Source organism: Streptococcus sp. 27098_8_73 (genome assembly GCF_041432495.1).
In the GTDB taxonomy this organism is placed as follows: domain Bacteria; phylum Bacillota; class Bacilli; order Lactobacillales; family Streptococcaceae; genus Streptococcus.
In genome coordinates this window covers 1-56,961 of the sequence record NZ_JAPVZT010000010.1, presented here as the reverse complement: position 1 = coordinate 56,961, position 56,961 = coordinate 1, and the positions used below count along the sequence as shown (strand labels likewise).

General features: G+C 42.5%; 62 protein-coding genes, 1 tRNA gene and 6 pseudogenes (1 of these 69 only partly in view). 65 read left to right on the top strand and 4 right to left on the bottom strand.

Translation table 11 applies throughout. The features are described from left to right. Window positions 1-910, bottom strand: partial view of an NRAMP family divalent metal transporter gene (locus O3651_RS07725; RefSeq protein ID WP_005590976.1) — the 5' portion only. Its footprint begins 350 nt before the window's first position; only the first 910 of its 1,260 coding nucleotides appear in the window; its start codon is at window positions 908-910; its stop codon lies beyond the left edge, outside the window. A 205-nt stretch (window positions 911-1,115) separates the two neighbouring features. On the opposite strand from O3651_RS07725, the gene O3651_RS07720 reads away from it, so the two are divergent. From O3651_RS07720 to O3651_RS07645, 16 genes and pseudogenes are all read left to right on the top strand, one after another. Continuing rightward, window positions 1,116-1,802 carry a response regulator transcription factor gene (locus tag O3651_RS07720; RefSeq protein WP_037615348.1) on the top strand — a complete coding sequence of 229 codons (687 nt, stop codon included), beginning with the start codon at window positions 1,116-1,118 and terminating at the stop codon, window positions 1,800-1,802. Continuing rightward, on the top strand, window positions 1,786-2,766 hold the full coding sequence (locus O3651_RS07715) for a sensor histidine kinase (RefSeq protein WP_148888262.1): 981 nt from the start codon (window positions 1,786-1,788) through the stop codon (window positions 2,764-2,766). The genes O3651_RS07720 and O3651_RS07715 overlap by 17 nt, the downstream gene beginning before the upstream one ends. Window positions 2,767-2,877: 111 nt before the next feature. Then, window positions 2,878-3,636 (top strand): TraX family protein, encoded by a 759-nt coding sequence (locus O3651_RS07710; protein ID WP_371610096.1) that lies wholly within the window; start codon window positions 2,878-2,880, stop codon window positions 3,634-3,636. A gap of 83 nt (window positions 3,637-3,719) precedes the next feature. Continuing rightward, window positions 3,720-4,499, top strand: a complete 780-nt coding sequence (locus tag O3651_RS07705) for an ABC transporter ATP-binding protein (protein ID WP_371610095.1) — start codon at window positions 3,720-3,722, stop codon at window positions 4,497-4,499. After that, on the top strand, window positions 4,480-6,480 hold the full coding sequence (locus tag O3651_RS07700; protein ID WP_371610094.1) for an FtsX-like permease family protein: 2,001 nt from the start codon (window positions 4,480-4,482) through the stop codon (window positions 6,478-6,480). Before O3651_RS07705 ends, O3651_RS07700 begins: the two co-directional genes overlap by 20 nt. A gap of 149 nt (window positions 6,481-6,629) precedes the next feature. Further along, window positions 6,630-7,278: pseudogene (locus tag O3651_RS07695) on the top strand (ABC transporter ATP-binding protein); the annotation flags it as partial. A gap of 218 nt (window positions 7,279-7,496) precedes the next feature. Next, entirely contained in the window at window positions 7,497-8,360 is an 864-nt protein-coding gene (locus O3651_RS07690) for an ABC transporter permease (protein WP_125387421.1), read from the top strand. Window positions 8,361-8,380: 20 nt separating this feature from the next. Then, window positions 8,381-8,836 (top strand): LytTR family DNA-binding domain-containing protein, encoded by a 456-nt coding sequence (locus O3651_RS07685; protein ID WP_371610093.1) that lies wholly within the window; start codon window positions 8,381-8,383, stop codon window positions 8,834-8,836. A 10-nt stretch (window positions 8,837-8,846) separates the two neighbouring features. Continuing rightward, complete coding sequence (locus O3651_RS07680; protein WP_125406083.1) at window positions 8,847-9,248, top strand: DUF3021 domain-containing protein; 402 nt, start codon at window positions 8,847-8,849, stop codon at window positions 9,246-9,248. Window positions 9,249-9,432: 184 nt separating this feature from the next. Continuing rightward, window positions 9,433-9,999: a TetR/AcrR family transcriptional regulator gene (locus tag O3651_RS07675; RefSeq protein ID WP_371610092.1), complete on the top strand. Its 567-nt coding sequence runs from the start codon at window positions 9,433-9,435 to the stop codon at window positions 9,997-9,999. Between the two features lie 178 nt (window positions 10,000-10,177). Continuing rightward, window positions 10,178-10,525, top strand: coding sequence for a hypothetical protein (locus O3651_RS07670; protein ID WP_371610120.1), 348 nt, complete (start codon window positions 10,178-10,180; stop codon window positions 10,523-10,525). A gap of 9 nt (window positions 10,526-10,534) precedes the next feature. Further along, on the top strand, window positions 10,535-10,882 hold the full coding sequence (locus O3651_RS07665) for a class Ib ribonucleoside-diphosphate reductase assembly flavoprotein NrdI (RefSeq protein ID WP_371610091.1): 348 nt from the start codon (window positions 10,535-10,537) through the stop codon (window positions 10,880-10,882). A gap of 197 nt (window positions 10,883-11,079) precedes the next feature. Beyond that, window positions 11,080-11,211: a hypothetical protein gene (locus tag O3651_RS07660; RefSeq protein WP_005590956.1), complete on the top strand. Its 132-nt coding sequence runs from the start codon at window positions 11,080-11,082 to the stop codon at window positions 11,209-11,211. Between the two features lie 532 nt (window positions 11,212-11,743). After that, window positions 11,744-12,511: pseudogene (locus tag O3651_RS07655) on the top strand (ABC transporter ATP-binding protein). Further along, window positions 12,504-14,492, top strand: coding sequence for an FtsX-like permease family protein (locus tag O3651_RS07650; protein ID WP_371610090.1), 1,989 nt, complete (start codon window positions 12,504-12,506; stop codon window positions 14,490-14,492). The pseudogene O3651_RS07655 and the gene O3651_RS07650 overlap by 8 nt, the downstream one beginning before the upstream one ends. Window positions 14,493-14,623: 131 nt before the next feature. Continuing rightward, window positions 14,624-16,024 carry an amino acid permease gene (locus O3651_RS07645; protein WP_371610089.1) on the top strand — a complete coding sequence of 467 codons (1,401 nt, stop codon included), beginning with the start codon at window positions 14,624-14,626 and terminating at the stop codon, window positions 16,022-16,024. Window positions 16,025-16,115: 91 nt separating this feature from the next. Here O3651_RS07645 and O3651_RS07640 read toward each other — a convergent pair. Beyond that, window positions 16,116-17,501, bottom strand: a pseudogene (locus O3651_RS07640) (IS1182 family transposase). A gap of 288 nt (window positions 17,502-17,789) precedes the next feature. On the opposite strand from O3651_RS07640, the gene O3651_RS07635 reads away from it, so the two are divergent. From O3651_RS07635 to O3651_RS07415, 45 genes and pseudogenes are all read left to right on the top strand, one after another. Then, complete coding sequence (locus tag O3651_RS07635; RefSeq protein WP_371610088.1) at window positions 17,790-18,215, top strand: hypothetical protein; 426 nt, start codon at window positions 17,790-17,792, stop codon at window positions 18,213-18,215. A gap of 11 nt (window positions 18,216-18,226) precedes the next feature. Then, window positions 18,227-18,511: a variable surface protein mvspG gene (locus O3651_RS07630; protein ID WP_371610087.1), complete on the top strand. Its 285-nt coding sequence runs from the start codon at window positions 18,227-18,229 to the stop codon at window positions 18,509-18,511. Further along, a complete protein-coding gene (locus tag O3651_RS07625) occupies window positions 18,508-19,167 on the top strand; it encodes a DUF4176 domain-containing protein (protein ID WP_061422387.1) in 660 nt (219 codons plus the stop codon). Before O3651_RS07630 ends, O3651_RS07625 begins: the two co-directional genes overlap by 4 nt. After that, window positions 19,157-20,665, top strand: a complete 1,509-nt coding sequence (locus tag O3651_RS07620) for a T7SS effector LXG polymorphic toxin (RefSeq protein WP_371610086.1) — start codon at window positions 19,157-19,159, stop codon at window positions 20,663-20,665. The genes O3651_RS07625 and O3651_RS07620 overlap by 11 nt, the downstream gene beginning before the upstream one ends. 10 nt (window positions 20,666-20,675) lie before the next feature. Further along, on the top strand, window positions 20,676-21,104 hold the full coding sequence (locus O3651_RS07615) for a hypothetical protein (protein WP_061422390.1): 429 nt from the start codon (window positions 20,676-20,678) through the stop codon (window positions 21,102-21,104). A gap of 225 nt (window positions 21,105-21,329) precedes the next feature. Further along, window positions 21,330-22,520, top strand: coding sequence for an RHS repeat-associated core domain-containing protein (locus O3651_RS07610; protein ID WP_371610085.1), 1,191 nt, complete (start codon window positions 21,330-21,332; stop codon window positions 22,518-22,520). A gap of 89 nt (window positions 22,521-22,609) precedes the next feature. Beyond that, window positions 22,610-22,927, top strand: a complete 318-nt coding sequence (locus O3651_RS07605; RefSeq protein WP_125387433.1) for a hypothetical protein — start codon at window positions 22,610-22,612, stop codon at window positions 22,925-22,927. Window positions 22,928-23,012: 85 nt separating this feature from the next. Next, entirely contained in the window at window positions 23,013-23,345 is a 333-nt protein-coding gene (locus O3651_RS07600) for a hypothetical protein (RefSeq protein WP_221765892.1), read from the top strand. Further along, on the top strand, window positions 23,345-23,767 hold the full coding sequence (locus tag O3651_RS07595; RefSeq protein ID WP_371610084.1) for a hypothetical protein: 423 nt from the start codon (window positions 23,345-23,347) through the stop codon (window positions 23,765-23,767). The genes O3651_RS07600 and O3651_RS07595 overlap by 1 nt, the downstream gene beginning before the upstream one ends. A 134-nt stretch (window positions 23,768-23,901) precedes the next feature. Further along, complete coding sequence (locus tag O3651_RS07590) at window positions 23,902-24,267, top strand: hypothetical protein (RefSeq protein WP_371610083.1); 366 nt, start codon at window positions 23,902-23,904, stop codon at window positions 24,265-24,267. A 10-nt stretch (window positions 24,268-24,277) separates the two neighbouring features. Continuing rightward, complete coding sequence (locus O3651_RS07585; RefSeq protein WP_061423253.1) at window positions 24,278-24,664, top strand: hypothetical protein; 387 nt, start codon at window positions 24,278-24,280, stop codon at window positions 24,662-24,664. Between the two features lie 60 nt (window positions 24,665-24,724). Beyond that, window positions 24,725-24,916, top strand: coding sequence for a hypothetical protein (locus O3651_RS07580; protein ID WP_061422388.1), 192 nt, complete (start codon window positions 24,725-24,727; stop codon window positions 24,914-24,916). A gap of 143 nt (window positions 24,917-25,059) precedes the next feature. Then, window positions 25,060-25,392: an RHS repeat-associated core domain-containing protein gene (locus O3651_RS07575; protein ID WP_061422397.1), complete on the top strand. Its 333-nt coding sequence runs from the start codon at window positions 25,060-25,062 to the stop codon at window positions 25,390-25,392. Beyond that, on the top strand, window positions 25,371-25,859 hold the full coding sequence (locus O3651_RS07570; RefSeq protein ID WP_371610082.1) for a hypothetical protein: 489 nt from the start codon (window positions 25,371-25,373) through the stop codon (window positions 25,857-25,859). The genes O3651_RS07575 and O3651_RS07570 overlap by 22 nt, the downstream gene beginning before the upstream one ends. 22 nt (window positions 25,860-25,881) lie before the next feature. Then, window positions 25,882-26,376 carry a hypothetical protein gene (locus O3651_RS07565; RefSeq protein WP_061422399.1) on the top strand — a complete coding sequence of 165 codons (495 nt, stop codon included), beginning with the start codon at window positions 25,882-25,884 and terminating at the stop codon, window positions 26,374-26,376. Window positions 26,377-26,572: 196 nt separating this feature from the next. Then, entirely contained in the window at window positions 26,573-26,743 is a 171-nt protein-coding gene (locus tag O3651_RS07560; RefSeq protein WP_185761891.1) for a hypothetical protein, read from the top strand. Window positions 26,744-26,941: 198 nt separating this feature from the next. Then, window positions 26,942-27,289, top strand: coding sequence for a ribonuclease domain-containing protein (locus O3651_RS07555; RefSeq protein WP_371610081.1), 348 nt, complete (start codon window positions 26,942-26,944; stop codon window positions 27,287-27,289). 10 nt (window positions 27,290-27,299) lie between these two features. After that, window positions 27,300-27,794, top strand: coding sequence for a hypothetical protein (locus O3651_RS07550; RefSeq protein ID WP_371610080.1), 495 nt, complete (start codon window positions 27,300-27,302; stop codon window positions 27,792-27,794). A 41-nt stretch (window positions 27,795-27,835) separates the two neighbouring features. Then, window positions 27,836-28,069: a hypothetical protein gene (locus O3651_RS07545; protein WP_371610079.1), complete on the top strand. Its 234-nt coding sequence runs from the start codon at window positions 27,836-27,838 to the stop codon at window positions 28,067-28,069. Between the two features lie 6 nt (window positions 28,070-28,075). Continuing rightward, the gene (locus O3651_RS07540) at window positions 28,076-28,531 is read left to right on the top strand and encodes a hypothetical protein (RefSeq protein ID WP_061422407.1); all 456 of its coding nucleotides are present in this window, start codon (window positions 28,076-28,078) and stop codon (window positions 28,529-28,531) included. Window positions 28,532-28,638: 107 nt separating this feature from the next. Further along, the gene (locus O3651_RS07535) at window positions 28,639-28,866 is read left to right on the top strand and encodes a hypothetical protein (protein WP_371610078.1); all 228 of its coding nucleotides are present in this window, start codon (window positions 28,639-28,641) and stop codon (window positions 28,864-28,866) included. A 156-nt stretch (window positions 28,867-29,022) separates the two neighbouring features. Continuing rightward, window positions 29,023-29,448, top strand: a complete 426-nt coding sequence (locus O3651_RS07530; RefSeq protein ID WP_371610077.1) for an N-acetyltransferase family protein — start codon at window positions 29,023-29,025, stop codon at window positions 29,446-29,448. Between the two features lie 15 nt (window positions 29,449-29,463). Further along, complete coding sequence (locus O3651_RS07525; protein ID WP_371610076.1) at window positions 29,464-29,922, top strand: GNAT family N-acetyltransferase; 459 nt, start codon at window positions 29,464-29,466, stop codon at window positions 29,920-29,922. 128 nt (window positions 29,923-30,050) lie between these two features. After that, window positions 30,051-30,287: a DUF2829 domain-containing protein gene (locus tag O3651_RS07520; protein ID WP_002899859.1), complete on the top strand. Its 237-nt coding sequence runs from the start codon at window positions 30,051-30,053 to the stop codon at window positions 30,285-30,287. Then, window positions 30,280-30,978 (top strand): 3-oxoacyl-ACP reductase, encoded by a 699-nt coding sequence (locus O3651_RS07515; protein WP_371610075.1) that lies wholly within the window; start codon window positions 30,280-30,282, stop codon window positions 30,976-30,978. Before O3651_RS07520 ends, O3651_RS07515 begins: the two co-directional genes overlap by 8 nt. A 20-nt stretch (window positions 30,979-30,998) precedes the next feature. Continuing rightward, entirely contained in the window at window positions 30,999-31,742 is a 744-nt protein-coding gene (locus O3651_RS07510; protein ID WP_371610074.1) for a GNAT family N-acetyltransferase, read from the top strand. Continuing rightward, window positions 31,714-31,935, top strand: a pseudogene (locus O3651_RS07505) (hypothetical protein); the annotation flags it as partial. The gene O3651_RS07510 and the pseudogene O3651_RS07505, both read left to right, overlap by 29 nt. 182 nt (window positions 31,936-32,117) lie before the next feature. Beyond that, window positions 32,118-33,503 (top strand): amino acid permease, encoded by a 1,386-nt coding sequence (locus O3651_RS07500; RefSeq protein WP_371610073.1) that lies wholly within the window; start codon window positions 32,118-32,120, stop codon window positions 33,501-33,503. Between the two features lie 148 nt (window positions 33,504-33,651). After that, on the top strand, window positions 33,652-34,185 hold the full coding sequence (locus O3651_RS07495; RefSeq protein WP_125390171.1) for a DUF177 domain-containing protein: 534 nt from the start codon (window positions 33,652-33,654) through the stop codon (window positions 34,183-34,185). 112 nt (window positions 34,186-34,297) lie between these two features. Then, window positions 34,298-34,933 (top strand): guanylate kinase, encoded by a 636-nt coding sequence (gene gmk / locus O3651_RS07490; RefSeq protein WP_142322398.1) that lies wholly within the window; start codon window positions 34,298-34,300, stop codon window positions 34,931-34,933. Window positions 34,934-34,956: 23 nt separating this feature from the next. Beyond that, window positions 34,957-35,271: a DNA-directed RNA polymerase subunit omega gene (rpoZ, locus tag O3651_RS07485; protein WP_005590937.1), complete on the top strand. Its 315-nt coding sequence runs from the start codon at window positions 34,957-34,959 to the stop codon at window positions 35,269-35,271. Window positions 35,272-35,336: 65 nt separating this feature from the next. Further along, window positions 35,337-37,742 (top strand): primosomal protein N', encoded by a 2,406-nt coding sequence (locus O3651_RS07480; protein ID WP_371610072.1) that lies wholly within the window; start codon window positions 35,337-35,339, stop codon window positions 37,740-37,742. A 99-nt stretch (window positions 37,743-37,841) separates the two neighbouring features. Then, entirely contained in the window at window positions 37,842-38,780 is a 939-nt protein-coding gene (gene fmt, locus O3651_RS07475) for a methionyl-tRNA formyltransferase (RefSeq protein ID WP_371610071.1), read from the top strand. Beyond that, window positions 38,770-40,086, top strand: a complete 1,317-nt coding sequence (gene rsmB, locus O3651_RS07470) for a 16S rRNA (cytosine(967)-C(5))-methyltransferase RsmB (protein WP_371610070.1) — start codon at window positions 38,770-38,772, stop codon at window positions 40,084-40,086. The genes fmt and rsmB overlap by 11 nt, the downstream gene beginning before the upstream one ends. 18 nt (window positions 40,087-40,104) lie before the next feature. Continuing rightward, window positions 40,105-40,845: a Stp1/IreP family PP2C-type Ser/Thr phosphatase gene (locus O3651_RS07465; protein ID WP_371610069.1), complete on the top strand. Its 741-nt coding sequence runs from the start codon at window positions 40,105-40,107 to the stop codon at window positions 40,843-40,845. Continuing rightward, complete coding sequence (gene pknB / locus O3651_RS07460) at window positions 40,842-42,719, top strand: Stk1 family PASTA domain-containing Ser/Thr kinase (RefSeq protein WP_314828598.1); 1,878 nt, start codon at window positions 40,842-40,844, stop codon at window positions 42,717-42,719. The genes O3651_RS07465 and pknB overlap by 4 nt, the downstream gene beginning before the upstream one ends. A 146-nt stretch (window positions 42,720-42,865) precedes the next feature. Next, window positions 42,866-43,354, top strand: coding sequence for a ribosome maturation factor RimP (gene rimP, locus O3651_RS07455; RefSeq protein ID WP_037586333.1), 489 nt, complete (start codon window positions 42,866-42,868; stop codon window positions 43,352-43,354). A 60-nt stretch (window positions 43,355-43,414) separates the two neighbouring features. Beyond that, entirely contained in the window at window positions 43,415-44,650 is a 1,236-nt protein-coding gene (nusA, locus tag O3651_RS07450) for a transcription termination factor NusA (protein ID WP_371610119.1), read from the top strand. Window positions 44,651-44,661: 11 nt separating this feature from the next. After that, a complete protein-coding gene (rnpM, locus tag O3651_RS07445) occupies window positions 44,662-44,958 on the top strand; it encodes an RNase P modulator RnpM (protein WP_045498837.1) in 297 nt (98 codons plus the stop codon). Further along, window positions 44,951-45,250 carry a YlxQ-related RNA-binding protein gene (locus O3651_RS07440; protein WP_371610068.1) on the top strand — a complete coding sequence of 100 codons (300 nt, stop codon included), beginning with the start codon at window positions 44,951-44,953 and terminating at the stop codon, window positions 45,248-45,250. Before rnpM ends, O3651_RS07440 begins: the two co-directional genes overlap by 8 nt. A 16-nt stretch (window positions 45,251-45,266) precedes the next feature. Then, a pseudogene (locus O3651_RS07435) lies at window positions 45,267-45,519 on the top strand (translation initiation factor IF-2 N-terminal domain-containing protein); the annotation flags it as partial. Window positions 45,520-45,593: 74 nt separating this feature from the next. After that, window positions 45,594-48,068: pseudogene (infB, locus tag O3651_RS07430) on the top strand (translation initiation factor IF-2); the annotation flags it as partial. 327 nt (window positions 48,069-48,395) lie between these two features. Next, window positions 48,396-48,746, top strand: a complete 351-nt coding sequence (gene rbfA, locus O3651_RS07425; protein ID WP_005590924.1) for a 30S ribosome-binding factor RbfA — start codon at window positions 48,396-48,398, stop codon at window positions 48,744-48,746. Window positions 48,747-48,877: 131 nt separating this feature from the next. Then, window positions 48,878-48,963, top strand: a tRNA-Leu gene (locus O3651_RS07420). Window positions 48,964-49,145: 182 nt separating this feature from the next. Then, on the top strand, window positions 49,146-50,027 hold the full coding sequence (locus O3651_RS07415; RefSeq protein ID WP_001018995.1) for a class II fructose-bisphosphate aldolase: 882 nt from the start codon (window positions 49,146-49,148) through the stop codon (window positions 50,025-50,027). An 83-nt stretch (window positions 50,028-50,110) separates the two neighbouring features. Here O3651_RS07415 and O3651_RS07410 read toward each other — a convergent pair whose 3' ends face one another. After that, window positions 50,111-50,263, bottom strand: a complete 153-nt coding sequence (locus O3651_RS07410) for a hypothetical protein (protein ID WP_371610118.1) — start codon at window positions 50,261-50,263, stop codon at window positions 50,111-50,113. A 234-nt stretch (window positions 50,264-50,497) separates the two neighbouring features. Between O3651_RS07410 and O3651_RS07405 the strand changes: the two genes are divergently transcribed. Both O3651_RS07405 and O3651_RS07400 read left to right on the top strand, forming a co-directional pair. Then, on the top strand, window positions 50,498-51,262 hold the full coding sequence (locus O3651_RS07405; protein ID WP_371610067.1) for a class I SAM-dependent methyltransferase: 765 nt from the start codon (window positions 50,498-50,500) through the stop codon (window positions 51,260-51,262). Window positions 51,263-51,426: 164 nt separating this feature from the next. Continuing rightward, the gene (locus O3651_RS07400) at window positions 51,427-51,663 is read left to right on the top strand and encodes a transposon-encoded TnpW family protein (RefSeq protein ID WP_371610066.1); all 237 of its coding nucleotides are present in this window, start codon (window positions 51,427-51,429) and stop codon (window positions 51,661-51,663) included. Between the two features lie 122 nt (window positions 51,664-51,785). On the opposite strand, the gene O3651_RS07395 is transcribed toward O3651_RS07400, so the two are convergent. Beyond that, on the bottom strand, window positions 51,786-55,067 hold the full coding sequence (locus O3651_RS07395; protein WP_371610065.1) for an LPXTG-anchored zinc carboxypeptidase: 3,282 nt from the start codon (window positions 55,065-55,067) through the stop codon (window positions 51,786-51,788). A gap of 243 nt (window positions 55,068-55,310) precedes the next feature. Between O3651_RS07395 and O3651_RS07390 the strand changes: the two genes are divergently transcribed. Next, window positions 55,311-55,577, top strand: coding sequence for an ACT domain-containing protein (locus tag O3651_RS07390; RefSeq protein WP_005590918.1), 267 nt, complete (start codon window positions 55,311-55,313; stop codon window positions 55,575-55,577). Window positions 55,578-55,588: 11 nt separating this feature from the next. After that, on the top strand, window positions 55,589-56,926 hold the full coding sequence (locus tag O3651_RS07385; protein ID WP_371610064.1) for a PFL family protein: 1,338 nt from the start codon (window positions 55,589-55,591) through the stop codon (window positions 56,924-56,926). Window positions 56,927-56,961 lie beyond the last annotated feature (35 nt).

Sequence of the window (56,961 nt, the reverse complement as noted above, 5' to 3'; positions counted from 1 at the left end):
TAACGGTACCGAAGATACAGAGAAAGGCAATGAATGTGATCAGAATCCGTGACCAGTCGCCAAGAACAGATGCGTACATCCCAACGAATTGCTGGATGTAGGCAGCACCAGCATCTTGAACTGCTTGACCAGTTGGATACTGGATGAGAGCCCCCATAGCGACGAAGAAGATGGCCAGAATGGCTGTACCAATATAGCCAACGTTAAAGTCAAAGAGTCCGTCGGTGACAGAGATATTGACAGATTTTCCTTTCTCAGCAGTCCAGAGGGAATTGATTGCTGAAATCTCGATTGGAGCTGGCATCCATCCCATTAGAGAAACGATGAAAGGCAAGGCAGCCATTTGCCAAGGGGTCTTTTCAACGAAGTCTGCCCCGTACTCAGGATGCTTGATAATGGCAACGATGACCGCAATAACAGTTGCAAAGGTTAGAGCGGACATGATCCATTTGGCAAGGCCATCGAGGAACTTGTAGCCACCAAAGAGTAGCATTGCCCAGATCAGGATGATGAGGATCAGAGACCATTGAGTAATGCTGAGTCCAAGGGCGTTTGGAAAGGCGCTGGCGATAATGGCAGCACAGAGAATTCCGACTCCTGCTGTATTGACCAAGGCGGAGAAGACATTTAAAACGAAGAAGATGCCCAAGTAGACTTTTCCTTTTTGGGCATAGCCTTCAACCAAGCTGTGACCAGTTTCTAAGGTGTACTCAGCACCGAAGCGAAAGAAGGGATATTTGAAGAGGTTGGCCAAGATGACCAGTCCCATCAAGGCCCAGCCATACTTGGCGCCCGCTTGAGCAGAGGAAACAATGTGAGAGCCACCAACAGCAGCAGAGGCCATGAGGATCCCAGGACCTAGGGCTTTCAGTTTAGACTGCCAGGTAGATGTCTGAGTTTGTTCTAGCATAATAATCTCCTTATTATAAAAAATGAATTTTCAGACAATTCTGAATGCAGTGTTATTTTATCTTTTTACTTTGTCTTTGTCAATACTTCTTGAATGTTTTCTTGAAACTTTCTGAAAATTAGGTGAGTTTTAAACGAAAAAAGTCTCTGTGATTTAAGGGAGAATTTGATATAATAGCAGTAAGAAAAATGAGTGAGGAAATGGAATGCACAAGATTTTACTGGTCGAGGATGATGCGGTTATCCGTCAAATGATCAAAAAGATGCTGGAGCAATGGGGCTATCAGGTTGTGGCGATTGAGGATTTCATGCAGGTTTTGACAACCTTTGTCAAGGAGGAGCCTCAGCTGGTGCTGATGGATATTGGCCTGCCCCTATTTAACGGCTACCATTGGTGCCAAGAAATTCGGAAAATTTCGACGGTACCGATTATGTTTCTGTCTTCGCGCGACCAGTCCATGGATATCGTCATGGCCATTAATATGGGCGCAGATGACTATGTGACCAAGCCCTTTGATAATAATGTCTTTTTGGCCAAGGTTCAAGGGTTGCTGCGGCGTTCGTATGAGTTTGGGACGGATCAAAGCCTTTTGGAATATCAGGGCGTGATTTTAAATCTCAAATCCATGGATTTGGTCTATGAGGGTGAGCTTGTGACACTGACCAAGAATGAATTTCAGATTTTGCGGGTGCTCTTTGAGCATTCTGGCAGCATTGTGGCGCGTGATGACTTGATGAAGGAGCTCTGGAACAGTGATTTCTTTATTGATGACAATACCTTGTCCGTCAATGTTGCCCGCCTGCGCAAGAAGCTGGAAGAGCACGGTCTGAAGCATTTCATTGAGACGAAAAAAGGGATAGGGTACGGTTTGACCAATGGACATGCAGGATAAATTTTTCTTTTTGAAGCATCATTTGTATTCCCGTCGCTTCATCTTGTTGCTCTTGCTGATTGTATTTTCAATTATGGGGATGTTTGCCTTTATTTTCGAGGATGGGCGCAGCCTGCTAGAGTATCAGCTGCTCTTAGCCTTTCTCCTTGCTAGCTTTTTCTTGGGAATGGATCTAGCTAGTGCCTATAAGGAATACCGTAACCAGCTCTTTTATGCCTCAGGTCGGCCTCAGACAGCCTTAGAGGTTCTCCTTTTTGAGAAATTGGCTCTTTTGGAAATGGACAAGAAGAACCGTGCGATTGAGGAGAGGGAGAAGCTAAATGACCTGATGGACTACTATACGCTCTGGGCCCATCAGATCAAGACGCCTATTGCGGCTAGTTCATTGCTGGTCGGAGAGATTGAGGACAAGAAGGTCAAGAATCAGCTGGAGCAAGAACTTTTCAAGATCGAGTCCTATGTCAATATCGTCTTGCAGTATCTTCGTTTGGAGAGTTTCCACGAGGATTTGGTCTTGAAAAAGGAAAATCTTGAAGATTTGGTCAAGGAGATTGTCAAGAAGTATGCGATTTTCTTTATCCAAAAGGGCTTGAGCCTCAATCTACATGATCTGGGCCGAAGCATCATCACAGACAGGAAATGGTTCGTCGTTATTTTGGAGCAAGTGCTGTCAAATAGTCTGAAATACACCAGTCAAGGCGGGATTGAGATTTATTTTCAGGAGGATGCGCTTTATATCAAAGACAGCGGTCTGGGGATTCAAGATGCGGATTTGCTGCGGGTTTTCGAGCGAGGTTTTTCGGGCTATAATGGTCGTTTGACTCAGCAGTCGTCTGGCTTGGGACTTTATCTGTCCAAGAAAATTGCAGATGAGCTGGGGCATCAAATTAGCATCGCTTCTCAAGTTGGACATGGAACAACTGTCATGATTAGTTTTTCAGAGAAGAAGATGATATTTGAATAAGGCATTCTTACAAATTTGTAAGGTTGGCCAGTGAAATTGAAAGGTTAGGTTATGGTACCGACCTTTCTTTTTTTGTAAGATAGATGTATAAAGAAGACAAGGAGATATGAAATGAAAACAAGAGGATTAAATGCTTTCCAACTCAAGCTTTTCATGGCCTTTTTAATGGTTTTTGATCATATTGGTAAGATTCCAGGGCTTTTGCCGACGGGCTGGGACGGGATTTTCCACCTGCTGACTCGCTGTGTAGCTGCTTGGTTTGCTTTTAGCGCAGTAGAAGGTTTTCTGCATACGCGCAACCGCTTGGCCTACAATGCACGCTTGTTTATCTGGGCGGCTATCATGCAGCTGGGCAATACCATCTTGACCATGCTCTTTCATAGCAAGGGGATTCATCTTGAGAATAATATCTTTCTCAGCTTAGCCTGTGGCGTTCTGGTGCTTAATCTTGTATTTGGTCTTTCCAAAAATAGTGAAAAGATTATGGATGAGAAGCGCTATTTGCAGATTGGAGCGGCAGTCTTAATTGGTTTGGCAGGAGTTTTTTTGACAGAAGGAGGCATGACCATTATTCCTTTGATGCTGATTAGCTATATCTTCCGCAATCAGCCTGCTCTCAGAACTTTTTCTTACATGGTCTTAGCTTTTCTGCTCTTCTGTCTGAGCATTGAAATTTACCCCACCATGGGAGCCACCATTTCGATGATGCTCTACAATTCAGACTGGGCCTTTATTACCGTCTTGCCCTTCCTCCATCTCTATAATGGCGAGCGAGGCTATAATGGCAAGTGGGGCAAGTATTTCTTCTATGTCTTTTACCCAGCCCATCTCTGGATCATCGCACTGATTGCTTATCTAGTGCAAAGATAAAAATATTGGCATTTAAAAATTAGTAAAATGTGGAAATAAAGCTGTTTCTGTATTAAAATGGAATTATAGAAAAGGAGATCATGATGACATTATTAGATGTACAACACGTGAAAAAGATTTATAAGACTCGCTTTCAGGGTAGCCAAGTAGAGGCGTTGAAAGACATTCACTTTACGGTAGAAAAAGGCGAATATGTAGCCATCATGGGGGAGTCAGGATCTGGGAAATCCACCCTGCTCAACATTCTAGCTATGCTGGACAAGCCAACTGAGGGTCGCGTCTTTCTCAACGGAACTGACACAGCTACCATCAAGAATAGCCAAGCATCCAGCTTCCGTCGGGAGAAATTGGGCTTTGTCTTTCAAGATTTTAACTTGCTGGATACCTTATCGGTCAAGGATAATATCCTGCTGCCGCTAGTCCTCTCTCGTCGTCCCATTACCGAGATGATGCAAAAGCTGGTCACGACCTGCAACGAGCTGGGAATTAACCAGCTCCAAGAGAAGTTTCCTTATGAGATTTCCGGTGGTCAGAAGCAACGGGTGGCCGTTGCCCGCGCCATTATCACGGAACCTGAGATTTTACTGGCGGATGAGCCGACAGGAGCCTTGGATTCCAAGTCTTCGGCTGCTCTTTTGGATGTCTTTGATGACATCAACGACCGCGGTCAAACCATTCTCATGGTGACCCACTCGACTTCAGCGGCTAGTCGGGCCAAGCGGGTGCTCTTTATCAAGGACGGGATTCTTTATAACCAAATCTTCCGCGGCAACAAGACCGAGCGGCAGATGTTCCAAGAGATTTCCGATACTCTGACGGTCATGGCAAGTGAGGTGGGCAACTATGTTCAAACTAACGAGTAAACTGGCTTTATCAAATCTGATCAAAAATCGCAGTTTGTATTATCCATTTGCCTTGGCGACGGTACTGGCAACAGCGATTTTGTATAGTTTTGTCTCACTGGCTCACAGTCCAAATATGGAGACCTCTTATGGTGGTACAGCAGCTCGGATGACCTTGCAGTTTGGTATCCAGGTCATTCAGATTGCCGTCCTCATCCTTATCACTTATGCAAATAGCTTTGTCATGAAGAACCGTTCGCGTGAGCTTGGTGTTTATAGCGTGCTGGGGATGGAAAAGCGTCACCTGCTACTCATGACCTTCTTTGAACTCTGTGTCTTTTATCTAGCTACAGTTGGTCTAGGTATCTTGTCTGGTCTAGCTTTGGATAAGATGCTCTACGCCGTTCTTTTGAAATTGATGGGAATGCCGGCCGTTCTTGCCTCGACCTTCCAATGGCAGAATGTCTGGATGACTCTGGCCAGTCTAGGTGTCGCTTTTGCGGTGATTTTGTTGCTCAATTCTCTGCGTCTTCTACGCTATAGCTCTCTTAATCTAATGAAAGAAAGGAAAGCTGGCGAGAAGAAGGGACGCTTCCTTTGGGTGCAAACCTTGCTGGGGCTCTTGCTCATGGGTGTGGCTTATTACATGGCTTTGACCGTTACCAAACCTGTCGCTGCTATCGGCAATTTCTTTATAGCTGTGGTCATGGTTATCCTAGCAACCTATCTGCTTTTTAATGCCGGTTCGATTACGCTATTGCAATTTCTCAAAAAACGCAAAGGCTACTACTATAAAACGCAGAATTTCATTTCTGTTTCCAATCTTATCTCGCGGATGCGCAAAAATGCGGCAGGATTGGCAACCATCTCCATTCTATCTACCATGCTCTTAGTGACTCTGGTGGGTACAATCAATATCTATGTTGGAGGTCAGGATTATATTACTACCTTGCATCCAAAGGATTACAATGTTAGCGTCGTCTTGCCGAAATCGACTGATCAGACGGAAGCTCTGTTGGATAAGGTTCAGCAGGTCGCTCAGGGCACAGGCCTGAAGAAGCCAAGTTATACTACCTATCTCTACCAATCAGCCTTCATCATGAAACTGGCTGGAAATGATATCACGGTTCCAATGCAAAGCGAGCTGGATTCGGATCCAAGTATCTTGACCAAGTCTGCCGGCACGATTACGGTCATCAATCGTCAGGATTATGAAAAAATGACAGGGAAAAAGATAGACTTGGCAGATGATGAAACTCTTGTCTATGGAAAAAATGTTTCCTTAAATAAGGATAAACCTCTCCGAGTAAATGGTAAAGACTGGAAGATCAAGCAGCTTTTACCGTCGAATTTCACGCATGGGGAAATCCCTAATCCAAACGACGTGGCCATGGAACAGGGTCTCTATATGGTGGTCAATGATAGCAAAGATGTTAATCTCGATGTGGAACATTACTACTACATTGGAGTTGCTTCAGAGACTAAGGGCAGTAAAAAGTTTGTCGAGCAAGTCCAACTGGGATTGAGGGACACTTTGGATCAGGAACAAGCTCAAGATGGTAGCTACGCAATGGCTAGTGACCGTCATAGCGCAGAAAAGAGCTATCAGGAACTTACTGGAACCTTGCTCTTCATCGGTGTCTTCCTCTCTGTTATCTTCCTTCTAGGAGCTGTTCTTGTGATTTACTACAAGCAAATCTCTGAAGGCTATGAAGACCGCGATGGCTTTATTATCTTACAAAAAGTTGGTTTAGATGAAAAGCAGACTAGAAGTACCATTCGCAAGCAGATTTTGACTGTTTTCTTCCTACCTCTCATCTTTGCTTTTCTACATATAGCGGCTGTCTTTCATATGCTGCGCTTGATAGTTGCTCTATTGGGTGTGACTAATCTTCCTCTCTTAATTCAGACAACACTTGCGACTTGCGGCGTCTTCCTCCTGACCTATATTTTAGTATTCCTACTAACTTCTCGCAGTTACCGCAAGATTGTTGCCAGATAAGAGCAAATCCCTGACCCTTGGTCGGGGATTTTTTGATGTCTGGATTTTTACCTCTCATCTCTCTCATTTTACCGCTTGTCCAAAAAGCCGAGATTTTTCAAAAAAGACTTGCTATCATAGTCTCAGAAGTTAAGATAGGAGAAAAGATCATGTTAGTCCAAGTAAAAAATCTGACCAAAGTTTATGGAGACAAGGTAGCAGTAAATGGCCTGAATTTAGAAATTGAGGCAGGTAGTTTTACAGCCATTCTAGGCCCTAATGGAGCAGGCAAGTCGACAACGATCCAGATGCTGATTGGACTCTTGCAGCCAACATCAGGACAAATCATTTATGCAGAACAAACCAAGCTGGGCGTAGTCTTTCAAAATAGTGTGCTGGATGCCAATTTGACAGTAGTTGAAAATCTGCGAATTCGTGCCAAGCAGTACAAGCAGGTGGAAACTGGTAAGATTGAGCAATTGATCGAGCAACTGGGGCTGGCTAGCTTTGCTAAACAACGCTACGGGACGCTTTCTGGTGGACAAAAGCGACGGGTGGACATTGCCCGTGCGCTGCTCAATAGTCCCGACTTACTTTTTCTGGATGAGCCGACGACAGGCCTGGATATCCAGACTAGAGAAAGTATCTGGAAGCTGCTCAAAGACTTGCAGCAGAAGGAAAAGATGACCGTAGTTTTGACCACCCACTATCTCAATGAAGCTGACGACGCAGATAAGATTTACATCGTAGACCATGGTCAAGTCATTGCGCAAGGCTCTGCTGACCAGATCAAGGAGCGCTATGCCCGCAATGTTTTGCGGATTCTGACCCCAGATTCAGAGGGCTTGAAGGTTGCTTTGCAGACTCGCTGCGAATGGGAGCAAGGCAAGGAAAATGAGTTCTTCTTTTATCCAGAGACGACCCAAGAAGCGCTGATGTTGCTGAGCCAGCTTGGCTCCTATATTGAACAATTTGAATTTCAACCAGGAACGATGGATGATGCCTTTATGGCTCTGACAGGAAGAGAGGTACGTTAAATGTTAATGTTGATCAAACGAAACTTTTTACTTTATTTTCGCAATCATAGTGGGGTGATCCTATCTCTCTTTGGAGCCATTATTCCCTTTGTTTTATATCTGGTTTTCCTAAAGAACAACATGAAAGGCTCTTGGTCAGACAGTAGCCATGCGACGGAACTGCTTGACTTTTGGTTGATTAGCGGAACGCTGGCTGTCACCGCCTTGACAACTACCCTATCAGCTTTTTCGCAACAAACTGAAGACCGAGAAAGAAAGGTGACCGCTGACCTCTTTATCACAGATTTGGGGCAATGGGGCTTGCGGTTTAGCTACCTAATCAGTGCCTTTGCGATTGGCTTTGTCATGCAGGTCTTCATGTTTGCTGTCATGCTGACCTACTTTATTCTAGCGGACAAGATTTCCTTTGACTGGGGGCTTTTTCCCCAGCTGCTCTGCCTCATGCTGCTCAATAGCTTGCTGGCTAGTCTCCTGAATGCGCTAGTTGTTCCTTATTTTAAATCGGTAAATTCCTTGGGACAATATGCAACGGTTATCGGAGCGGCCTCTGGTTTTCTAGTGGGAACCTATATTCCAATCGGGACTCTGCCCAGCCTTGCCCAAAATCTCATGAAACTGACTCCCTCAACCTACATGGCTTCCCTTTTCAGACAAGTCCTGATGAAGGAGTCTTTGACAGAAGTTTTTGCGGACCAGAGTCAGCTCCAGCAAGAATTTGAGAAGCTCCTAGGTATCCGTATCGAATGGCAAAAGCTCTTGACAAGCCAAGAAACATACTATATAGTTGGAGTAGTGCTCACGGCAGCAGTCCTGTTCTGGCTAGGTCAAAATTGGCTGCTGAATCGACGGATGAGCTTCAAGTAAAGAAAGTAGGAGGCTTAGGTTTGCAGACAAGATTTGAAGAAGATGCTCAGATTTCCTCCCAAGACCCGCTGGTCGTCGTGAAAGCGGATCAGCTGGTTGGTGAGGCCAAGGTTGTCCTAGATTATTTGGAAAACTTCAAGGCTGGTCCAAGTGGTGTCCTGCCTATTAAGTCGGATGATAAGCTGGTCATGCTCAAGACGGAAGACATTATCTTGGCCGATATCAATCAGACAACCCTGATGATTTACAGTACCGAGGGCATTTACACAACGACAGAAACGTTGACTCGCTTTCAAAATCGTCTCAATAGTCGCAATTTTATCCAGGTATCTCGCCACGCAGTCATTAACATCGATCATCTGGAATCCTTGTCGGATAGCTTTTCGGGCAACATGACTGCCAAGCTAACCAATCAGCTCAAAACCGATGTCAGTCGCCGTTATGTCAAGTTGCTCATGGACTATTTGGGAATTTAGGAGGAAAATCATGACCTTTAAAAAAATTCTGATCGGTATGCAAGATGGTTTGAGAACAGGTAGCTTGGTCTTTCTGCTGGTAAGCCTTATTTCAGGAAAAACAAGTCTCTTGACTCCGCGTTCAATTCTCAGTGTCCTCCTTGTCAGCGCTTTGATCGGAGTAGCAAGCTATATCTTTGACGCGACAGACCGCTTTCCATTTCCTTTCCTACTTTTCTGCCACTTTGTAGTGACAGCAACCATCGTTAGTCTAGCTATGATCTGCAATGGCTGGGGGACTATGCTCTTTGGTTGGCCCTTCTGGCTAAGTTTTGTTTTGATTTACCTCTTGGTTTGGTTTCTTGTCTCCGTCGATTCGATGATCAAAACCAAGAAAATCAACGAGGCCTTGAAAAATCGTAGAAAACACTAATGTGTCCAAGACGCAAGCAAGTTTTTTCGAGAACTTGTTTGTTTTTTTATTTAACAAAGGAGCTATTATCTCAAACTGCCGTCTTCTTTCCAAAGTACGATTTCCGCTTTTCTTGACAAAGATTTTTAAAGTGTTATAATATGAATGAATAGAAAATTTAATTCATTCATAAAAGGAGAAGGTCATGGACAAAAAAGCTGAATTATTGGCTGAGGCTAGGCAGGTTTTTGCTGAGAAAGGCTATAAAAAGACGAATATTTCAGATATTACCAAGCGTGCTGGCATGGCTGTTGGCTCCTTTTATAAGTATTATGAGTCCAAGGAAGCTATTTTTTTAGAGGTTTATGTAGCGGAGAATAACCGCATACGTGAGGAAACCATGCAGCGCGTGGATTGGCAGGGTGAGCCAGAGGCAGTCGTTGAACAGCTTTTTGCAGTCACTTTTGAATTGATTTCGCCTAATAAAATTTTGGCGGAGTGGACCAAGCCGGGCATTTCTCAGATCTTGCACGACTACTATAATCAGGATGCTGGCCGCGCGGCTAATGCCTTTCACCAGTTTCTGATTCGGACTTTCAGCCAGCGCTTGCAGGAGAAGGGCTTTTCACAGGAGGAAGTCGCCCAAATCATGAAGGCTTACGATTTGATCTACTACATTGACATGCATGTGACAGAGCAGGATTTTCCAGGTTATTTTGAGAGTATCGAGACCTTGGTGAAATATTTTTTAAAGGGAATTTTTGCTAAATAAGAATTTCCTTTTCTTGGAAGATGGTGTGAATGAATATATATTGAAATTCATTCAGTTAAGGAGGTGGATTTGTGTGATATAGAGCGATGGAGAAAGCAAATTAGAGGAAAATATTTTTTTGAGAAAACTTGAATGAAGTCTTGATAATATTCATTCAAGTCAGAAAGTGAGGAAAATGATGATGAAACAAGGTGGAAATCTATTGAGTGGAAGGACTATTTTGGGGCTTTGCCTAGTTGCGATTGGTTTTTTGACCCTTGGTTATGGTGGGGTGGAATTTGGCTTTGGACTAAGTTTGGGCTTTCAGTCATTTCTGATTGGTGGTCTTATTTGTATCTTGCTTGGATTGCTTGTGATGCCAGGTGTAGCAGTAGCTGTCAAGCTGGTGGTCTTGGCCTTGACGGCGATCAGTATCTTGCTCTATATTCACAGTATGCCTGATTTGGAAATTCTCTTACAACTGATATCGGATGTGGTGGTTGTAGGCTTTGCTACTTTTCTAGCAGTGCTTCTTTTGAGAAAGTAGGGAGAGGAAATGATTATAGTTTATGATTCGGTAACGGGTGTTGGGAAGAAATTTGCAGAATCGCTGGGTTATCCGACACAAAGCATAAAGGAAAAGTTGGAGGAACCCTGCATTCTCATTACGCGAAATGCTGGGGCTGGGAAAATTCCCTGGTCCACTAAGCGCTTTATTAAGAAACATTCAAGCTTGATTAAGGGTTTTGTCAATAATGGAGATTCAGTGAAGCATGGACGGACCTTCTGCGGGGCTACACCTTTGATTATCGAAAAATATGGGCTGGCGCATATCTGCGATATTGACCGATGTGGCAAGGAAGAAGACGTCAAACTTGTACAGGAATACCTAGCTAAACTCTAAGAGCGGATTGTTTATATGATAAATATATGGGAAAAGGATGGGTGATAATCACTCATCCTTTTTTTAAGATGACAAAAATGTAAGTTTAAAGCTTAAAATGAAAGGTTATTCGATGGTAGTGGGACGGAGAATTTTATATCATATAGGTGTAAGGAAAAACAAATCACAAATAATATCCAAATAAAAGGAGGCCCACTATGAAAACAAATCTCTTCAATCATAAACAAAAAACACAAATGGCGCAAAAGATTTCTAAGGAAGAAATCGAAAAAACCAGACTGGGCTGTGCATCAAGCCAGTATTATTTCTGGTTACAATATAGTCATTAAGAAGCAGATGCAGTGAAGGGGCTGGGATAGAGAGTGGGACAGAAATCGGTCATTCGTTAGAATTCGATTTCGTAGTCCCACCTCCGCACGGTTGAGTAGGGCTGTAAAAGCTGATGAAATCAGGGTAGTAGAGCCCACTCAACCACTGCGTCTTACTCGACAATCCAAAGACAATTGAGAGGCTAGGACTTTTGTCCCAGCCTCACCACCTTTGTGCCCAAATGGAACTGAAAGTTTAGAGAGGCAAACTTGCAAAGCAACCCAAACCATACAGCCTGCTCTATCTAATGAACATCAGTTTTTTCCAGCACTGGAAAATCGCTAAGTGACAAAAATGTAAGATTAGCGTCCAAAATGAAAGATTAGCTTATGGAAACTTATCGGGCTTTTCGGTATGATAATAGTATCGTTTTTAGTTTGCTTTCAGTAGGGGCAGTGGCTCAGGTAATCTTGGAGCAGAGCTAGCTAATAAAGCATTGAAAGCTAAGCTAAATAACCATTTTACATATAAATAAAAAAAGAGGTTCAAGTAATGACATTATTAGACGTACAACACGTGAAAAAAATTTATAAAACCCGCTTTCAGGGCAGCCAAGTAGAGGCACTAAAGGATATTCACTTTACAGTAGAAAAAGGCGAATATGTCGCCATCATGGGGGAGTCTGGCTCTGGGAAGTCCACTCTGCTCAATATTCTAGCCATGTTGGACAAGCCGACAGAGGGGCGCGTCTTTCTCAACGGAACTGATACGGCAACCATCAAGAATAGCCAGGCTTCCAGTTTCCGTCGGGAGAAATTAGGCTTTGTCTTTCAAGATTTTAACTTGCTGGACACCCTATCGGTTAAGGATAATATCCTCCTGCCTCTGGTGCTCTCTCGTCGCTCCATTACCTAGATGATGCAAAAGTTGGTTACAACCTGCAACGAGTTAGGGATTAACAAACTGCAAGAGAAGTTTCCTTATGAGATTTCCGGTGGCCAGAAGCAGCGGGTGGCAGTTGCTCGCGCTATCATTACTGAGCCTGAAATTTTACTTGCGGATGAGCCGACAGGAGCTTTAGATTCTAAGTCCTCGGCAGCTCTATTGGATGTCTTTGACGACATCAACGACCGCGGCCAGACTATTCTCATGGTGACCCACTCGACTTCGGCAGCCAGTCGGGCCAAGCGGGTGCTCTTTATCAAGGACGGGATTCTTTACAATCAAATCTTCCGTGGCAACAAGACCGAGCGGCAGATGTTCCAAGAGATTTCCGATACTCTGACAGTTATGGCAAGTGAGGTGGAAGCTCATGCTTAGATTAACTAGTAAGCTTGCGCTTTCTAACTTAATCAAAAATCGTAAGCTTTATTATCCTTTTGCTCTGGCGACCTGTCTGGCTATCGCCATCTCCTACATCTTTTTCTCCTTGACTTTTAATCCCAATCTAGTAAAAATGACTGGTGCAAGCGCCGTTTCTATGGTGCTATCTTTTGGGATGGTTATTGTCAGCATCACGACCAGCATTATCGTCTTTTATGCTAATAGCTTTGTTTTCAAGAATCGCTCCAAAGAGCTGGGCCTCTACAGTGTGCTAGGGCTCAATAAATTCCACCTCTTTGTCATGGTGGTAATTGAATTACTGGTATTTGGTCTGGTCACTCTTATCCTTGGACTAGGGATTGGACTCTTATTTGACCAGTTGATCTATGCTCTCTTGCTGAAAATCATGGCGATAAAGGTCGTCTTGGTGTCAACTTTTCAGCCTGCTGTAGTTATAGCGGTTGCCGTTTTCTACGCCTTTGTCTTTTTCTGCTTGATGATTAGCAATGGTCTGCGCCTGAGAAAGCTTGATGCGCTGCAATTGGTCAAAGAGAAGAATAGTGGAGAAAAGAAAAGTCGCTTTTTATTCCTGCAGACACTACTTGGGCTTGCAGCCTTGGCATACGGTTACTTCCTTGCACTAGGAGTGACCAATCCCTTGTCAGCAGTCTTTACATTCTTTGTCGCAGTGCTCTTTGTGATTCTGGGAACCTATCTGCTCTTTAATGCTGGAATTACAGTCTTTCTGCAATTTTTGAAAAAGAAGAAGTCCTATTATTACCAACCTAATAACATGATTTCCGTTTCCAACCTGATTTTCCGCATGAAGAAAAATGCGGTGGGCTTGGCAACAATTGCCATCCTATCGACCATGGTTTTGGTAACCTTATCTGGCGGAGCTAATATCTATGCCGGCGGTGACTACATGCAAAAGGCTATGTTTCCTCATGATTTTAGCATTCAAGGAAAAGGAACCACAGGTGAGCAGATGGACCAAGTGCTGACAGAGTTTGTGAATGAGCAGCAGTTGCCAGTCACTAAGAAAGGTGTCTATCCATACTATACGATGGGAGTGACAAGTCGTGCTGACAACCAGCTCGATATCAATGCTGCCGCTCAAAAATTTGTCACACCGAAAACGTATATTTTGGCTATTTCAGAAGCGGATTATCAGAGTATGACGGGGAAAAGTCTTGATCTTGGGGATGATGAAGTGGCACTTTATCAGCAAGGTGTGAAGTTAGATTCCAAGCAAGACTTACAGCTGGCTGGCCAGACCTTTAAAATCAAGAAAGAACTCAAAGAAGACTTTATCTTTGGTCATTTACCTGATCAGATGAACATGATCGTTCCAGAGAAAATCTACATGGTTCTTAAAAACCCTGACCAAATCTTCTCTGCAATGACAGATAAATATGCTGTAAACCTTAATTATTATGGCTGGCTTGATACAAAGCTGTCAACGGAAGAACAGCGCAATCTGAGGGATGCTTACCAAGAAAAATTGAATCAGTTTAATCAGACCTTGGCTGAAAATCAAGCGGTATATGGCTCGGTAACAGCTTTTGATAAGCAAGAAATCAAAGGCATGCTGGGCGGTATGTTCTTCATCGGTATCTTCCTATCAATCGTCTTTATGCTGGGAACCATCCTCATCATCTACTACAAGCAGATTTCAGAAGGGTACGAGGATCGGGATCGCTTTGTGATTCTACAAAAGGTCGGTCTGGATGAGAAGCAAATCAGACAAACCATTCGGAAACAGATTTTGATTGTTTTTTTCCTACCACTGGCCTTCGCCTTTATCCATCTGACCTTTGCCTATCATATGCTGAGCTTGATCTTGTCTGCTCTTGGTGTTCTTAACTCAGCTCTCATGCTGGCTGTGACACTGGGTGTCTGTGCAATCTTCTTTATCAGCTATGTGATTGTCTTCATGATTACTTCCCGCAGTTATCGTAAAATTGTCTCTATGTAAGAAGTTGGGTTTTCCCAGCTTCTTATTTTGTATTTCTTTGCCAAACGATAAAGTGGCATTTTAAAAGAGACTTTGGTAAATCCAATAATCTATGATATAATAAACCATCTATGCTTTGGAGGGAGATTGCTATGAATATTTTTCGAAAAAAAGATGCCAGTAAAAACAGGACGGGAATGCGGCGGCACCTGAAACTGATGGATTTGATTCTTTTAGGGATCGGTGCCATGGTTGGTACAGGGATTTTCACGGTTACAGGAATTGGGGCGGCGACTTATGCTGGTCCAGCTCTGATTGTGTCGATCGTGATTTCTGCCCTATGTGTCAGCATCTCTGCTCTATTTTATGCGGAGTTTGCCTCTCGAGTTCCGGCTAATGGCGGAGCTTACAGCTATATTTACGCTGTTTTAGGAGAATTTCCGGCTTGGCTGGCTGGTTGGCTGACCATCATGGAATTTATGACAGCTATATCAGGTGTAGCTTCTGGCTGGGGTTCTTACTTGAAAGGGCTTTTGAGCGGCTCTCATATCCAGCTACCGACAGCCTTGAATGGTACATTCAATCCAAAAGCAGGGACTTATGTGGATTTGTTGCCTATTCTGGTTTTGGTCTTTGTGACAGGCGTAGTACTTCTAAACTCAAAAGCAGCCCTGCGCTTTAACTCAGCCTTGGTTGTCCTAAAATTCTCAGCCTTGGCTCTCTTTATTCTCGTTGGGCTTTTCCATCTTCGACCTGAGAATTGGTCTAACTTTGCGCCTTTTGGTTTTGGTCAGATTTATGGCGGTCAGACGGGGATTATGGCTGGAGCTTCTCTGATGTTCTTTGCTTTTCTGGGCTTTGAGTCGATTTCTATGTCTGTGGATGAGATCAAAGAGCCTCAAAAAAATGTGCCGCGCGGCATTGTCCTTTCCCTTGGGATTGTAACCATCCTCTATATCTTGGTAACCTTGGTCTTGACAGGCTTGCTCCACTATACCAAGCTAAATGTTCCAGATGCAGTAGCTTTCTCACTTCGCAGTATTGGACTAGATTGGGCTGCCAATTATGTTTCTATCGTAGCGATTTTGACCCTGATTACCGTCTGCATCTCCATGACCTATGCCTTGTCTCGGATGATTTACAGTATAGCGCGTGACGGACTTTTACCGCGGTCTTTCAAGGAATTAACTGCTACTAGCCGCGTGCCCCAAAATGCTACCATCTTAGTGGGGATTGCCTCAGCTATTTGTGCGGGTATCTTTCCTCTTGCTAGCATCGCCTCTTTCCTCAATATCTGTACATTGACCTATCTGATTATGCTGGCCTTTGCCATTTTGAAGTTGCGGAAGGAAAAGGGACAGCCTAAAGCTGGAGAATTCAAAACTCCGCTAGTGCCTCTAACTCCTATTTTATCTATTATCATCTGCCTTTCCTTTATGACTCAATACACCTGGGACACTTGGTTGGCCTTTGGCATCGCTCTGCTTTTGGGAATTTTGATTTACTTTGGCTACGGCTATCGTCATTCGGAAATAGAAGTGAAAGAAAGATAATGCAAGAAACTCTGTGAAGAGTTTCTCAGAACGTAGACAAACGTCATTTTTGGCGTTTGTCTTTTTGTATTTTCAAAAATATTTTGTCTCATCATCTGCTATTCCATCCAAAAATCGGATTTAGAACAAAATAAAAAGGCTTGCCCACCCTCATTTTTACTAGTTTTTTGAGATTCAAACACGCCAAAGTAAGCCCAATCTTATCTTCTATCTTGGACTTGCCTTTCTCTCTTGTATAACGGAGATTGTGGTATTCTTTGGCTGTCCCAAAGAGCCGCTCAATAGTTTCTTTGCGTTTCTTATAGAGCTCCTTCATCCCTTTTTGGTGGCGAATCTCTTCACAAAATTCAAGCGCGTCCTTTCATACATGTCTTGTGATGACTTTCTGTTGATTCTGGCTTCGAGTACAAACGGATAATAGGGGACAGGAAACACATACTTTTGGATGACTCTTATACTCACGGTAGCCTTCTCGAGTCGTCGTGCAATAGACCAATACTTGGTTCTCTGGACAGAGGTAACAGTCATAGAAGGCATCATAAACAAAATCACCGGGTCTTAAGTTCCCCTTTACTCCCTTGGGGTGGGTATAAGGGAAGACGGGGATAATGTTTCGCTGTAATAAATAATGGGCAATAGCTGGGGTCTTATAGCCTGAGTCCGCAATAATGTAGCGTGGGGAGAAAGCTTCTAACTTTGAAAAAAGGGCAGGGAAAGCCTGACTATCATGAACATTTCCTGCTTCAACACTATAAGCTAAGGCCCAGCCATTCTTATCACAAGCTACTTGGGCAGAATAGGCAAATACTTCCTTGTGTTCCCCCTTGTGGAACCAACCACTCTCAGGATCTGTCCTTGAGATTTTCTTTTCTTTAGCCTCGCTTTCTTTTGCGGGCTTTAAGGACTTTTTTTCGTGTTTTCTCCTATCTAAATCAATCTCAACTGCCAATTGCTCACTCATAAATTTAGCTTGTTGGGCAACCATTTCCTTATGATACTTGTGACGGTTAGCTGCCGCTTTGATATGGGTACCATCCACAAATATTTCAGAAGGATCAATTAAACCAGCACATAAAGCTTGATGGAGTACTTGTGAAAATATCTCAGCAATCAGTGCTTTATCTTGAAAGCGACGACTGTAATTCTTTCCATATGTAGTAAAATGGGGCACCTTGTCATCCAAGCTTAGCCCAAGAAACCAACGATAAGCGACGTTTACTTCAATGTCTTTAATCGTTTGGCGCATGGAGCGAATGCCATAAAAACATTGAATTAAAGGGATTTTGACTAACATGACGGGATCTAGACTAGGACGACCCTGATCGGGGCTATAGGTATCTTCAACTAAGTCATAGATAAAGTCAAAATCAACCTCTGATTCCACTTGGCGAAGAAAGTGATCCTCTGGGACCAATTCGTCTATCGTATAGAAGCCATATTGGCAGCGATGATAATCTGGTTTTTCTTTGTGAAACATAGGGAACACCTCACAATTCTTCTTACCTTTATTATACGACTTTACAAAAAGAAAAGCCCTTAGAAACTTGAGTTCTAAGGACTTTGTCTTCAATCTGAGAAACTCTGTGAAGAGTTTCTTTTTTGAATATGATCCGAATCTGCTATGAGGACATAAGAGCAGTAATATGATAATTTTGCAATTTCTTCTCTGTCAATATTCATCTATATTTTCTAGAAATCAGTAATAAAATATGGTAGAATGTGGATAGTGACAATGATATAAAAACGGAAGGAATTGTCAGATTTTATGAAGTCAAATCCTCAACTGGCCAATTTTTATATGGAAAAATATCAGACAAGTATAAAGAAAGGCAACAATCTGCAAGCTCAACGTCAAAAGCTACTTGCTAAGATTGAGCGCTTAGAGCAGGCAAATCGTGAGTTAGACCAACAAATTGAAAATATCAATTCACTACTGAGCAATGATTTTTCTCGACTGGAGAAGGTAGATGGATCTCGTTTTAGAGGAAGTGTAAAGGGTAGATTTTTAGAGAAATGCACCCATGCTAAACAAAATCTAATGACCTACCAGTCTAAACAAACTTCAAATAAAGGTGAGATTAGTAGTAAAATTAAGGAACTTCAAGATGAAGCAGATAGTTTACTAAGAAAGAGTTCGATGGCCTTTACAGAAGCAGATAGTTACTACTCCATAGCTCTCAGCTATTCGTAGGAGGAAATTAAATGTCAGAAACAAAAGTTGATTTGTCAGTATGGGAAAGTACTACTAAATCTGCTGAAACTTATGTATCCTCTATTTTTGATATGACTCCGCTGGAATTTAACAACTCAGACTTAACCCCTTTTGTGAATTTTAATGACTATATTACGCTATTAAACAGTTCATTAAATAGTTTGCGGACTTTTACCAGTACGGATGTGGTAAATATGAACCGTGCAGCACAGAATAAAGTTGCTGATGATCATACGGAAGCATCCAATATTCAAAGTTCGAGGGGGAAGAAATGAACGAATTGCAGTTGTATATATTCGAGCAGGGATTAGAGGAGCTGAGTCTGTGTGAAGCAGAACACCAACATTTACGCACGATTGGCATGACCTTAGCGGGTCATCCCAAAGTGTTGCGCTCCTGCTATATTGCTTTTCTGAAAGGAGAGTCCAAATGCAGGTACAAGCCATTGATTGGGGCTCCGCTTCTATTCAGTTTTCATTATCATCAGGAAGAAGTTGAGATTGAGCGGATTGAGACCGCCTATCGTGTATCCTTTTCTGTGTTTATTCGCTTTTTTGCTTTAGTTGATTTGGCCTTCAGTAAGATCTACCCATTGGGAACGATTGTGGAGCTGGATAAGGAGCTGCTTCCGACCGAGTTGGTTGAGCAGTTTGCTTCGGAGGAGATGGATTTTTATGCAGTTCTATCTGGTCGTCGACTGCAATTGGATTCTCAGTCATACATTGATTACGCAGGACATGTCTATCCTTACGGTATGCGTTTTGATACATTGCCTCTCTACATCAGTAATCTCTTTATCAAGCGGGTGATTTCCGAAGGTTACAGTGATGCAAAAGACAGCCAGCATTGCGATAAGGAGTTGAGAGAGTTCTATTTCAAGGGATCTGTCTACTCTACCATTTATGATGTGGAGGTTGCCAATGAAGATTGATATGAATGAAGTGCAGAGTAACAAGACCAAATTGGCTACTTCAATCAAGCTGATGCGGGGGCAGGTTGAATTAGCCCGCTCAAAATTGAATCAGATTGTAGAGAGTCAGGCACTGCAGGGAGATGTCAAGACAGCTATTGATGCTAAAGTTAAGAACCACCAGATGCCTATGATGACGCATTATCTGACAGCTTTGGAGATTATGTCAGCTGACTACGAGGCATTGATTAGCACCTTTCAGTCGGAGGTGGGAGAGAGTGCTCAGGATGCAGTGATTGATACGGACTATCTGGCAGAGTTGGGCACTATCTTTCCAGGGATTAGTCAGGGCTTGGCCACTATTCGGCAGAGTCTATCTGGAACTTATTCAAGGATATCAGACTTAATCACACTGGATGCGTCTTCAACCTCGGATATATCCAGTAATCTGAGTGCGGCTAAGCAAATTTTGACGGATACAACGGATAAGATGTCAGCTTTCAATGATTTGCCTAGACCAGAGACTTTTTCCAGTATTATCTCGCAACAGAATGCCCAACTTGGAGTACTGAGATCTGTTCAGGGGCCGCAGTATGCGACTGAAAAGGCCAGGGCACTTTATACGAATCAAAACTTTGCTTTATCTGTAACGCAATACCAGCTACTTAGTCACCAGTCCAATTATAGAGTCATGCTTCAGCAGAAACTAGCTCGTTCCTTGGTAGATTCCTATTACAGTAAGCGTCCTGTTCAGGCTTCCATGCAACCATATAAGCTGGATGCGAAGACCAAAGACTTGATTGAGAAAGCTAACAAAGGCGATCTTCAGGCTATTAGTGAGCTTTCTAAGAGTTATCGCTATGATAAGACGATGGAGAGGACCGTGCCTTATCGTTCTCAAGCTGAATTAGCTCGGTTAAATCAAGAAGTTTGGGATAGGACCCTCACAACTGGCCAACATATTTTAGGCGAAATTTTTGGAATCTATGACGTTTACCGCTTGATTACAGGGATTGATCCAGTTACGGGTGAGGAGACCAGTCGCTTAGAAGCAGGTTTATGGCTCGCCTTAGATATATTACCCTTCCTCAAAGCTGGCAAAGCGGGTAAGTTAGGGAAAATCGCAAAGACAGCTGACAAGGTAGATGATGTAGCAGATGCAGTCAAGGCGGTGGATAAGACTACGGATACTGCAAAGGCGGTAGACAAGGCGTCCGATGCTGGTAAGCTTTTTAATCCTCCTAAATTAGATAAATTATCTCCAAAAGAGATAGTTGACCTAAATATACAGGAGCTAAAAGGAAGACTGCCAGAAGGCTGGACATTCCACGAAAATAATGGACGTGTTCATATTAAGGGAAATGGGAAAATGCGAGTTCGTATTGATCCACCTGATAATGTTGGTACAGATTATACTCATATGCACATTTATGATAAAAATGGGAAACCGTTAGATATTCATGGGAATAATGTTGATGTAAAAAGCCCTGCGGGACATATTCCTTGGGATAAATGGTAAGGAGAGAGTTATGTTACTATTTAATTTAATAACTAAACAAAAAGAGATTGCAGCAATAGATTATTGGGAAATGGGAATACTAGATTTAAAGATATCCTATTTTGGAGATGAGGTTTCTTTGTGCATAGAAGATTATCATAACAAAGAAAAATACTGGGAAATTAAGTTTTTAGTATGCGCAAAAGTAGAGTATAGCAATGATGCTTTAGACATTCAGTGGAGAAAAGATCAATCCGTTAAAAACATGACTAGAGGAGAATTACATCATCATGGTCAAGAAATTTCTTTACAAATTTATGAGGAGAATCCTGATTTTGTGAAGTGTATGGTTGATATTGGTTTGTTGCAAATGACAATTGTTTGTCGTGATATTCAGATAGAACATCTTGATTTAAAGAGTGCTCATTTCTTTTGGCAGGATAATGAAACTTTAGAGTGAGTAAAGTGTTGAATTTAGATGATTGGAAAGTATAAATCACTTTCACAAATACAATTTGTGACTTAGTTCAATTTCTAACTAGGGGAAATTTTCCCCTAGTTTATTTTATACTAGCCTCACAGTAGACAAGCAGTATAAGCTCATATCGCCAAGGAAACCATCAAGCAGGATGGCGAAACACTAGTCCATACCTATACCTACGATACTCTGGGTCAAGTGGAAAACATGACCGTATCGGATGGAGCTGGTAAGGAACTCTCTAAACTCTCCTACACCTATGACCTAGCGGGCAATAAACTGACTAGCACTGAGACGGTAGATGGCAAGGAGAGCCAGACACGCTTTACCTACGATGACCATAACCGCTTGACCAAACTGGAAGGGCCAGATGGTACCATCACCTATACCTACGACAAGAATGGCAATCGCATCGCTTCTGAGAAGAATTCAGAAAAGCTAGACTACATCTACGACACAGAGAACCGTCTGCTTGCGATCAAGGACAAGAAAGGCCTGCTCATGGCTGCGCTTTACGACGGGGATGATAACCGTGTCTTCACTGCCAGTCGTAAGGAAGGCAAGAACACCTACCAGCTCTTCCAACGTAAACCAAAGGATACCAAGTCAGGTCGCAAATCACCATACACAGCCCCAAGTGGGGAGCAACACTCCCTCTTCTGGTATGGCTTTACTCAGAATGTCCTCCAAGCCCTGTCTACTTTACCACAGACAATAGGAAGCATCTGGCACAGCATCTTTGACGATGTATCGACAGCCTACCACCAGAAGGTGGCTAAGGATCGAGCGACCAAGGAGGGGATCGTTGTCAACCCACCAGAACTTGGAAACTTACCGGGTCAGGGAGAAGTGACCTATGCCAGTCAGGTTCAGGATGTCCTCATCCCTTATACTACACGAGAGGACACCTACAACTACTACGAGGAACGCAACTATGTCAATGATGTCAATCGTGAACATACAGAAGTCCTCGAAACCTATGACCATGATGGCAAGGCCCGTGAGACCTATAGCTACGGCAAGGGTCGAGCTAGCTACCTCAACAACCAAACAGGCGACAGCTACAACTACTTGACCAATCAGTCAGCCTCTGTGACAGGCTTGACCAAGGATGGACAAGCCGTCGCCTCAATTAGCTATAACCTCTATGGGGCAAGAAAGACAAGCACAGACACAACAGGGAATCCCTTTGCCTATAACGGCGAAGCTCGTGACGATACTGGACTTGACTACTTACGCGCAAGGTATTATGATAGTCAGGGAGGTACTTTCTTAAGCGAGGATAGCTACCCAGGAGAGGACACAGACCCTCTTAGCCAGAACCGCTACAGTTATGTGCAGAACAATCCTGTTAACTATACAGACCCAAGTGGACATAATATGGTTTGGTTATGTTGATGCTACGGATGAAATTCATAGTGGTCCATATTTAAAAGCAACAGTAGGTGAGGGTACAGTTAGAATTCCATTGACTGGAGGTGAGTAAAATGACTTTTATGGATTTAAGAGAACTATTACTATCAATAGCGGAAGAAGATGCTATCATTTCGACTTTATTTTCATTTTTTATTAAAAATAAAGGATATTCAACTCAGATATTAGAAGATATTATTTTTTATGGAGTGAAAATAGGGTGGTTTGAAATTGTTAATGTAGAAAATGATAATATTCCTTATACGGATATTGAGTGGAGAATTGATAATAACTTTCAAGAAGTTGTTTTTTGCGATAATGATTTTGCTGTAAAGACTTTATTTACACAAGAAGGTGGAATTCCAGAATTATTCAGGAAATTTATATTATGACCCGATTAAGGTTTATTGGTTAAAGATAGTGTTTTAATGGCATAATATTACTAAAATAGCAAATACCTCCTCGGATACTGCTCGTGTGGTTGATAAAGTAGATGATGTTAAAGATGCTAATAAAGTAGTGAAGAGTATTGATGAGCCTTCTCCTAAGGGACTGCAAAATATGATTCTCGATGAAATCAAAAGTACTATACCTGATAATAGCGGATGGGTTGTTTATGAGCATAATGGTTTTGTACATATTAAGAAAAATGGTGTAGACAGGATAAAATTAGATCCTCCAGATAAGGTTACAACCTATCCTCATATGCATATATATGATGAAAATAAAAATTTATTAAACATTGATGGAGAAATTGTTGGTAGAAAAGATCCAGCTGGTCATATACCGTGGAACAATGGAGGTAGTTAATGAATATTTTAAAAATTCAAGAACAGATTGACAGTATGAATTACTGGGATGCCTATGCGTTAGACTTTAGAGTTTCATTTTTCGGGGATGAATGTAAACTATATATCGAGATTGAAAATGGCAAATCGGATCAGTATTGCTGGGAGATAGTTTTCTACCGTTGTTTTAAGGTTGACTATGAGACGGATGCTGGTTGGACATGTTGGGAAAGTGAGGCTGGCACAAGAAATTTCAATATGAAAGATATTCCTTTTGAAAATCTCATGTCTCACACTGTACATGACATTAGACTTATTGAAGAGAAAAATAATATGATACGAGCTACAATTACTTTATCAAGTATGTTAATTGACATTGTATGCCAAGATATTCAAGTCTCTAAGGTTTTAGTGAGTGACCAGAACTTTTTTTGGAATTGTTAGACGAGATAGTGCATTATTAAGAGACAGGTGCAGAGTTAGCTGTTGATATTGCAAGTAATTTCTATCCTATAGTTAAGGCTGGCAAATTAAGGAAACTTGAAAAAGCACTCGATGTAGCAGATGCAGTCAAGGCGGTGGATAAGACTACGGATACTGCAAAGGCGGTTGACAAGGCGTCAGATATAGTAAAAATAGTTGATGTAGATAGAATTAATGATACTGCTAATATAATTAGAAACAGCGGAGGGGAAACTATAGCAGGCCATGCTTTACAAAAGCACGCTGGCAGAAATCCGCAGATTTGGGGCGCAGTAAAAGGGAATTCAGAGTCAATAAATAGGCAAGCCATGGAACATATTAATGATATACTTAAATCACCAGGGGACTTCATGATTCATACAACTGATAGAGGTATTAGTTTTCTTGAGAAAAAATTACCTGATGGACGGGGGATGAGATTAAATATGGATGGTTCTTTCAAGGGATTTATTGATAAATAGGAATGAAATTATGGTAAACATTGAATTGAGAATAGCGGTAGTAGATTTAGCCATTATAGATAGATTATTGAAATTGTTAGATATTAGTCAACAGATAATTAATTCTCATTTTTATTATAATAAACAGGATATAAACTATTCAAATGATATAAAATGGGGGCAGTATTTTTCTAGTCCATCTACAGGATATTTACATGTAGGACAAATATTTTTAGGAAAGTTTTTTAAGGATGCTATGATTATTATTTCAGGAAATGAAAGTATAGTTGATTTTATTATTGAGTTCCAAGTTGAATATATGACAGATGAGGATATAAATAATATAAAAAAATTTATCCTAAAATATAATCCAGATATTTCAGATGAAGATATTGAAGTTATCTGTGAAGAGTATTAAGTTTTTATCAGTTATTAAAAGTTAACTAAAACAATAGATTGGATACCTACTTTTTTATGGTTGAAAGCAGATAAATATGCTTTTGTATTTGACAATTATAATTCTTTCTTAGCGGATGATCTTGTTTCGAAGGAGCTATTTTTAGAAATTCTGAAAGAAGAAGTGTTGCCCTGGTGGGAAAATGATGCTAAAAAATATGTAGTAGTAGGAGTTTTAAAGAGTTTTCAAGTCTATATAATAAAGAATGATTAGAAGTAGAGTCGAAACTAATTATATAGAGATTATCAAAGATATATCAAACTTCAGTTGGTTATATCTTTTGAAGGAATATTGATAGAAACTGAACTGCACCCCAAAAGTTAGATAGAAAGTCTAATTCTTTGGGGTGTTTTGCTATGAAAAGATATTTTGTCTCTCACCGAACTCTGTCAGATGGACAAGCCGTCGCTTCAACTAGCTATCATCTCTATGGGGCAAGAAAGGCAAGCACAGACACAACAGGGAATCCATTTGCCTATAATGGCGAAGCCCGCGACGATACTGGACTTGACTACTTACGAGCAAGGTATTATGATAGTCAGGGAGGCACTGTCTTAACCGAGGATAGCTACCCAGGTGAAGCGATGGCCCCTCTCAGCCAGAACCGCTACAGCTATGCGCAGAACAATCCCGTCAACTATACAGACCCAAGTGGGCATAGAATGATTTGGGCGGCGGTGCAGAGTTAGCTGTTTACATTGCAAGTAATTTCTATCCTATAGCTAAGGCTGGCAAATTAAGGAAACTTGAAAAAGCACTCGATGCAGTAGACGCAGTTAATGATGCCTCGAAAGCTACAAAGACAGCTGATAAAGCATCAGATGTTGCTCGTGTGGTGGATAAAGTAGATGATGTCAAAGACGGGACAAGGGCTCTAACTAGTCAAGAAATTGCTGATAAATTTGTTTCGGGAATGGAAGATATTTCAGGAAAAAGTGGAACAAAAAACTTTAAATCACATGGAGGCTATAATAAAGCACTTGAAGATTTCAATTCATTAAATTTAGAAAACGTAACGGAAATTAATACTTCATTCGGTAAAGGGTATTGGGGTACTTTAGAGGATGGAACAAAGGTTGTTGTTAGACCAACTAGTAAAGATGGAATTCCAACATTAGAATTTCAGTTTAAAGCTCCTTATAAAATTAGATACTAATAATATTAGTAAGAGGTATAACATGTCTAATATATTAAAACGAATAGGCTCGGCTGCCCACTCTTGTATTTCTGATAAATCAAGAAGTGAAAAGTATGTAAAAAATGAGAAATATATAAAATGGGGAAATTTTTTTGAGGATAGATATGAGTCCGAAGCAGAATTCAGTGAAAATACCGATTATGAACTAGCTACTGTTTTTCTAAAAGGGAGTCAGCATTCGTTAAATTTAAAATTTCCTTTTAGCCATTGTTATCAAATAATGGACAGAAGAATCTTCTCAAAATTTTGCCAAACTATTCATTTAAATAAATTAGATAAAGACTATCCTGTTTATCGAATAGAAAATAGTTCTTTAATTGAACATATTATTCATAGTTCAGGAGGATTATTAGAAAAAAATGAATTGGAACATTACCGAGTTGTTTCTAGTAATTTGATTTTTGACATAATTTTGTGTCAAGGGGAAGAGATTCAAGTTAATATAGATGAGGTAGAAGATAGTGAATTGGGTTAACGTCGGAAATAAGATTGAAAGCGATTGGTATGAATTACGTTGTAAATTAGACAAAGGAACTCACCTAAAAATTTATCTAGATGGATTAAAGAATCAGGATAATCATTTTTATATTGATTTTGGGAATATACTCTTTTGTAAAGCTATTGATGAAAGTTGAGATTTAAATCCTAGTGAGATTTTAGATAATAACAATATGGAATCTATTGCTAAAGGAATTCTTGTTGAACTTACTCATAGTCAGTTAAGGGATAAATTACAACAAGTGTATTTCAAAACTTTTCATCATTATCAAGTAAATGGTATTAATTTTGGGATAGATGTAATTTCTGAGAAATCTCCTCTTATTTTCAAGTTGGAAGATTGATTGTTATTTAGTATCTGAGACTATAGGAATTTAATTAAGTTAATAAATCGAAAAGTTCTAAGTATTTCAGAAATAATTTACTTAGAATGTTTTTGAAAAAACTTAAAAGAGAGAAATTAAATTACATGATGGAGTTGTTGATTTTTTGAAGTCATTCTAGTATAGCTACCAACAAGTAGTATCGTTGTCAATGATGCTTTGAAAGCTACAAAGACGGTGGACAAGGAGTCAGATGTTACTTGTGTGGCGGATAAAGTGGATGATGTCAAAGATGCTAATAAAATTCCTCAATATGTTGAAGATACTATTTCACAGATTAAAAGCAATAAGGGTAATCTACCAGATGGATTTAAAGGAGGAAAACTTTATAAAAATAAGCCTTTAAATGGTGAAGAACTCCTTCCTAATGGAATTACTTATAAAGAGTACGATGTTCATCCATATCAAAAAGGGGTACCAAGAGGGACGGAAAGAATTGTTATAGGTAATGATGGTTCCATTTGGTATACTCGAGATCACTATCAAACTTTTATAAAAATAAAATAAGGGGAATATAATGTCAAAGAAATTTAATAATAGAACATTTAGAAAGATAGAAGAAATTTATAGCGTTTATTTACCTGACGAATTTAAAAAAGTTTATGGAAATATGGAGGAACTTCCTGAAAATTGGTATGATTGGAGTGATTTTTCACCTCAGAATGTTAAGATGTTGAGTAATTATATACAAGTAATAAAAGAAAATATAGCAGAAGAAATAGAATATGTTGATTGGAGCGATAATTGGGGAGAAGTTCCAAGCAATTTAGAACTTGCAAAAGGAGAAATACTAAGTCGTTTAATGAATTCCCCAACATTATTGCCTATTTTGGGTCATAGGTATATTGCATCATGTAATACTCCAATTTCGCCTGTATTTTCAATTGTTGGTTCAGATATCATTTATTATTCAAAAAGCCTAACTGATTATTTTCATGGAATCACAGTAAGCAGAGAGACAAATCTATCTAATTTACCCAAAATTCCTTTTTGGTCCGATATTGCACAGTAAATAAAGATATTTTTCCCGTGATTCTAGAAGATTGATTTAGCATGAAGAATTTGGGAATAGGTGATAAAGCTAGGCCGTTCGTTGATAATGCTGGGACAGATTTAATTATTCAAGAAATTATCGATGGTGGCATCCCTGTAAAAGATAAGTACTTACCAAATGGTTGGCGTTGGGAAGTGGAGGGTTCATTTAATGGAAGAAGCAATGGTATTTGGGAATTAGTTGCTGATTTAGATACAAATCAAATTGTATACTTTAACTTTATTAATAGGTAGGAAAATATGTTTAAAATAATAAAAAAAGAGTATAATCAGCAAGAGGAGTTAATATATAAAATAGATACAAAGGAATTAATAGCTGCTCCAACAATAAATAGCGATATTACTTTTAATTTTATATATTTATTTTTAGGTTTTAATTCAGAAAATATGGAGTCCACTCAATTTTGGGGTTATCATAACGACTTTTCTTGGATAAAAAGAAGTTTGGTTCCTCCTAAATCTGATAAAGGTGTAATTGTTGTTACAGATAATGATATTAATGGGGGGGATAGTTTTCGAATTGACTATGCTCAAAATTGGGAAACATATTATGATGAGCAATCAGGTTGGCTTAAAATTGGTTCTGAAATTTTGAGTGAAGATCTTAGCTATGTTGAATTTTTCAGAAATACTATTGCTGGTATTGATAGGTGTGGCAATATTCAAGAATTTTGGCTTAAACCTAAATTTAAATGATATTAAACTAATTAGTCTTTCCAAGAATATGGATTTTCCTGATACGAATAATTGGTCTTCAATTACAGATTAGTTGATAGATATGAAATATCAAATTAAATTTCTTATTGTTGGTTTGGCTGTTTGCCCTTATCTTACTAGCCATTGTAATCAATATCCAGCTGAATCAACCCGAACATATGGGCGCTGACTATGTTGGGCTTTGGAAGTCAAGATGGCATGAGGAAAATAAAGACTGGCTGTATCCTCTGAAAAATATCTGCCTTGTCATTTTAGCGGTTCTAGCTGGTTCTGGTCTCATGATTGCGTTTTCCAAGAGTGAAAGATGGAAATAAGCTTTTGAAAATGTGGCAATCCAGCCCGATGTCCTAACAGCCCAGCCTTTAGAAGAGGCGGAGTCTTGGTTGAAGGGACAGATGGGAGAATAGTTCATTGAAAGCAGTCAAAGAGACTGCTTTTCTGCTATAATAAAGAGAAGAACGAGGTGACAGATGATTCGTAAGGTAAAACTAGAAGATGCCGCAGCCATTCAGCGGCTCAATGCTGAGTGCCTAGGCTACGATTTCGATAGGAAAGCGACAGAGTCTCAACTGAAAAAGTTACTAGAGAATGACCAGCATTTGATTTTGGTAGCTGAAGAAGGCGGACAGGTCATAGGCTACGCTCATGCGGCTAGCTACGACTGTCTCTATTTCCCGTCCTTGCTCAATCTCTTGGCCTTGGCCGTCGCTCAGGATTCTCAAGGGCAGGGACATGGCAGAGCGCTGATGCAAGCCTTGCGTGAGGAGGCAAAAGCCGCAGGCTACACAGGGATTCGGATTAATTCAGGTATTTCCCGCTCCGCAGCCCATGAATTTTACCGCAGCCTCGGCTGCAACGAAAAAGCAGACCAGAAACGATTTTATTGGGAATTTTAGAGAAAAGAGGAGAAGATGGAGATTGAACAATTAAGCCAGCAGCATGCTTTAGAAATTGCTAACGACTGGCATTACGAGACGCCTTATGACTTTTATGATATGGAAAATGATCTGGAGGATTATGAAGAAATAGTCTCCCAAGAAGCGCGTGGGGACCGTTATTATCAAGTCCTGAGAGAAGGGAAACTCTATGGATTTTTCTGCTTAGAGCAGAAAGGAGAGCGAACTTTGGAGCTTGGTTTGGGGATGAAGCCGGAGCACTGCGGAAAAGGTCAGGGCGCTTCATTTCTGCAGGAAATTCTGGACTTTATCATAGCAAATTTTGCGCCCCAAGTCCTAAGGCTATCCGTGGCTGATTTCAATCACCGAGCCCAACAGCTTTATCTCAACATGGGCTTTGAAGTGGTGAGGCGCATCCCGCAGGAAAGCAATGGTGATATTCATCTCTTTGTGGAGATGGAGAAGAAGGTCTAATTTTAGACTTTATTGCAAAGTAGCAGATAAAATTGTTGACAGTCAAGAAAAAGTCGTTCAATATACCTATGACTACTGGCGGCTAGTAAGGATTTGACAAAGATTACCAATAAACAAAGGAGAAAACCATGACATTTGAAGAAATTTTACCAGGCCTTAAGGCTAAGAAAAAATATGTGCGTACAGGCTGGGGTGGGGCAGAGAACTACGTCCAGCTCTTTGACACGATTGAGCAGAATGGGGTGGCTCTCGAGGTGACACCTTATTTCCTCATCAATGTTTCAGGCGAAGGGGAGGGCTTCTCCATGTGGAGTCCAACTCCTTGTGATGTCCTCGCTACAGATTGGGTAGAAGTGGATGACTAAGACAGTACTGGTGACGGGAGCTAGCTCGGGCATCGGCCGAGCTCAGGCTATGACCTTTTTGGAAAATGGCTACCGCGTTTATGGGGTAGATAAGGGTGAAAATCCTGGCTTTCTAAATGAATTACGTTTTTTTAAAATGGATTTGACAGAGGATTTGACACCGCTCTTCACTAGCTTACCTGAGGTGGACATTCTCTGTAATACAGCAGGTATCTTGGACGATTATCGTCCCCTGCACGAGACCAGCGATGAGGACTGGGAGCAGCTTTTTGCGCTGAATTTGACCGCAACCATGAAAATCACCCGCTTTTACCTGCAGAAGATGTTGGAGAAAAAGTCTGGCATCATCATTAATATGTGCTCGATTGCTAGCTTTTTGGCTGGTGGCGGCGGTGCTGCCTATACAGCCTCTAAGCATGCTCTAGCTGGTTTGACCAAGCAGATAGCCCTGGACTATGCGGATCAAAATATCCAAGTCTTTGGCTTGGCGCCAGGCGCTGTCAAGACAGCCATGACTGCCGCAGATTTTGAGCCAGGCGGGCTGGCAGACTGGGTTGCTGAGGAAACGCCGATCAAGCGCTGGCTGGATCCTCAAGAAGTAGCTGATGTCAGTCTCTTTCTGGCAAGCGGTAAGGCAGCTGCTATGCAGGGCGAGATTATCAAAATCGACGGCGGCTGGAGTTTGAAGTAAGTGAATGAAGGATGCGAACAATGAAAAAAGCTAAGAACCTTTTCCAAACCTGGACCAAAAATATGGTAATTTACGGTTTGGATGCTGGTCTAGGGCAGTTCTTTATGAATGCTCCTGAGACATCCTGTCTTTACCAACTAGGGAACTTTCTTTTTCCAGCTGGTCAGGTGGATCCGGATTTGTGGCAGGACTATAGCACAAAATACAGCTTGGCTGACAAGGTCATTATCTCTGAGGAGCCCAGTTGGCAAGAGTTTCTGGATAGTCAGAGTGAGTTGCAACGGTTTACTCGCTACGCTTTTGCTGACAGGGCAGACTTTGACACAGAGGCCTTGGAGAAATGTCAGAGCAGTCTACCAGTAAACTACCACCTTTGTCCGATTGTTGAGGAGAGTTATGAGCGTTTGGCTGAGGAAGTCTGGTCTCAGGATTTGCGGGGTGATTTTTCTGATTTTGACCATTTTAAAGCGTCGGGTGGCTTTGGTTTTTTACTCTATTCAGATAAGGAAATCATCGCTGCTGTATCGACAGGATTGGTCTATCATGGAGCTCTTGAGATTGAAATTGCTACCAAGCCAGCCTACCAAAGGCAGGGCTTGGCCAAAATCTTGGGAGCCCGGATGATTTTAGAAGCTCAAAAACGCTCACTCTTTCCACTATGGGATGCGCACAACGAAGCTTCCAAGAAGGTTGCAGAAAGCTTGGACTATCAATGTCTAGGAGCTTATCCGGCCTATGAATGGAAAGGGACTTTTGACCAATGAAGAAAACCAAACCTATTTCTTAAAAGATATCATGGAGGCTGTAAAATCGGAAGAGCTAGAGGGTGATTTCTGTTTGTATGCTAAGGAAAATGAAGAACTGAATTTTCAGGACTGCTACTTGCTTGCAGATTATCATCAAGTGGTGGATAATAGGGATGTTTATCCTAGACAAGTAAGGGAGTTAGAGCTAGATAGAGCCTCTTCATAAGAACAGCATACAAAGCTTTATCCTGTCTGTTATAAATGATTCTACGAACTATGAGTATGTCTTTTTGCATAAATTTTCTAGAGTAAATGTTTATATAAAATGAAAAAATCTAGCAGAATTGTCTGAATTGTGATACAATAAAGCGATTTGTGAAAGGAAATGATTGAATGAATGAAAATGAGTTGAAAAACAACGAGAAAACAGAAAAGAACGGGATGAAACGTGGCTTACAAAATCGGCATGTTCAGATTATAGCCATTGCTGGAACCATCGGTACGGGACTTTTCTTGGGGGCGGGGCGTTCGATTAGTTTGACGGGTCCATCCATTATCTTGATTTACATGCTGACGGGCCTTTTCATGTATCTGATGATGCGGGCGATTGGGGAAATGCTTTACTACGATCCTGACCAGCATACCTTTATCAACTTTATTACCAAATATTTGGGAACTGGCTGGGGGTATTTTTCTGGTTGGTCCTACTGGATTTCTCTGATTTTTATCGGAATGGCTGAGATTACGGCTGTTGCCCAGTATGTGCAGTACTGGTTTCCTGACTGGCCAGCTTGGATGATTCAGCTTGTCTTTCTAGCCCTTCTTAGCTTGGTCAATCTGATAGCGGTTCGAGTTTTCGGCGAGGTCGAATTTTGGTTTGCTATGATAAAGATTGTAGCTATTATTGCTTTGATTGCAACGGCTGTCTTTATGGTATTGACAGGCTTTAAAACGCCTCACGGAGTAGCTAGTCTTGGGAATATTGGTCGAGGTTTTCAGCTTTTCCCTAATGGCTTTGTAAGTTTTGTCATGGCTTTCCAGATGGTCTTCTTTGCCTATCAGGCCATTGAATTTATCGGTATTACTACTTCTGAAACGGCTAATCCACGAGCGGTCTTGCCAAAGGCCATCAAAGAAATTCCTTTGCGGATTGTCTTGTTTTACGGGGGGTCTCTCCTTGCCATTATGGCTATCATTCCATGGGAAAAACTGGCAACGGCTGATTCTCCCTTTGTTATTGTTTTTCAGTTAGCTGGTCTCAAATGGGCGGCAGCCTTGATTAACTTCGTGGTTCTGACCTCAGCGGCCTCCGCACTGAACTCGACCCTTTACTCAACAGGTCGCCATTTGTATCAGATTGCCCACGATACGCCCAATCCTTTTCTTGAGAAAATAGGAGCTGGGAAGCTGTCTCGGCAAAACGTTCCGCAGAATGCGATTTTGACTTCGGCTGCTGTCATTGCCTTTGCAGCTTTTATCAAGATTCTTCCGGGAGTATCGGACTCCTTTGCTCTGATTACGGCTTCCTCATCTGGTGTTTACATCGCTATCTATGGTCTGACTATGCTGGCCCACCTCAAATATCGTAAGTCACCAGATTTTATGGCAGATGGTTACCTTATGCCAGCTTACAAGTTTCTCAATCCTTTGACCATGCTCTTCTTTGCCTTTGTCTTTGTCACTCTTTTCTTACAAAAGTCAACGGTAGTGGGAGCAATCGGATCAGCTGTCTGGATCATCGTTTTTGGTCTTTACAGCCAGTTCAAATTCCGAAAATAAACAAAGCTTTTTAGGAAGAAGCGTATTTTCTCTCAGTCTAAGAGGCTGAGAGATTTTCTTTTTCTTGTCTCATTGGCTGTTTGGGGTATAGGTATTTGGTCGAGAAAATGATATAATGAAGAAAGAAATAATGTAAAACGAGGCTGAAATGTTAAATATTCAAGAAATTAAGAAAAATGCTGGCGGTTTGCAGTTTGATCAAGACTTTGATTTGGCGCAAGAGCTAAAAGAACGTAATCGTGAAGTGCTAGATATCCAGAAGATCGTGGCTAGAGGTCAGGCCCAGTATGAAAATGGGCTTTATTTTTTGGATTACACCTTGACCTACCAGATTACCCTGGCTTCTAGTCGCAGTATGGCTCCAGTTGATAGGGAGGAAGCCTACACGGTTCATGAAGTCTTTGCTTCCGTCGAAGATGGCTCTGTGCAAAAAGATTTGCTGGAAGATGATTTGGTTCTACCATTTGAGGGAGATGTGATTGATTTGGCAGCAAGTGTGGCGGACAATATTTTACTTCATATTCCGCTAAAAGTTTTGACTCCTGAAGAGGAGGCTGGTGCGAGTATGCCTACGGGAAATGACTGGCAGGTGTTGACGGAGGAAGCCTACCAAAAGCAGCAAATGGAAAAGAAAGAAGCCAATAGTCCTTTCGCCAGCCTTCAAGGCTTATTTGATGAATAAAAGCGTCTAAAATCTAGTAGAATTCTAGAGTATTATCAAGGAAATCTCTTTGAATCTTCTTGAAATATGAGCGCAATTTTGTTACACTAGATAGAAAGACTGTGAAGGAGATATGATGACAGAACGAGGCTTGTTAATTGTCTTTTCTGGCCCCTCAGGCGTTGGAAAAGGAACAGTAAGACGGGAAATTTTTGAGAGTACGGACAATCAGTTTCAGTATTCTGTATCTATGACGACTCGTCCCCAGCGTCCTGGAGAAGTTGATGGTGTTGATTATTTCTTTCGCACTCGTGAAGAGTTTGAGGAGTTGATCCGTCAAGGCCAAATGCTCGAATATGCAGAGTATGTCGGCAATTATTACGGGACTCCGCTCACTTATGTCAACGAGACCTTGGATAAAGGGATAGATGTTTTCTTGGAAATCGAAGTCCAAGGAGCACTCCAAGTCAAGAAAAAAGTGCCCGATGCTGTGTTTATCTTTCTGACTCCGCCAGACTTGGAAGAGCTGAAAGACCGTTTGGTTGGCCGTGGTACAGACAGTGCAGACGTTATTGCTCAGCGGATTGAGAAAGCAAAAGAAGAAATTGCCTTGATGCGTGAGTACGATTATGCCATTGTCAATGACCAAGTACCTTTGGCAGCTGAACGTGTGAAACGTGTGATTGAAGCCGAGCATTTTCGTGTGGACCGTGTCATCGGTCACTATCAAGACATGCTTCCTAAGGATGAAGCAGTCGTCCGTCAATAAAGTTAGAAATTAGGTAAATAATTATGATGTTAAAACCGTCTATTGACACCTTGTTGGACAAGGTACCGTCAAAATATTCTTTGGTTATTTTAGAAGCTAAGCGTGCCCATGAGCTAGAGGCTGGTGCTAAGCCAACTCAGGATTTCAAGTCAGTGAAGTCAACGCTACGCGCTTTGGAAGAAATTGAATCTGGTAACGTTGTGATTCACCCAGATCCAGAAGGAAAACGCGAAGCGGTTCGCCGTCGTGCGGAAGAAGAACGCCTGCGTAAAGAAGAAGAAGAGCGCAAGATCAAAGAACAAATTGCCAAAGAAAAAGAAGAGGGTGAGAAAATTTAAGGTTGGGGCTACTCAATCTTATTTTTTTCTATGAATATGGCGTTTAGGGAAAGCGGGGTGAGAGTGTGAAAATTGCCAAGATTATTGTCGATGTTCCTCTGATGCAGACGGACAAACCATACAGCTATGCGGTTCCAGAGGAGTTTTCTGGGATGCTGCAAGCTGGGATGCGGGTGCATGTGCCTTTTGGTAAGGGCGGTCGGTTGATTCAAGGATTGATTGTTGGCTTGGCTGATGAGAAAGCTGAAGATTTGGATGGACAGATTGGAGAATTGAAAGATATTGCAGAAGTTCTGGACTTTAGACCGGTTCTAAATGCCGAGCAGCTCTGGCTAGCTGACCAGTTGCGCCAGTCTGTCTTTTCCTATAAAATTTCCATCCTGAAAGCCATGTTGCCGAGTCTTCTTAATTCCAGCTATGACAAGTTGCTTTATCCAACGGAGCAGCTTTCTTCTGAGGAGCGGCAGGCTATTTTCGGTCAGTCAACCAGTCTTCGTTTTTCTGATTTGGACAAGAAAAGTCAGTCCAAGCTCATGCGGTTGACTCAGGCTGGTAAGATTCGCCTGGAATACCAAGCGATTGACCGTAAGCATATCAAGACAGAAACCTGGTATCAAGTTGATAGAGAGCAATTGGCTCAGTTTCTGCCTTCTGCCCGAGCGAAAAAGCAGCAGGAACTTCAGACTTATCTGCTGGAAAATCCGCAATCAGGTCGCCTCAAAGACTTACGCAAACTCTTTTCGCCTGCAGTAGTCAACATTTTCTTAGAAAAGGAGTTTCTCTTTACAGAGGAACAGGAAGTCAGCCGGTCTGCGGCGCATTTCCAGAAGGAGCGACAGGATAAAAAGCTGGTTCTCAATGAGGAGCAGGCAGTCGCAGTCGCTGCGATTTGTGAAAAAATCGGTAAAGAAAAGGCTCAACCCGTTTTGCTAGAAGGAGTGACGGGGAGCGGCAAAACCGAGGTTTATCTCAAGGTGATTGAGGAGGCTCTAGGTCAAGGAAAGACAGCGATTATGCTAGTGCCGGAAATTTCCCTGACTCCTCAGGTGACTGACCGTTTTATCTCGCGCTTTGGCGACAAGGTGGCTATTTTGCATTCAGGCCTATCTGACGGTGAGAAGTATGATGAATGGCGCAAGGTGGAGCGGGGAGAGGCTCAGGTCGTTGTCGGTGCGCGTTCGGCCATCTTTGCTCCGCTGACACATATCGGAGCCATCATCATTGACGAGGAGCATGAGTCTTCCTACAAGCAGGACTCCAATCCTCGCTACCATGCCAGAGATGTAGCTCTCCTACGAGCTCGCTACAATCAAGCTGTCTTAGTACTGGGTTCGGCGACTCCTAGCTTAGAAAGCAGGGCCAGAGCCAGCCGTGGCGTCTATGACTTTTTGCAGTTGACCAAGCGGGCCAACCCGCTGGCACAGATTCCTCAGGTTCAAGTGGTGGACTTCCGAGATTACATTGGGCAAAATGAAGCTAGTAATTTCACTCCAGTCCTGCTAGAAGCTATTCAGGATCGTCTGGAGAAAGGTGAACAGACGGTTCTTATGCTCAACAGGCGAGGCTATTCCAGCTTTGTCATGTGTCGGGAATGCGGCACGGTGGACACCTGTCCCAACTGTGATATTTCCCTGACCCTGCATATGGCTACCAAGACTATGAACTGCCACTACTGTGGCTTTACCAAGGACATTCCGCAAGCCTGTCCTAATTGTGCCAGTCGCAGCATTCGCTACTATGGTACGGGGACGCAGAAGGCCTATGATGAGCTGACGACTCTCTTTCCAGAGGCTCGCATTCTGCGCATGGATGTGGATACGACCCGTAAAAAAGGGAGTCACGAAGAAATCCTAGAGGCCTTTAGTCAGGGGCAGGCAGACATTCTGCTGGGAACTCAGATGATTGCCAAGGGACTGGATTTTCCTAATGTGACCTTGGTCGGCGTTCTCAATGCGGATACGGCATTGAATCTGCCAGATTTTCGTTCTTCGGAACGGACCTTTCAGCTGCTGACTCAGGTAGCAGGTCGGGCAGGTCGGGCTGAGAAAGCAGGACAAGTCTTTATCCAATCTTACAACCCGCATCACTATGCCATTGACTTTGCCAGAAAGCAGGATTACGAAGGCTTCTATGCTTATGAAATGGGAATTCGACGGCAGTTGGGCTATCCGCCGTATTACTATACAGTTGGGTTGACCCTATCCCACAAGGATGAGGAAACAGTAGTCAAGAAATCTTACCAGGTCATGGATATTTTACGGAGTGGCCTGTCGGACAAGGTGCAAATTTTGGGTCCCACACCCAAACCCATTGCTCGAACCCACAATCTCTACCACTATCAGATTTTACTGAAGTATCGCTTTGAGGATGATCTACAAACTACGCTCAATCGGGTCTTGGAACTAACGCAGCAAGCAGAAAACAAGGACCTGCGGCTCAGTATTGATAATGAACCCCAGAATTTTATCTGATGGCGAAAGTGAGCGAGAGCTATCAGCTTTGCTCGCTTTTTTGATATAATAGAAAGAAAAACAGTCGCAGGGATGGGATTCTGCGACAGATTTGAGGAAATGACAGTGAAATTAATTTTTATGGGAACGCCTGACTTTTCAGCAACGGTCTTAAAAGGCCTGCTGGAAAGGGAACAATATGAGATTTTAGCGGTGGTCACTCAACCAGACCGAGCGGTGGGGCGCAAAAAGGAAATCCGCATGACACCGGTCAAGGAAGTGGCTTTAGCTAACGACTTGCCGGTTTACCAACCAGAAAAGTTGGCTAAAAGCACGGACTTGGAAGAGATTATGAACTTAGGAGCTGACGGCATCGTGACAGCAGCCTTTGGTCAATTTCTGCCTAGCCGTTTGCTGGACAGCGTTAACTTCGCAGTGAATGTCCATGCCTCTCTCTTGCCCAAATACCGTGGCGGAGCGCCCATTCATTATGCTTTGATAAATGGTGATGAAGAAGCTGGTGTGACTATTATGGAGATGGTCAAAGAGATGGATGCTGGGGATATGATTGCCAGTCGAGCAACAGCCATTGAAGAGTCTGATAATGTCGGAACTCTCTTTGAAAAACTAGCTGTGATTGGTCGCGACCTTCTTTTAGAAGTCTTACCAGCCTATGTAGCGGGAGAGATTCAGGCCCAGCCTCAGGATCCAGAGCTGGTGACTTTTTCACCGAATATCAGCCCAGAGCAAGAGCGGATTGATTGGACAAAGACCAGTCGTCAGATTTTCAATCAGGTTCGGGGCATGAATCCTTGGCCGGTGGCCCATACCCTGCTAGCTGGTCAGCGCTTCAAGATTTACGAAGTCAGCCAAGCGGAAGGCAGTGGTCGTCCAGGTGAAATCTTGACGATCAGCAAGAAAGAATTGGTGGTCGCAGCGGGTCAGGGAGCCCTTTCTCTAAAGACGGTGCAGCCATTCGGCAAGCCCAAAATGGATATTAAGGACTTTCTCAACGGTCTGGGTCGGAATTTAGCAGTAGGTGATGAATTTGGAAAGTAAGCAAAAAAGAGCCCGAGAGCTTGCTCTGCAAATTCTGGAAGAAGTCTTTGAAGAGGGAGCTTATTCCAATATCGCCCTCAATAAGGCTCTGAAACAGAGTGCTCTCAGTTCAGCTGATAAAAGTTTGGTTACGGAGCTGGTCTATGGAACGGTCGCACGCAAAATTACTCTGGAATGGCAACTGGCTCATTGGGTGGAAGATAGGGATAAACTAGATAACTGGCTTTATATCCTGCTTGAGCTCAGCCTCTATCAGATGCTCTATCTGGATAAAATCCCCCAGCATGCTGTTGTAAATGAAGCTGTTGAAATTGCCAAAGATCGCAAACGTGGCAGTGAAAAATATGTCAATGCGATCCTGCGGGAGATCGAGCGGGAAGACGCAGCTGATCCGACTACTATCAAACGTAAGAATAAGCGCTACTCAGTTCAGTATTCTCTACCGGTCTGGCTGGTCAAGGTGTTGATTGACGAATACGGGGAAGAACGTGCGGAAGCTATCTTTTCTAGTCTCTTTGAGCGCAACAAGGCCAGCATCCGAGTGACGGATTTGGCTCGAAAGGAAGAAGTTAAAGCGGTTTTGGGTGCGGACGATTCGGTCTTAGCCCCTTCAGCTTTGGTCAAGAAGCAAGGCCATTTTGCTGGTCATGAGTTCTTTGAAAAAGGCTTGATCACTATTCAAGACGAGTCTAGCCAGCTGGTTGCTCCGACTCTACAAATTGAAGGGCATGAGCAGATTTTGGATGCCTGCAGTGCGCCGGGTGGCAAGGCAGTGCACATGGCTTCCTATCTGACAACTGGTCAGATTACAGCCTTGGATCTTTACGACCATAAGCTGGACTTGATTCGCCAAAATGCAGAACGGCTAGGATTAGCAGATAAAATCACGACTAAAAAACTGGATGCGACTAAGGTATTTGAGACTTTTGGTCCAAATGCTTTTGATAAAATCCTAGTGGACGCTCCCTGCTCTGGTATCGGCTTAATTCGCCGCAAACCAGACATTAAGTACAATAAAGAAAACGCTGATTTTGAAAATTTACAAAAAATTCAGCTGGATATACTAGACAGCGTTTGTCAAAGTCTACGTAAAGGTGGTATAATAACTTATAGTACTTGCACGATTGTGTCTGCAGAGAATTTTGATGTAGTCAAGCGATTCTTGGAAAGACACCCAAATTTTGAGCAAGTTAGACTAGAACATGAAAGAGAAGATATCGTGAAAGACGGCTGTATTTTGATTACGCCGGAATTATACGGAAGCGATGGATTTTTTATCAGTCAATTTAGGAAGATATCAGACTAAGAGGAGGAAACTGACAGTATGGAAATTTCAATATTAACAGATGTTGGTCAAAAGCGGACAAATAATCAAGATTATGCCAATCTTTTTGTAAATCGGGCTGGCAAGACTATGATTATCTTGGCTGATGGTATGGGTGGTCACAGAGCTGGTAACATTGCCAGTGAAATGGCTGTAACAGACCTGGGTGCTGCATGGGTTGATACTCAGATTGACTCAGTAAACCAAGTCCGTGAATGGTTTGCAGAGCATTTGGAACAAGAAAATCAGCGCATCCACCAATTTGGTCAGGACGAAGAATACAAGGGCATGGGCACGACGCTAGAGGCCTTGGCCATTATTGGTAATCAAGCCATCTATGCTCATATTGGTGATTCTCGCATTGGCTTGATTCGCGGTGAGGAATACAGCCAATTAACCAGTGACCATTCACTTGTTAATGCTTTGCTCAAGGCTGGACAGATTACACAAGAAGAGGCGGAACGCCATCCGCAGAAGAATATTATCACTCAATCTATCGGTCAAAAAGACGAAGTGCAGCCTGACTATGGCATGGTCACGTTAGAAGATGGTGATTACCTTCTGCTCAACAGTGACGGTCTGACTAATATGATTTCAGACAGCGAAATTTATGATATTGTCACTAGCGATATCAGCCTATCTGAAAAAACTGAAACCTTAATTCGCTTTGCCAACAATGCTGGAGGACTGGACAATATCACAGTTGCTCTGGTTCGTTTTGACAAGGAGGAACAGGAATGATTCAAATCGGTAAGATCTTTGCCGGGCGATATAAAATCATCAAACAGATTGGCCGTGGAGGCATGGCCGATGTCTATCTGGCCCGAGATCTGATACTTGATGGTGAAGAGGTTGCTGTAAAGGTTCTTAGAACCAATTATCAGACGGATCCTATTGCAGTTGCCCGCTTCCAAAGAGAAGCCAAAGCAATGGCGGACTTGGATCATCCTTACATTGTCCGGATTTCCGATATTGGAGAAGAAGATGGTCAGCAATATCTGGCCATGGAATATGTATCTGGGCTTGACCTCAAGCGCTATATCAAAGAAAATTCTCCACTTTCAAACGAAGAAGCAGTTAGAATTATGGGGCAAATCCTACTGGCTATGCGCCTGGCGCATACACGCGGGATTGTCCACCGTGATCTAAAACCACAAAATGTCCTCTTGACACCAGATGGCGATGCTAAGGTAACAGATTTTGGGATTGCCGTGGCTTTCGCTGAGACCAGCCTAACACAGACCAATTCGATGCTGGGGTCGGTGCATTATCTTTCGCCAGAGCAGGCACGGGGTTCCAAAGCCACTGTTCAGAGCGATATTTATGCCATGGGGATTATTTTCTACGAGATGTTGACAGGGCATATCCCTTATGACGGAGATAGTGCTGTGACGATTGCTTTGCAGCATTTCCAAAAGCCCCTGCCTTCAATCATCGCAGAAAATCCGAATGTTCCTCAGGCCTTGGAAAATGTGGTCATTAAGGCAACGGCTAAAAAGCTGAGCGATCGCTATCAGTCCGTTGCGGAGATGTATGTTGACTTGTCTAGCAGCTTATCCTATGACCGTCGAAATGAAAAGAAACTGGTCTTTGATGATGGGGCAAAGGCAGATACTAAAACTTTGCCAAAAGTTCCTCCAATTCCTCAGTCAGCTCCAAGTCCTGTCGCAGAAGCAGTGGCTCCTAAAGCTGCGGCTGATGTGAAGAGAGAGGCCCCTGTTTTAAAAGCTCCAGTCAAAAAGCCGAAAAAACGTCATTTAAGAGCTAGATACAAAGTTATGTTTTTAGCTATTCTCTTAGTTTTTGCAGCCTTCTTCTTTCTGATCTACAAGAGTCCTGCCAATACTACGGTTCCAGATGTAGCAGGACAAACAGTGGCAGAAGCCCGTTCGACCATTACTGCTAAGGGTCTTGAGGTAGGAGAAATCAAGGAGGACTACAGTGATAAAGTGGCGGAAGGTAAGATCATCAAGACAGATCCACCAGCTAATAGTCAACGTCGTGAAAACAGTAAGGTGGATTTGATTGTCTCCAAAGGAGCAAAAACCTTTACGGTAGAAAATTACGTCGGTAAGAAGTCCTCAGAGGCGATTGAAGATCTGAAAAGTACTTATAATATTCCTGAGAAGCTGATCAAGATCGTAGAAGAAGAAAGTTCTGATGCTGAAGAAGGAGTGGTCATCAGCCAAACCCCAGCTGCAGGCTCTTCTTATGATGTGACGTCAAATAAACAGATTACTCTAACCGTTGCTAAAACAGTGACTACTGTTCCAATGCCGGACTTTGGTCATCTCCAAGTTTCGTATGCCTATGCACGGTCCTATCTGATGGAGATGGGAATCGCTTCGTCTCGTATTGAGCGAGTGATTGATCGCTCCGTGGAGTCCAGTCAAGCTGATTTGGTGACATCCCAGTCTCCAGCAGCTGGTCAAGGTATTAAATTGAAATCAAATACCAAGATTACTTTCTACGTGACAGACGGTACGGTAACAAGTTCTTCTAGTACAAGCGAACGTTCATCGTCGTCATCGCCTTCCAGCAGCACTACGAGTGAGAGTGAAAGTCACTCTAGCTCTTCTAGCAGCTCTACAACAGCATCGACGGACCATCAATAAGGCGTCTAGCTACAGTTATCCTATCTAGTCTATTTTAGACTTTGTAGAGAATTAGAAGTATATCCCTTGATTTTCAAGGCAGACTATGCTATAATCATTTTAGTGAATATAAAAGAGAGGCGAGGAAGTATCTTCGCCTCTTGTCTGTGAGGAGGTGCAGTCTTATCGCAACAATTGTTGAATTAGTAAGAGAAGTCATTGAGCCAGCCATCCAAGAACCCTATGAATTAGTAGATATTGAATACGGCAAGATGGGCGGTGACTATGTTCTCAGTGTTTTTGTAGACAAGCCCGAGGGGATTACGGTCAATGATACAGCAGATTTGACCGATATTATCAGTCCTCTGTTGGACTCTATCAAGCCCGATCCTTTTCCTGACCAGTATTTTCTGGAAGTGACTAGCCCAGGCTTGGAGCGTCCGCTGAAGACCAAGGAAGCTGTGGCAGCTGCAGTTGGAAGCTATATCCATGTCAGCCTTTATAAGGCACTGGATAAAAACAAGGTTTTTGAAGGAACTTTGCTTGGATTTGAAGATGATGTCTTGCTCATGGAATATATGGATAAAACACGCAAAAAAGAAGTTGAAATTCCATATAATCTAGTGTCAAAAGCAAGATTGGCCGTTAAATTTTAGTAAAAAATCGTAATATAATGAAGAAAGGAATACTTTTGCTTCAGCAAAAGTTACATGAAGATGAGTAAAGAAATGCTAGAGGCCTTCCGTATTTTGGAAGAGGACAAAGGTATTAAAAAAGAAGATATTATCGAAGCAGTGACAGAATCCCTTCGCTCTGCTTATCGTCGTCGCTACGGTCAGGCAGACAGCGCAGCCATTGAGTTTAATGAAAAAACAGGTGATTTCCATGTCTATACTGTCCGTGAAGTCGTGGACGAGGTCTTTGACAGCCGCTTGGAAATCAGTCTCAAGGACGCCTTGGCTATCAGTTCTGCCTATGAGTTGGGAGATAAGATCAAGTTTGAAGAAGCGCCAGCTGAATTTGGCCGGGTAGCAGCTCAATCTGCCAAGCAGACCATCATGGAAAAGATGCGCAAACAAACTCGTGCCATCACATACAATACCTACAAAGAACATGAAAATGAAATCATGTCAGGAACAGTAGAGCGCTTTGATAATCGCTTTATCTATGTCAATCTGGGAACTATTGAAGCACAATTATCTAAACAAGACCAGATTCCTGGTGAGGTCTTTGCTTCTCATGACCGCATCGAAGTTTTTGTCTACAAGGTAGAAGACAATCCGCGTGGTGTCAATGTTTTCGTTAGCCGTAGCCATCCAGAGATGATCAAGCGCTTGATGGAGCAGGAAATTCCTGAAGTTTACGACGGAACTGTGGAAATCATGAGCGTGTCTCGTGAAGCGGGCGATCGGACCAAGGTAGCGGTTCGCAGCCACAATCCAAACGTGGATGCGATCGGAACCATCGTCGGACGTGGTGGTGCCAATATCAAGAAGATTACCAGCAAATTCCACCCAGCCAAATATGATGCCAAAAGTGGTCGTATGATTCCGACTGAGGAAAATATCGATGTCATCGAGTGGGTTGCTGATCCAGCCGAGTATATCTACAATGCCATTGCTCCAGCTGAGGTCGATCAAGTTATCTTCCATGCAGAAGACAACAAGCGAGCTTTGGTTGTTGTGCCAGATAATAAACTTTCTCTGGCTATCGGCCGTCGTGGTCAAAACGTTCGCTTGGCAGCTCATTTGACTGGCTTTAGAATTGATATCAAGTCAGCTAGCGAATTTGAAGCAATGGAAGCAGCCAACGAGCTTGGTGGATTTGGCCAAGATTACGTACCAGCCGAAGTAGATGCTCCTTCAGCAGAATTTGAAGTGGAAGAGCTGAATGATACAGAAGTGGCAACTGAAATCGAACTCGAAGAAAGTGAAGCAGTAGCCGCAGAATAAGGGAGGCAGATATGGCAAAAACAAGAAAAATCCCTTTAAGAAAATCAGTTGTGTCAAATGAAGTGATTGACAAGCGTGATCTGTTGCGCATCGTCAAGAATAAAGAAGGTCAGGTCTTCATTGATCCGACAGGCAAGGCCAATGGGCGGGGTGCTTATATCAAGCTAGATAATGAAGAAGCTCAGCAGGCCAAGAAAAAACGGGTCTTTAATCGTAGTTTCAGTATGGAAGTAGAAGAAAGTTTCTACGACGAGCTGATTGCCTATGTCGATCACAAAGTCAAGAGAAGAGAGTTGGGTCTTGAATAAAGAAAAACTAGCAAACTTGCTGGGTTTGGCCCAGCGGGCTGGCCGCGTCATTTCAGGAGAAGAATTGGTCATCAAAGCCATCCAAGAAGGCAAGGCTCATCTGATCTTTCTAGCTGAAGATGCAGGACCAAATCTGACGAAAAAGATTACTGATAAAAGCCATTATTACAAGATAGAAGTGTCAACCGTGTTTTCAACACTGGAATTAAGCACTGCGATTGGCAAAGCTCGTAAAGTAGCTGTCGTCACAGATGCTGGTTTTACAAAGAAAATGAGGTCTCTTATGCAATAGAAGAGGAGGACAAGAATTGTCTAGAATTAGATTGTACGAAATCGCAAAAGAACTGGGGAAGGAAAGTAAAGAGGTAGTAGCTCGGGCCAAGGAATTAGGCCTAGAAGTTAAAAGCCACTCGTCCAGCGTAGAAGAAGAAGCAGGTCAGCGTATCAAGGCTAGCTTCGCAGCTAAAGAATTCGCTAAGCCCCTTCCAGAGAAAGAAGCGGATGTCCAGCCCGCACCCAAAAAAGTAGCTGAAAAACCAGTTGCTCCAGTTCAAAAGGAAGCGGCTCCGGCTAAAAAAGAAGAGCCAAAAGTTGCCGAAGCAGTGACAACTGAAGCTCTAGCTAAACCGGCTCCAGCGCGACCACAAAGTCGAAATTTTAAGGCAGAGCGTGAAGCGCGTGCCAAGGAACAAGCAGAGCGACGTAAGCAGCAACAAAATCGGAAACCACAAAATTCTGACCAGAAGGAAAGTAATGAGCGTGATCGTCATGACCGCAAGGCCAACAACGATCGCCAAGAGCGCCGCAATGACCGTCGTGATAATCGTGGTCAAGATGGCCGTCGGAATGGTCAGAATCATCAAGGATTTAACGGTCAGAACCGTCAACAGTCTCAAGGGCCGAAAATTGACTTTAAGGCTCGGGCAGCAGCTCTGAAAGCAGAGCAAAATGCGGAGTATGCACGTTCTAGTGAGGAGCGTTTCAAGCAGGCTCAAGCAGCTAAAGAAGCACAGGAACGCCAGAATAGACGAAAAGAGCCAGTCCAAGCAGAGCCAACAACTGCTGAAGTATTTAAAGCTGCTCCAGCTGAAACAGTCCAACCGGCTGCTCCTGCACCAGCACAAGCTACGGTAGATACTCGTCGTAAAAAGCAAGCTCGACCAGATAAGAAGCGCGATGATTTTGATCGCGAAGAAGAAGGTCCAAGAAAACAACAAAAGAATCGAAATAGTCAAAATCAAGTGAGAAATCAAAGAAACAGTAACTGGAATAACAATAAGAAAAATAAAAAAGGAAAAGGTAACCAGAATCAGGTTCCAAAACCTGTTACAGAACGCAAGTTCCATGAGTTGCCAAGCGAATTCGAATACACAGATGGCATGACCGTTGCGGAAATTGCAAAACGGATCAAGCGCGAGCCAGCTGAAATCGTTAAGAAGCTCTTTATGATGGGCGTGATGGCAACACAAAACCAATCTCTTGACGGTGATACTATTGAGCTCCTCATGGTGGATTACGGTATCGAAGCTAAGAAGAAGGTAGAAGTGGATACAGCTGATATTGAGCGCTTCTTTGTCGAAGAAGGCTATATCAATCCAGATGAATTAGTGGAACGTCCGCCAGTTGTCACTATCATGGGACACGTTGACCATGGTAAAACAACCCTCTTGGATACTCTACGTAACTCTCGCGTTGCGACAGGTGAAGCGGGTGGTATCACTCAGCATATCGGTGCCTACCAGATTGAGGAAAATGGCAAGAAGATTACTTTCTTGGATACGCCTGGACACGCTGCCTTTACTTCGATGCGTGCGCGTGGTGCTTCTGTTACCGATATTACCATCTTGGTCGTAGCAGCTGATGACGGTGTTATGCCTCAAACTATTGAAGCGATCAACCACTCTAAAGCCGCTAATGTGCCAATTATTGTGGCCATCAACAAGATCGATAAGCCAGGTGCCAATCCTGAGCGCGTAATTGGTGAATTGGCTGAGCATGGTGTTATGTCAACTGCTTGGGGTGGAGATTCTGAGTTTGTTGAAATCTCAGCTAAGTTCAACCAAAACATCGATGAACTTTTGGAAACAGTTCTGCTTGTAGCAGAAATTCAAGAACTCAAGGCAGATCCAACTGTTCGCGCTATCGGTACAGTTATCGAAGCCCGTTTGGATAAAGGAAAAGGTGCAGTTGCAACCCTTCTTGTCCAACAAGGTACGCTGAATGTTCAAGATCCAATCGTTGTCGGAAATACCTTCGGACGCGTTCGGGCTATGACCAATGACTTAGGTCGTCGTGTCAAAGTGGCAGGTCCATCTACGCCGGTTTCTATCACTGGTCTAAATGAAACTCCGATGGCAGGTGACCACTTTGCCGTCTATGAAGATGAAAAAGCTGCGCGTGCAGCCGGTGAAGAACGTGCTAAACGTGCCCTTCTCAAGCAACGTCAAGCTACTCATCGTGTCAGTCTGGAAAATCTCTTTGATACCCTCAAAGCTGGTGAAGTTAAGTCTGTTAACGTCATTATTAAAGCCGACGTACAAGGTTCTGTAGAAGCCTTGGCTGCTTCCTTGCAGAAGATTGAAGTGGAAGGCGTTAAGATTACCATTGTCCACTCAGCGGTTGGTGCTATCAATGAGTCTGACGTAACTTTGGCAGAAGCTTCAAATGCCTTTATCATTGGATTTAACGTTCGTCCTACACCACAAGCTCGCCAGCAAGCAGAAGCTGATGATGTAGAAATCCGTCTTCACAGCATTATCTATAAGGTTATCGAAGAAATGGAAGATGCCATGAAAGGAATGCTGGACCCAGAATACCAAGAAAAAATCATCGGGGAAGCCCTTATCCGCGAAACTTTCAAAGTTTCCAAGGTTGGTACTATCGGTGGATTTATGGTTATCAATGGTAAAGTTACCCGTGATTCCAAGGTCCGTGTCATCCGTGATGGCGTCGTAATTTATGATGGTCAGTTGGCTAGCTTGAAGCATTTTAAGGATGATGTGAAAGAAGTTACTAACGGCCGCGAAGGTGGTCTCATGATTGATGGCTATAACGATATCCAAGTGGATGATACGATTGAAGCCTACATCATGGAAGAAATTAAGAAATAAGAGAAATACGTCGAAAACTCTCAGTGAAAAGCATATTGGGTGAAAGTCGATACTTCTATCCCAAGCACCTTTTCACAAAGAGTTTAGAGCGAATTTCATTCAACCAAAATTAAAAATATGAGAGTGGGACAGAAATCGGTAATTCGTTAGAATTCGATTTCGTCGTCCCACCTCCGCACAGTTGAGTAGGGCTGTAAAAGCTGATGAAATCAGCGTAGTAGAGGCCACTCAACCACTGCGTCTTGCTCGACAATCCAAAGACAATTGAGAGGCTAGGACTTTTGTCCCAGCCTCATATTGCAGAAGAAAAATTAGAAAGGAAATCCTATGGCAAATCATTTTCGTACCGACCGTGTAGGAATGGAAATCAAGCGTGAAGTCAATGAGATTTTGCAAAAGAAAGTCCGTGATCCACGTGTCCAAGGTGTGACCATTACCGATGTCCAAATGCTGGGCGATCTGTCTATGGCCAAGGTCTACTATAGCATCATGAGTGACTTGGCTTCAGATAATCAAAAGGCACAGCTGGGCTTGGAAAAGGCAACCGGCACCATTAAGCGTGAACTGGGCCGAAACCTCAAGATGTATAAGATTCCAGATTTGACCTTCGTCAAAGATGAGTCTATTGAGTACGGTAATAAGATTGATCAAATGTTACGTAATTTAGAAAAACATTAATGAAAAGAGTGAGATGGGGCAGTGTTTACGAGCCCTGTCTCATTTTTATTTTTGAAAATACTTTTTAAAAGTTTTGAAAAAAGGTGTTGACAAGTGGAGATTATCCTGTTATACTAGTAAAGTACTCAATCGCGGGGATGGCGGAATTGGCAGACGCGCAGGACTAAGGATCCTGTGACCGCTTTAGGTCGTGAGGGTTCAAGTCCCTCTCTCCGCATAGGATTAGCTGACTTCGGTCAGTTTTTTTGTTTTCTCAAAGGAGCTGAAGATGTCTGAATTCAAAAATTACTTGGGAATTACTTAAAATTTCAGGAAAAACTAGCAATTTTAATGAAAAAGTGATAAAATAAACAATGTAAGTGGTTCATTCCACAAAAAATAAGAGGAGGCCTATTACAAATGGCAATCGTTTCAGCAGAAAAATTTGTCCAAGCAGCTCGTGACAATGGTTATGCAGTTGGTGGATTTAACACAAATAACCTTGAGTGGACTCAAGCTATCTTGCGCGCAGCAGAAGCTAAAAAAGCACCAGTTTTGATCCAAACTTCAATGGGTGCTGCCAAATATATGGGTGGTTACAAAGTTGCTCGCAACTTGATCGCTAACCTTGTTGAATCAATGGGTATCACTGTACCAGTAGCGATCCACCTTGACCACGGTCACTACGAAGATGCACTTGAGTGTATCGAAGTTGGTTACACTTCAATCATGTTTGACGGTTCACACCTTCCAGTTGAAGAAAACCTTAAATTGGCTAAAGACGTTGTTGAAAAAGCACACGCTAAAGGTATCTCAGTAGAAGCTGAAGTTGGTACTATCGGTGGTGAAGAAGACGGTATCATCGGTAAAGGTGAATTGGCTCCAATCGAAGACGCTAAAGCAATGGTTGCAACTGGTATTGACTTCTTGGCAGCTGGTATCGGTAACATCCACGGTCCTTACCCTGCAAACTGGGAAGGTCTTGACCTTGACCACTTGAAGAAATTGACAGAAGCTCTTCCAGGTTTCCCAATCGTATTGCACGGTGGATCAGGTATTCCTGATGACCAAATCCAAGCAGCTATCAAACTTGGTGTTGCGAAAGTTAACGTTAACACTGAATGCCAAATCGCATTCGCTAACGCAACTCGTAAATTTGCTCGTGACTATGAAGCAAACGAAGCAGAATACGACAAGAAGAAACTCTTCGACCCACGTAAATTCTTGGCTGACGGTGTCAAAGCTATCCAAGCATCAGTTGAAGAACGTATCGACGTATTCGGTTCAGAAGGTAAAGCATAAGAAGCTTGTAAAAGCTTGATATAACGGGGTTTATCCAATTTGGATAAACCTTTTTTCTTTGTTTTGCCACAAATTTGCTACACTTATTTAGTTAACGAATCTAATACAGGAATAATGAGATCTTTTATTTTTTGTGTAAGGTGCAAATAGATATCTGTGACACGACTTCCTCGTGTATGTCCAACACGATCTTGAATTGCTTCGAGTGGAATTCCTTGCTCAGCTAAAAAGCTGATATGTGTGTGACGAAAAATGTGAGTTGAAATAGAATCGTCATTAGTACGAGAGTTTGAGCGCCGACGTTTAACGTTTGAATTAGAATGACAGGAATAGCTAGTACAATAGCTTCAAATATTTTAAAGATGAGATAAAAAATAGAAATTGAACATATGGTATAATAAAATGAAATCAAGTGATGGCGATATATCCAACTTAAATCGAAATAGTATAAATTACGAGGAGATTATAAGATGAACGATTATATAAAATTAAATAAAGATAGATGGAATAATGTAAAAAATAACTATACTGAGCCATTGACACATGAAGAATTAGAAGAAGCCAGAAATAATCCAATTTCTGTTGCCTTAACTGTTGGGAAAAAAGTTCCGAAAGAATGGTTTGAAAAAGCCAACGGAAAAAAGATATTAGGGTTAGCTTGTGGTGGTGGACAGCAGGGACCAGTTTTCGCTGCAAAAGGTTATGATGTAACTATAATGGATTTTTCTAAATCACAATTACAAAGAGATGAGTTGGTTGCTAAAAGAGAAGGCTTAAAAATCAACACAGTTCAAGGCGATATGACAAAATCATTTCCATTTGAAAATGAAACCTTTGATATTATTTTTAATCCAGTTTCAAATGTATATATAGAAGATTTAGAAAACATGTACAAAGAAGCCTCTCGAGTATTGAAAAAGGGTGGACTGTTAATGGTCGGATTTATGAACCCTTGGATATACATGTATGATGCTGACACTGTATGGGACAAGCCCGATGAGGAATTACTATTAAAGTTTTCACTACCTTTTAATTCAAAAGAGCTTGAAGAGGAAGGCAAGATCACCATAAATCCAGAATATGGATATGAATTTAGCCATACCTTAGAAACTCAGATTAGAGGACAACTTAAAAATGGTCTTGCTATGATCGATTTTTATGAATCGTGTGACAAAAGACATCGATTATCACGTTATGGAAATGACTATATAGCTACACTATGCATTAAACTATAATGTTATAGAACATACTTTAGGAGAATAGCCCGTTTTATTTTCCGTAAGGGTTAAAATCTATGTCGTAGTAAAATAATCAAATAAAATTAGAGAGAGGAAGTAAAAGCAAATAGCCGCTACTTCCTTTTTTGTTGTCAAACATTCAAAAACGAAAAGGAGAATTTATGGAAGAACTGAAGAACACAGATAAACAAGGCCTTAGCACAAAGAGAAAGATTGAAAAGACCACCTATGAGGTTGTTGACCATTTCAATGAAAATACAACTGAAATAATGCAAGATAAACTTACAAGAATAATGCTGAGGGAGCTTAGGAGAAAATTGGATGAAAAAAAGATGATTTTGATTAAAAAGTCCTTGACAAGTAGCAACAGGAAAAACAGCGAAGTCTATGTCAGCTGAATACTACAAGATGGTAAGTCACGAAAAAAATCGCATGGATGAAACTGAAATGATTTGTCCATGCGATTTTTATATTTAAGGAGCTATCGTGAACAAAGCTCTATCTAGCAGAATAGAAATGTTTACGCTTCTTTCTTTTTAAGTAAGAAGAGACCACCGCTTGTAGCCAGAAGAATCGTTGCAACTGTAAAGAGAGCAGAGTTTTCCTTGCTTCCTGTTTGTGGGAGCTGGGCCTGCTGAGTATTTGTTACTTTTTGAGCTGTAGTGATAGACTGTGTTTCGCTTGTTTTCTGAGCAAGGCTTTCTAATTGCTCTTCTTTCGCTTTTGGAGCTGTCGGTTTGTCGGCTGGTTTGCCTGCTTGTTTTGGCTGAGGTTTTTGGTTCAAAATTTCAACAATTTCGACACTTGGTTTATGAGTGACAGGCATATCTTTCAGCTCAGCCAATTGATCGCCAAAGACAGCGTTCGATACCCAACGGTAGAAGTGAATGGTATGCAGACGATTGGTTGGATTTCCAGCATATACGAAGAGTGGATGTTCCTTGTAATTACCAGAAATAGCAACGATTTTATTGGCTAATTTTTCGTTGCCTGGCCACCAGCCTGCAATGTAGTAGTCACTGTCTGCAATAGTCGCCAAAGTCTTGAAGTTGGCAGGAGCTTTTGCGATCCAGTTTCCAGAGTTAGAATAGAAGAGATCATTCTTCTTATAGCCGCTAGTCAATGGATCTTTATCGTCTATAATAGCCTTCATCAGACCTTCAAAATCGCTGCCGCCAGAGAATCTTTCCGCATCAAATCCATCTAGAACACCAAGCTTCTCAAGGCGTTGCATAGCAGAGCCCCCCACTACAATGGTTGGTTTGCGACCAAGAATAGACTTGTCAAATTTGTTGCTTTCAAGGACGATGACATCAGCTTCATCAGGCGTATCGACAATATCAAAGCCTAGATTTTTCAGTGCCAGAGCGGTATGAGTAGGTGAGTCCACTCCTGCCCAGTAGAATTGATGAGGGGGTGCATAGACCTTCAGTGCTTTTAAGCTTGGCCCTTCCGGAACCTTATACAAGGCATCTCCATAAATAGCATAATCACCTAAAAGATTTGCAAAGGTTGATGTATCAACGATATAGCCATCTTCTGTCAGATAGGCCTTCTTACCTTGGCGAATAGCTTGGTTGACAGCTTTGACTGCGCTGTCAGATGTATTAGCGATGACATAGTAAGGTGCTGAGTAGTTGATATCGCGCGTCCGAGTAGCACGGAGAGCAGTGACTTCGCCGAGTTTGCCATCAAAGAGTTTATCTTTAAAGATAGGTTCAGCTTTAAAGCCTCTCATATCTGGGAAGTTTACCAAAAGTTCAGCATACATGGCAGCCCAAGCAGATTCGTTTGAACCTTTATAGAGGATATGGTTGGCATAGCCACGCTTAGCTTGAGCCATATCGACAATTAGGTCGCCCTTCTTATAGTTGCCAACATCTTCCTTCAATTCTTGAATGACAACACCATTTCTCTTGAAGTATTCAATCATATTAAAGGCTTGTTGGGAATCATTGTCTTTGTCGAGCCCCATAGGGATGACATAATAGTCAGGGAAGAATTTTTTCTGACCATTTTTTACCCGTCCAACAACCTTGCCGTCAGGTCCGACCAATTCATTTTCAGCTTTTGGCTCTTCAACCTTGTTGATGCCACGGAGATAGAAGTTGAGGCGCATTTCCATGAGCTTGTCAGGATCTTGGGACAGGTAAGAGATACCTCCAAGGACAGCGTGATAGCCAGCCTTATAGGATTCCTGATTGCCCTCAGGGATTTCAATGGTATGTCCTAATATGCCGTGGTACATGGCATAGACACCAGTGTAGCCTGAGAAGGAGTCATCCCAGCCATCGCCCCAGTCTAGTTTAGGGATGATATAGCTGCCATACTTAGAGTTAGCGACGCCGGCACGTCCCATGTGGTGGGCATTTTCCAGCATATTTTTTGACAGAAGGTCGTATTCAAAGTTTGGATCATGCGGCGGTGTCGCTGGCTCGATCAAGAATTCTTTAACGAATCCATGAATGTCATAAAGTGCAATTGGATTCCATTTGTTAATGAGTCCAGCTACAGTACGGGTTTCTGGGTTAGCCTGATAGCTAGTGTCGCGGTTTGGATCGATTCCGTTGGCAAGAGTACGCGTATTGGCAACATCTCCGTCAGGATTTTCAGTAAAGTCAAAGAGGAAAATAAATTTCTTGAGGAGTTCTTTGACATTGAGGGTGATATTTTTAGCAGCACCGTTGGCATCAGTTGTTTGGAAGGAAATTTGCTCCTTGGTCGCAAAAGTATTGAAGAGCCCAGTGATGATGTCGATGGCTGGCTGTTCGTCAGCATGGGTGTTATTGATAAGGACTGGAAGTTTATAGTCCAGCGTACCATTTTTCAGAGCAGCTAACATTTCAGCTGGTTTGATCAAGGCCTGCGGATTAGTTGTGCTGAGATAGTCGTCAATGCTCTTTTGGTCGGAGCTGATGATACCCAACTTGATATCGCGACCCTGAGCACTCTTTCCGATGTTCTCAATCTGTACCAAGCGATCCGTTTTAGCATCTTGGAGACTCTTTTCAATAGCTGCCAGCATTTCATCGTGGGTATGGAAATCTTCGTAGGGACGAAGGACAATATTCTTGCGAATAGTCAGGCCAAGATCTTCGCTGGTTCCGACTAATTCATGAGTTCCCATAAAGTTGCGGTAGGTTCTACGGATATTGTTTGGTGTCCGCAGGCTTAAGTCTTGCCCAAATAATTCATTAAATTTTAGGGAAACTTTTAGGTCGTTTCTATCAGCTTTTTCTTCGACAGTGACAAATGGATCACCTGTGAAGCTTCCATCATCCATTTTCCAAGTTTTCCACTCGCTAATCGGCTTGTTATCCAGTGTCCAAGTGATTTTACCAGCTTGAGCTCCTTGCTCTTGAATAGTTTCTTCAATACTAGCTTTTTCGGACATGTAAACCTTACTGTCGGCAAGCTGAACCTTGTTTTCTTGGGAGCTAGCTGCGCGGACTTCTGTTTTAGTCGCATTGTCCAGTTTTTGGCTAGCATCAGCTACTTTTTCCTCTGGGGCTGTGGTAGGAAGACTTGGAGCCTTGCTGTCGGCTTTGTCAGAAGTAGCTTCAGATGGGCTGCTTTTTTCTAGTGGTTCAGCTTGCGGAGTAGTCGAAGGTTCTTCAGCCTTCTCTGTACTTGCAGGTGTAGGCTGCTCCACTAGAGAACCGATTTTGCTGCTGTCTTGCGGAGGTTCAGCAGGATTAAGCGTATCAGCTGCCGCATTTCCTTGAGCTAAAACGGCCAATAGAACCGCAGCGGATAGGCTGAGGGCTTGTGTATATAAGCGTTTCTTATAAGAATTTTTCATAAGAAACCTCCTTTTTAATGTGTTCTTAAATTTAGTATAACAAAGTTTGAAATCGTTTACAAACAAAAACATAGATAAAAAATAAACTTCTAACGAAAGGATGAGATATGTGTAATTTCTGAAGAGTATTTGAGTCTGATATTTAAACAGCACGCAATATTCGCAGTTTGGATTTTTGCAATTTCATGCAAAAAACAGGCATTTATGCTACAATATTAGCAATAAAGATGATTGGAGCAAACGATGAAAGCGATTATTACGGTTGTTGGAAAAGATAAGGCAGGGATTGTGGCTGGTGTAGCTAGTAAAATTGCCGAGCTAGGGCTCAATATTGACGATATTTCACAAACTGTTTTGGATGAATTTTTTACCATGATGGCTGTTGTTTCTAGCGACGAAAAGCAGGATTTTGCAGCGCTTCGTAGTGAATTTGAGGCCTTCGGTCAGACCCTCAATGTCAAAATAAATATTCAAAGCGCAGCGATTTTTGACGCTATGTACAATATCTAAGGAGAGGGCACATGGATATTAGACAAGTTACAGAAACCATTGCCATGATTGAGGAGCAGAATTTTGATATTCGGACCATCACCATGGGCATTTCTCTCTTAGACTGCATTGACTCGGACATTGATCGGGCTGCTGAGAAGATTTACCAAAAAATCACGACCAAGGCTAAAAATTTGGTGGCAGTTGGGGACGAAATTGCTGCAGAGCTCGGGATTCCTATCGTTAACAAGCGCGTCTCCGTGACTCCGATTTCTCTAATTGGGGCAGCTACCGATGCTACGGATTATCTGCCTCTGGCTCATGCTCTGGATCGGGCAGCAAAAGAAATCGGTGTGGACTTTATCGGTGGTTTCTCTGCTTTGGTCCAAAAGGGTTATCAAAAAGGAGACGAAATCCTCATTAATTCCATTCCGCGCGCTTTGGCTGAGACGGACAAGGTCTGCTCCTCTGTCAATGTCGGCTCAACCAAGACTGGCATCAATATGACGGCAGTTGCGGATATGGGGCGGATTATTAAGGAAACGGCCCAACTTTCTGACATGGGGGCGGCCAAGTTGGTCGTCTTTGCCAATGCGGTAGAGGACAATCCTTTCATGGCGGGCGCTTTTCATGGTGTCGGTGAAGCGGATGTGGTCATCAATGTCGGTGTTTCTGGGCCTGGTGTTGTCAAACGAGCTTTGGAAAAGGTCCGTGGTGAGAGCTTTGACGTGGTCGCGGAAACAGTCAAGAAAACAGCCTTCAAAATCACCCGTATCGGTCAGTTGGTCGGCCAGATGGCCAGCGAGCGTCTGGGCGTCAAGTTCGGGATTGTTGACTTGAGTTTGGCTCCAACGCCCGCGGTCGGGGACTCAGTGGCCCGTGTCTTGGAAGAAATGGGCTTGGAAACAGTCGGTACTCATGGCACAACAGCGGCGCTTGCCCTGCTCAATGATCAAGTTAAAAAAGGCGGTGTTATGGCCTGCAATCAGGTTGGCGGACTGTCTGGTGCTTTCATTCCTGTTTCTGAAGATGAGGGCATGATTGCGGCTGTGCAAAATGGATCGCTCAATCTAGAAAAGTTAGAAGCTATGACAGCTATCTGCTCGGTAGGCTTGGATATGATTGCCATTCCAGAGGAAACGCCAGCTGAGACCATCGCAGCCATGATTGCGGATGAAGCGGCGATTGGCGTTATCAATCAAAAGACGACTGCTGTGCGGATTATTCCGAAAGGCAAGGAAGGCGATATGATTGAATTTGGTGGACTCTTGGGAACAGCGCCAGTTATGAAGGTCAATCAGGCTTCGTCAGTTGCCTTTATCGCACGTGGCGGTCAGATTCCTGCGCCGATTCACAGTTTTAAAAACTAAGTATATAGGGGTCTGGGACAAAAGTCCTAGCCTCT

What these genes read in the sequence shown, in the direction of transcription:
- O3651_RS07575 (WP_061422397.1), top strand. Translation starts at nt 25,060, where the DNA reads ATGAAAAGATATTTTGTCTCTCACCGAACTCTGTCAGATGGACAAGCC.
- O3651_RS07630 (WP_371610087.1), top strand. Translation starts at nt 18,227, where the DNA reads ATGTCAGAAACAAAAGTTGATTTGTCAGTATGGGAAAGTACTACTAAA.
- O3651_RS07625 (WP_061422387.1), top strand. Translation starts at nt 18,508, where the DNA reads ATGAACGAATTGCAGTTGTATATATTCGAGCAGGGATTAGAGGAGCTG.
- O3651_RS07400 (WP_371610066.1), top strand. Translation starts at nt 51,427, where the DNA reads ATGGAAGAACTGAAGAACACAGATAAACAAGGCCTTAGCACAAAGAGA.
- O3651_RS07495 (WP_125390171.1), top strand. Translation starts at nt 33,652, where the DNA reads ATGTTAAATATTCAAGAAATTAAGAAAAATGCTGGCGGTTTGCAGTTT.
- O3651_RS07520 (WP_002899859.1), top strand. Translation starts at nt 30,051, where the DNA reads ATGACATTTGAAGAAATTTTACCAGGCCTTAAGGCTAAGAAAAAATAT.
- O3651_RS07390 (WP_005590918.1), top strand. Translation starts at nt 55,311, where the DNA reads ATGAAAGCGATTATTACGGTTGTTGGAAAAGATAAGGCAGGGATTGTG.
- rbfA (WP_005590924.1), top strand. Translation starts at nt 48,396, where the DNA reads ATGGCAAATCATTTTCGTACCGACCGTGTAGGAATGGAAATCAAGCGT.
- O3651_RS07560 (WP_185761891.1), top strand. Translation starts at nt 26,573, where the DNA reads ATGGAATCTATTGCTAAAGGAATTCTTGTTGAACTTACTCATAGTCAG.
- O3651_RS07615 (WP_061422390.1), top strand. Translation starts at nt 20,676, where the DNA reads ATGTTACTATTTAATTTAATAACTAAACAAAAAGAGATTGCAGCAATA.
- O3651_RS07515 (WP_371610075.1), top strand. Translation starts at nt 30,280, where the DNA reads ATGACTAAGACAGTACTGGTGACGGGAGCTAGCTCGGGCATCGGCCGA.
- O3651_RS07660 (WP_005590956.1), top strand. Translation starts at nt 11,080, where the DNA reads ATGAAAACAAATCTCTTCAATCATAAACAAAAAACACAAATGGCGCAA.
- O3651_RS07665 (WP_371610091.1), top strand. Translation starts at nt 10,535, where the DNA reads ATGATTATAGTTTATGATTCGGTAACGGGTGTTGGGAAGAAATTTGCA.
- O3651_RS07550 (WP_371610080.1), top strand. Translation starts at nt 27,300, where the DNA reads ATGTCAAAGAAATTTAATAATAGAACATTTAGAAAGATAGAAGAAATT.
- O3651_RS07500 (WP_371610073.1), top strand. Translation starts at nt 32,118, where the DNA reads ATGAATGAAAATGAGTTGAAAAACAACGAGAAAACAGAAAAGAACGGG.
- O3651_RS07650 (WP_371610090.1), top strand. Translation starts at nt 12,504, where the DNA reads ATGCTTAGATTAACTAGTAAGCTTGCGCTTTCTAACTTAATCAAAAAT.
- O3651_RS07415 (WP_001018995.1), top strand. Translation starts at nt 49,146, where the DNA reads ATGGCAATCGTTTCAGCAGAAAAATTTGTCCAAGCAGCTCGTGACAAT.
- pknB (WP_314828598.1), top strand. Translation starts at nt 40,842, where the DNA reads ATGATTCAAATCGGTAAGATCTTTGCCGGGCGATATAAAATCATCAAA.
- O3651_RS07385 (WP_371610064.1), top strand. Translation starts at nt 55,589, where the DNA reads ATGGATATTAGACAAGTTACAGAAACCATTGCCATGATTGAGGAGCAG.
- O3651_RS07620 (WP_371610086.1), top strand. Translation starts at nt 19,157, where the DNA reads ATGAAGATTGATATGAATGAAGTGCAGAGTAACAAGACCAAATTGGCT.
- O3651_RS07595 (WP_371610084.1), top strand. Translation starts at nt 23,345, where the DNA reads ATGAATATTTTAAAAATTCAAGAACAGATTGACAGTATGAATTACTGG.
- O3651_RS07715 (WP_148888262.1), top strand. Translation starts at nt 1,786, where the DNA reads ATGGACATGCAGGATAAATTTTTCTTTTTGAAGCATCATTTGTATTCC.
- O3651_RS07395 (WP_371610065.1), bottom strand. Translation starts at nt 55,067, where the DNA reads ATGAAAAATTCTTATAAGAAACGCTTATATACACAAGCCCTCAGCCTA.
- O3651_RS07525 (WP_371610076.1), top strand. Translation starts at nt 29,464, where the DNA reads ATGGAGATTGAACAATTAAGCCAGCAGCATGCTTTAGAAATTGCTAAC.
- O3651_RS07565 (WP_061422399.1), top strand. Translation starts at nt 25,882, where the DNA reads ATGTCTAATATATTAAAACGAATAGGCTCGGCTGCCCACTCTTGTATT.
- O3651_RS07585 (WP_061423253.1), top strand. Translation starts at nt 24,278, where the DNA reads ATGGTAAACATTGAATTGAGAATAGCGGTAGTAGATTTAGCCATTATA.
- O3651_RS07635 (WP_371610088.1), top strand. Translation starts at nt 17,790, where the DNA reads ATGAAGTCAAATCCTCAACTGGCCAATTTTTATATGGAAAAATATCAG.
- O3651_RS07510 (WP_371610074.1), top strand. Translation starts at nt 30,999, where the DNA reads ATGAAAAAAGCTAAGAACCTTTTCCAAACCTGGACCAAAAATATGGTA.
- rpoZ (WP_005590937.1), top strand. Translation starts at nt 34,957, where the DNA reads ATGATGTTAAAACCGTCTATTGACACCTTGTTGGACAAGGTACCGTCA.
- O3651_RS07610 (WP_371610085.1), top strand. Translation starts at nt 21,330, where the DNA reads ATGACCGTATCGGATGGAGCTGGTAAGGAACTCTCTAAACTCTCCTAC.
- O3651_RS07545 (WP_371610079.1), top strand. Translation starts at nt 27,836, where the DNA reads ATGAAGAATTTGGGAATAGGTGATAAAGCTAGGCCGTTCGTTGATAAT.
- O3651_RS07530 (WP_371610077.1), top strand. Translation starts at nt 29,023, where the DNA reads ATGATTCGTAAGGTAAAACTAGAAGATGCCGCAGCCATTCAGCGGCTC.
- O3651_RS07710 (WP_371610096.1), top strand. Translation starts at nt 2,878, where the DNA reads ATGAAAACAAGAGGATTAAATGCTTTCCAACTCAAGCTTTTCATGGCC.
- O3651_RS07690 (WP_125387421.1), top strand. Translation starts at nt 7,497, where the DNA reads ATGTTAATGTTGATCAAACGAAACTTTTTACTTTATTTTCGCAATCAT.
- gmk (WP_142322398.1), top strand. Translation starts at nt 34,298, where the DNA reads ATGATGACAGAACGAGGCTTGTTAATTGTCTTTTCTGGCCCCTCAGGC.
- nusA (WP_371610119.1), top strand. Translation starts at nt 43,415, where the DNA reads ATGAGTAAAGAAATGCTAGAGGCCTTCCGTATTTTGGAAGAGGACAAA.
- O3651_RS07680 (WP_125406083.1), top strand. Translation starts at nt 8,847, where the DNA reads ATGACCTTTAAAAAAATTCTGATCGGTATGCAAGATGGTTTGAGAACA.
- O3651_RS07605 (WP_125387433.1), top strand. Translation starts at nt 22,610, where the DNA reads ATGACTTTTATGGATTTAAGAGAACTATTACTATCAATAGCGGAAGAA.
- O3651_RS07670 (WP_371610120.1), top strand. Translation starts at nt 10,178, where the DNA reads ATGATGAAACAAGGTGGAAATCTATTGAGTGGAAGGACTATTTTGGGG.
- O3651_RS07675 (WP_371610092.1), top strand. Translation starts at nt 9,433, where the DNA reads ATGGACAAAAAAGCTGAATTATTGGCTGAGGCTAGGCAGGTTTTTGCT.
- O3651_RS07540 (WP_061422407.1), top strand. Translation starts at nt 28,076, where the DNA reads ATGTTTAAAATAATAAAAAAAGAGTATAATCAGCAAGAGGAGTTAATA.
- O3651_RS07705 (WP_371610095.1), top strand. Translation starts at nt 3,720, where the DNA reads ATGACATTATTAGATGTACAACACGTGAAAAAGATTTATAAGACTCGC.
- O3651_RS07405 (WP_371610067.1), top strand. Translation starts at nt 50,498, where the DNA reads ATGAACGATTATATAAAATTAAATAAAGATAGATGGAATAATGTAAAA.
- O3651_RS07700 (WP_371610094.1), top strand. Translation starts at nt 4,480, where the DNA reads ATGTTCAAACTAACGAGTAAACTGGCTTTATCAAATCTGATCAAAAAT.
- O3651_RS07645 (WP_371610089.1), top strand. Translation starts at nt 14,624, where the DNA reads ATGAATATTTTTCGAAAAAAAGATGCCAGTAAAAACAGGACGGGAATG.
- rnpM (WP_045498837.1), top strand. Translation starts at nt 44,662, where the DNA reads ATGGCAAAAACAAGAAAAATCCCTTTAAGAAAATCAGTTGTGTCAAAT.
- O3651_RS07465 (WP_371610069.1), top strand. Translation starts at nt 40,105, where the DNA reads ATGGAAATTTCAATATTAACAGATGTTGGTCAAAAGCGGACAAATAAT.
- fmt (WP_371610071.1), top strand. Translation starts at nt 37,842, where the DNA reads ATGACAGTGAAATTAATTTTTATGGGAACGCCTGACTTTTCAGCAACG.
- O3651_RS07720 (WP_037615348.1), top strand. Translation starts at nt 1,116, where the DNA reads ATGCACAAGATTTTACTGGTCGAGGATGATGCGGTTATCCGTCAAATG.